The organism is Frigidibacter sp. RF13 (assembly GCF_026626305.1).
Taxonomy (GTDB): domain Bacteria; phylum Pseudomonadota; class Alphaproteobacteria; order Rhodobacterales; family Rhodobacteraceae; genus TMP-24.
This window is the reverse complement of the sequence record NZ_JAPNUE010000010.1, coordinates 56,782-101,319: the sequence shown is the minus strand read 5'-3', so window position 1 is coordinate 101,319 and position 44,538 is coordinate 56,782. Positions and strand designations below refer to the sequence as shown.

General features: G+C 64.3%; 41 protein-coding genes and 1 tRNA gene (1 of these 42 only partly in view). 17 read left to right on the top strand and 25 right to left on the bottom strand.

The window, feature by feature from the left end; translation table 11 throughout:
• Positions 1–79 precede the first annotated feature (79 nt).
• Entirely contained in the window at positions 80–757 is a 678-nt protein-coding gene (locus OU426_RS15875; protein ID WP_267635051.1) for a hypothetical protein, read from the top strand.
• 315 nt (positions 758–1,072) lie between these two features.
• Here the strand turns inward: OU426_RS15875 and OU426_RS15870 are convergent, their stop codons facing one another.
• On the bottom strand, positions 1,073–1,732 hold the full coding sequence (locus tag OU426_RS15870) for an HAD family hydrolase (RefSeq protein ID WP_267635050.1): 660 nt from the start codon (positions 1,730–1,732) through the stop codon (positions 1,073–1,075).
• 64 nt (positions 1,733–1,796) lie between these two features.
• On the opposite strand from OU426_RS15870, the gene OU426_RS15865 reads away from it, so the two are divergent.
• Positions 1,797–2,588: an inositol monophosphatase family protein gene (locus tag OU426_RS15865; RefSeq protein ID WP_267635049.1), complete on the top strand. Its 792-nt coding sequence runs from the start codon at positions 1,797–1,799 to the stop codon at positions 2,586–2,588.
• On the opposite strand, the gene OU426_RS15860 is transcribed toward OU426_RS15865, so the two are convergent.
• The 4 genes from OU426_RS15860 to OU426_RS15845 all read right to left on the bottom strand — a co-directional run bounded on the left by OU426_RS15860 (position 2,576) and on the right by OU426_RS15845 (position 7,551).
• Positions 2,576–3,673 (bottom strand): ABC transporter ATP-binding protein, encoded by a 1,098-nt coding sequence (locus OU426_RS15860; RefSeq protein WP_267635048.1) that lies wholly within the window; start codon positions 3,671–3,673, stop codon positions 2,576–2,578. The two genes, OU426_RS15865 and OU426_RS15860, sit on opposite strands and share 13 nt — an antisense overlap.
• The gene (locus OU426_RS15855) at positions 3,674–5,884 is read right to left on the bottom strand and encodes an ABC transporter permease (protein ID WP_267635047.1); all 2,211 of its coding nucleotides are present in this window, start codon (positions 5,882–5,884) and stop codon (positions 3,674–3,676) included.
• 5 nt (positions 5,885–5,889) lie between these two features.
• Positions 5,890–6,912, bottom strand: a complete 1,023-nt coding sequence (locus tag OU426_RS15850; protein ID WP_267635046.1) for an ABC transporter substrate-binding protein — start codon at positions 6,910–6,912, stop codon at positions 5,890–5,892.
• A gap of 551 nt (positions 6,913–7,463) precedes the next feature.
• Positions 7,464–7,551: transfer RNA gene (locus OU426_RS15845), tRNA-Ser, on the bottom strand.
• Positions 7,552–7,860: 309 nt separating this feature from the next.
• On the opposite strand from OU426_RS15845, the gene OU426_RS15840 reads away from it, so the two are divergent.
• The 8 genes from OU426_RS15840 to OU426_RS15805 all read left to right on the top strand — a co-directional run bounded on the left by OU426_RS15840 (position 7,861) and on the right by OU426_RS15805 (position 15,591).
• Complete coding sequence (locus OU426_RS15840) at positions 7,861–8,865, top strand: SPOR domain-containing protein (protein WP_267635044.1); 1,005 nt, start codon at positions 7,861–7,863, stop codon at positions 8,863–8,865.
• A gap of 13 nt (positions 8,866–8,878) precedes the next feature.
• Positions 8,879–10,039 carry a D-alanyl-D-alanine carboxypeptidase family protein gene (locus OU426_RS15835; protein WP_267635043.1) on the top strand — a complete coding sequence of 387 codons (1,161 nt, stop codon included), beginning with the start codon at positions 8,879–8,881 and terminating at the stop codon, positions 10,037–10,039.
• 7 nt (positions 10,040–10,046) lie between these two features.
• Positions 10,047–10,673, top strand: coding sequence for a dTMP kinase (gene tmk, locus OU426_RS15830; RefSeq protein WP_267635041.1), 627 nt, complete (start codon positions 10,047–10,049; stop codon positions 10,671–10,673).
• A complete protein-coding gene (locus OU426_RS15825) occupies positions 10,666–11,796 on the top strand; it encodes a DNA polymerase III subunit delta' (RefSeq protein ID WP_267635040.1) in 1,131 nt (376 codons plus the stop codon). Before tmk ends, OU426_RS15825 begins: the two co-directional genes overlap by 8 nt.
• Before the next feature lie 6 nt (positions 11,797–11,802).
• Positions 11,803–12,618, top strand: a complete 816-nt coding sequence (locus OU426_RS15820; RefSeq protein WP_267635039.1) for a TatD family hydrolase — start codon at positions 11,803–11,805, stop codon at positions 12,616–12,618.
• A gap of 1 nt (position 12,619) precedes the next feature.
• Positions 12,620–13,417 (top strand): MBL fold metallo-hydrolase, encoded by a 798-nt coding sequence (locus OU426_RS15815; protein WP_267635037.1) that lies wholly within the window; start codon positions 12,620–12,622, stop codon positions 13,415–13,417.
• The gene (locus tag OU426_RS15810) at positions 13,417–14,355 is read left to right on the top strand and encodes an AEC family transporter (protein WP_267635036.1); all 939 of its coding nucleotides are present in this window, start codon (positions 13,417–13,419) and stop codon (positions 14,353–14,355) included. Before OU426_RS15815 ends, OU426_RS15810 begins: the two co-directional genes overlap by 1 nt.
• A gap of 72 nt (positions 14,356–14,427) precedes the next feature.
• Positions 14,428–15,591 carry an MFS transporter gene (locus tag OU426_RS15805; RefSeq protein WP_267635035.1) on the top strand — a complete coding sequence of 388 codons (1,164 nt, stop codon included), beginning with the start codon at positions 14,428–14,430 and terminating at the stop codon, positions 15,589–15,591.
• Here the strand turns inward: OU426_RS15805 and OU426_RS15800 are convergent.
• Together OU426_RS15800 and trpA are read right to left on the bottom strand one after the other, a co-directional pair.
• A complete protein-coding gene (locus tag OU426_RS15800; RefSeq protein WP_267635034.1) occupies positions 15,582–16,745 on the bottom strand; it encodes an alpha-hydroxy acid oxidase in 1,164 nt (387 codons plus the stop codon). The genes OU426_RS15805 and OU426_RS15800 overlap by 10 nt on opposite strands.
• A gap of 208 nt (positions 16,746–16,953) precedes the next feature.
• Entirely contained in the window at positions 16,954–17,745 is a 792-nt protein-coding gene (gene trpA / locus OU426_RS15795) for a tryptophan synthase subunit alpha (RefSeq protein ID WP_267635033.1), read from the bottom strand.
• A 288-nt stretch (positions 17,746–18,033) separates the two neighbouring features.
• On the opposite strand from trpA, the gene rsgA reads away from it, so the two are divergent.
• Both rsgA and ychF read left to right on the top strand, forming a co-directional pair.
• Positions 18,034–19,080, top strand: a complete 1,047-nt coding sequence (gene rsgA, locus OU426_RS15790; protein ID WP_267635032.1) for a ribosome small subunit-dependent GTPase A — start codon at positions 18,034–18,036, stop codon at positions 19,078–19,080.
• Between the two features lie 74 nt (positions 19,081–19,154).
• Positions 19,155–20,252 carry a redox-regulated ATPase YchF gene (gene ychF, locus OU426_RS15785; protein WP_267635031.1) on the top strand — a complete coding sequence of 366 codons (1,098 nt, stop codon included), beginning with the start codon at positions 19,155–19,157 and terminating at the stop codon, positions 20,250–20,252.
• 94 nt (positions 20,253–20,346) lie between these two features.
• Here ychF and OU426_RS15780 read toward each other — a convergent pair whose 3' ends face one another.
• From OU426_RS15780 to OU426_RS15760, 5 genes are all read right to left on the bottom strand, one after another.
• The gene (locus OU426_RS15780; RefSeq protein WP_267635030.1) at positions 20,347–21,360 is read right to left on the bottom strand and encodes an oligopeptide/dipeptide ABC transporter ATP-binding protein; all 1,014 of its coding nucleotides are present in this window, start codon (positions 21,358–21,360) and stop codon (positions 20,347–20,349) included.
• Positions 21,357–22,325, bottom strand: a complete 969-nt coding sequence (locus tag OU426_RS15775) for an oligopeptide/dipeptide ABC transporter ATP-binding protein (RefSeq protein ID WP_267635029.1) — start codon at positions 22,323–22,325, stop codon at positions 21,357–21,359. The genes OU426_RS15780 and OU426_RS15775 overlap by 4 nt, the downstream gene beginning before the upstream one ends.
• A 1-nt stretch (position 22,326) precedes the next feature.
• A complete protein-coding gene (locus OU426_RS15770; RefSeq protein WP_420712606.1) occupies positions 22,327–23,253 on the bottom strand; it encodes an ABC transporter permease subunit in 927 nt (308 codons plus the stop codon).
• 3 nt (positions 23,254–23,256) lie between these two features.
• The gene (oppB, locus tag OU426_RS15765; protein ID WP_267635028.1) at positions 23,257–24,180 is read right to left on the bottom strand and encodes an oligopeptide ABC transporter permease OppB; all 924 of its coding nucleotides are present in this window, start codon (positions 24,178–24,180) and stop codon (positions 23,257–23,259) included.
• Positions 24,181–24,260: 80 nt separating this feature from the next.
• On the bottom strand, positions 24,261–25,877 hold the full coding sequence (locus tag OU426_RS15760) for a peptide ABC transporter substrate-binding protein (protein ID WP_267635027.1): 1,617 nt from the start codon (positions 25,875–25,877) through the stop codon (positions 24,261–24,263).
• Positions 25,878–26,204: 327 nt separating this feature from the next.
• On the opposite strand from OU426_RS15760, the gene OU426_RS15755 reads away from it, so the two are divergent.
• Positions 26,205–26,369, top strand: coding sequence for a hypothetical protein (locus OU426_RS15755; RefSeq protein ID WP_267635026.1), 165 nt, complete (start codon positions 26,205–26,207; stop codon positions 26,367–26,369).
• A gap of 21 nt (positions 26,370–26,390) precedes the next feature.
• On the opposite strand, the gene OU426_RS15750 is transcribed toward OU426_RS15755, so the two are convergent.
• Together OU426_RS15750 and OU426_RS15745 are read right to left on the bottom strand one after the other, a co-directional pair.
• Positions 26,391–27,200 carry a division plane positioning ATPase MipZ gene (locus OU426_RS15750; protein ID WP_267635025.1) on the bottom strand — a complete coding sequence of 270 codons (810 nt, stop codon included), beginning with the start codon at positions 27,198–27,200 and terminating at the stop codon, positions 26,391–26,393.
• A gap of 118 nt (positions 27,201–27,318) precedes the next feature.
• A complete protein-coding gene (locus tag OU426_RS15745; protein ID WP_267635023.1) occupies positions 27,319–27,891 on the bottom strand; it encodes a TlpA disulfide reductase family protein in 573 nt (190 codons plus the stop codon).
• Positions 27,892–27,913: 22 nt separating this feature from the next.
• On the opposite strand from OU426_RS15745, the gene argH reads away from it, so the two are divergent.
• Positions 27,914–29,317, top strand: coding sequence for an argininosuccinate lyase (gene argH, locus OU426_RS15740; protein ID WP_267635022.1), 1,404 nt, complete (start codon positions 27,914–27,916; stop codon positions 29,315–29,317).
• Positions 29,314–29,484 (top strand): hypothetical protein, encoded by a 171-nt coding sequence (locus OU426_RS15735; RefSeq protein WP_267635021.1) that lies wholly within the window; start codon positions 29,314–29,316, stop codon positions 29,482–29,484. The genes argH and OU426_RS15735 overlap by 4 nt, the downstream gene beginning before the upstream one ends.
• A gap of 144 nt (positions 29,485–29,628) precedes the next feature.
• Here the strand turns inward: OU426_RS15735 and OU426_RS15730 are convergent, their stop codons facing one another.
• From OU426_RS15730 to OU426_RS15690, 9 genes are all read right to left on the bottom strand, one after another.
• The gene (locus OU426_RS15730; protein WP_267635020.1) at positions 29,629–30,795 is read right to left on the bottom strand and encodes a DNA recombination protein RmuC; all 1,167 of its coding nucleotides are present in this window, start codon (positions 30,793–30,795) and stop codon (positions 29,629–29,631) included.
• Positions 30,792–32,633, bottom strand: coding sequence for a DNA mismatch repair endonuclease MutL (gene mutL / locus OU426_RS15725; protein ID WP_267635019.1), 1,842 nt, complete (start codon positions 32,631–32,633; stop codon positions 30,792–30,794). Before mutL ends, OU426_RS15730 begins: the two co-directional genes overlap by 4 nt.
• Before the next feature lie 63 nt (positions 32,634–32,696).
• Positions 32,697–34,004 carry a M16 family metallopeptidase gene (locus OU426_RS15720; RefSeq protein ID WP_420712607.1) on the bottom strand — a complete coding sequence of 436 codons (1,308 nt, stop codon included), beginning with the start codon at positions 34,002–34,004 and terminating at the stop codon, positions 32,697–32,699.
• Positions 34,004–35,359: a M16 family metallopeptidase gene (locus tag OU426_RS15715; RefSeq protein WP_267635017.1), complete on the bottom strand. Its 1,356-nt coding sequence runs from the start codon at positions 35,357–35,359 to the stop codon at positions 34,004–34,006. The genes OU426_RS15720 and OU426_RS15715 overlap by 1 nt, the downstream gene beginning before the upstream one ends.
• A 113-nt stretch (positions 35,360–35,472) precedes the next feature.
• Positions 35,473–36,018 carry a DUF3035 domain-containing protein gene (locus OU426_RS15710; protein WP_267635016.1) on the bottom strand — a complete coding sequence of 182 codons (546 nt, stop codon included), beginning with the start codon at positions 36,016–36,018 and terminating at the stop codon, positions 35,473–35,475.
• Positions 36,019–36,069: 51 nt separating this feature from the next.
• The gene (gene lspA, locus OU426_RS15705; protein ID WP_267635015.1) at positions 36,070–36,564 is read right to left on the bottom strand and encodes a signal peptidase II; all 495 of its coding nucleotides are present in this window, start codon (positions 36,562–36,564) and stop codon (positions 36,070–36,072) included.
• Positions 36,565–36,567: 3 nt separating this feature from the next.
• Positions 36,568–38,181: a bifunctional phosphoribosylaminoimidazolecarboxamide formyltransferase/IMP cyclohydrolase gene (purH, locus tag OU426_RS15700; RefSeq protein WP_267635014.1), complete on the bottom strand. Its 1,614-nt coding sequence runs from the start codon at positions 38,179–38,181 to the stop codon at positions 36,568–36,570.
• Positions 38,178–39,896, bottom strand: a complete 1,719-nt coding sequence (locus OU426_RS15695; RefSeq protein ID WP_267635054.1) for a heparinase II/III family protein — start codon at positions 39,894–39,896, stop codon at positions 38,178–38,180. Before OU426_RS15695 ends, purH begins: the two co-directional genes overlap by 4 nt.
• Positions 39,897–40,050: 154 nt before the next feature.
• Positions 40,051–41,346: an RsmB/NOP family class I SAM-dependent RNA methyltransferase gene (locus OU426_RS15690; protein WP_267635013.1), complete on the bottom strand. Its 1,296-nt coding sequence runs from the start codon at positions 41,344–41,346 to the stop codon at positions 40,051–40,053.
• 71 nt (positions 41,347–41,417) lie between these two features.
• Between OU426_RS15690 and OU426_RS15685 the strand changes: the two genes are divergently transcribed.
• Entirely contained in the window at positions 41,418–41,591 is a 174-nt protein-coding gene (locus OU426_RS15685) for a DUF1674 domain-containing protein (RefSeq protein WP_267635012.1), read from the top strand.
• Positions 41,592–41,761: 170 nt separating this feature from the next.
• Here the strand turns inward: OU426_RS15685 and fnrL are convergent, their stop codons facing one another.
• The gene (fnrL, locus tag OU426_RS15680; RefSeq protein WP_267635011.1) at positions 41,762–42,526 is read right to left on the bottom strand and encodes a transcriptional regulator FnrL; all 765 of its coding nucleotides are present in this window, start codon (positions 42,524–42,526) and stop codon (positions 41,762–41,764) included.
• 37 nt (positions 42,527–42,563) lie between these two features.
• Here fnrL and hemN point away from each other — a divergent pair, with 37 nt between their 5' ends.
• Positions 42,564–43,919, top strand: a complete 1,356-nt coding sequence (gene hemN, locus OU426_RS15675; protein ID WP_267635010.1) for an oxygen-independent coproporphyrinogen III oxidase — start codon at positions 42,564–42,566, stop codon at positions 43,917–43,919.
• Positions 43,920–44,148: 229 nt separating this feature from the next.
• Here the strand turns inward: hemN and OU426_RS15670 are convergent, their stop codons facing one another.
• Positions 44,149–44,538: the 3' portion of a helix-turn-helix transcriptional regulator gene (locus OU426_RS15670; protein WP_267635009.1), read on the bottom strand. 291 nt of this gene lie beyond the right edge of the window; the window shows 390 of its 681 coding nt (coding positions 292–681); its start codon lies off the right edge, out of view; the stop codon is at positions 44,149–44,151.

Sequence of the window (44,538 nt, the reverse complement as noted above, 5' to 3'; positions counted from 1 at the left end):
CATCACCCCCGTCAGTTCGGGGCCTTGAATCACGCAGCAGCGGCAGCCTCAAGCAGATCAATGGGTCCTGACCCTAGCATTGACCCGGCCTGAAGACGTTATTGAACATGGCGTCGACAGCTTTTCGTTTTCCGCCTTCAACCGAGATTATCTTGCACGCCACGAGGGGTTCTCGATGGTCGTTCTCGGCTCGAAAGATGCCGTCGCAGACCGACTCGCTTGGCAAGAGAGTGGTTTTCCCACTTACCTCCCGTTAGAGTTTTCGCGCATGGCAGAACTCCCAGACGGCACGGAAACGAGGGTCGGCTTCGTGTTGGCATTGACGCATTCGCCGGCGGCACCTTGGCTTGGTCATTTCGTGTGCCAGCATTTCACGCCTGACTACTACGAGCAGCCGCAGTATCTTGACCATGCAAACACCGCTTTGTCGGTCCGAGAGGTGTGGGTTGCGGGACCTGGCGCGCTCGATCTGGTCGGCCACTTCGCAACTTTCACAGGTTTAACGGGACGGAAGAGCCGGGAAACAGTTCACTTCGATACGGACACCGGCACGATCACGCTGGCCACTGATCTCGCGTTCCAGAACGCGTTTGGCGTTGTTCCGCCGCACCCACATGGCGGCGCTCACCTCGCCGGGTTGTCGATCGCCTGCGCTTCATTGGAGCCCCTGAGAAAATGTGGACTCGTCGAAGTCGGTGACCGCTTGGTTTTGCCGCCTGAGCGGGCCTTCGGCACGGCAATCGCATTCACCGCCTGATTGGTAGTTCAATCAAATTGGAGAGTGTTGACCGACCTGGGCTCACACCGGCCGATCACCGCGCTGCGGCAGCCATGGGCGCGTCCTCCAAGCCCTAGCGGGTGAGGACGGCCCATACCGGTCATTGGCGCTGGGCGGATTCGGGCCTCGAAAGCGGCTGTTCCAGCGGCCGGCGGTATCTCTACGATGCAGTCAATGATCGATGAGGAGCCGGTCGTTAACATTGTCTTGGTGGACGTCGTTGATGCCCACATCCCTGCTGGTTCCGGATGCGCCCGCGCAGTCATCAGCAGAGGCAAAACCTGGCGCATCCGGCTAGGGTGAGGCAAACATGGTCCGGTCAAAGCCCGAATAATCTGACGCTCGCAGGTTACAATACTCCAAAAAGCCGGGCTTCGCGCTTTGCGGGCCAATCCCGATCACGGTCAGACCCGCCGCGTGGGCCGACATCGCCCCCGGCAAAGCGTCCTCAACGGCAAAGGCCTCGGCCGGGCCAAGGTCGAGGAGACGCAGGGTTTCGCGATAGGGCAGCGGGTCGGGCTTGCCGCGCGGCAACTCCGCGCCCGACACGATGGCGGATATTCGGTCTGCAAGGCCCAGCTGCGCCAGCGCTGCAAGGATATGGCGGCGGGGCGAGGACGAGCAGATCGCGATGCGCAGGCCAGCGTCGGCCAGACGGCTTATCGATTGCGCGGCCCCGGGAATGGGCTGGCGCATGAGGGGCAACAGGATGTCCGCCGCCGCCCCGATCTCGTTTGCCAGTTCGGTCCGGTGCTGGTCGGTCAGATTGGAGCCCAGCACTTCGGTCAGAAAGCCGCGGACGCCACGGCCGACGAAGGCGTCGTAGGTGGACTGCGGAACTCTGACCCCAAGGCGGTCAAGCACCTGACGTTTGGCCGCCTCCCATGCGGGTTCGCTGTGAACCAGTGTGCCGTCCAGATCAAAGATCGCAGCTTTGTAGCGGGTCGCGATCACGGGCTCATTTCCCTTCGCTGCGGTGTGCTGCTAGGCTTCGGCCTGACCGCACAAGGGACATGACATGACCGATCTTGCCGCCCGATACACCGCCGCCCGCCAGATCGCCGCCACTGCGGGCGCGCTGGCGCTGGACTATTTCCGGAAGTGGGATCAGTTGACCATCGACGTCAAAGGGCATCAGGATTTCGTTTCGGAAGCGGACCGCAGTGTCGAACTGGCGGTGCGCGCCGAACTGGCGCGGGCATTTCCGGGCGACGGGATCGTTGGCGAAGAGGGCGCGCCGACCCCCGGCAGCAGCGGCTATACTTGGGTAATCGACCCGATCGACGGCACGACGAACTTTGTCAACGGCATCCCGCAATGGTGCGTGATCATCGCTTGCGTCTATCGCGGGCAGACGGTGATCGGCGTGGTGCATGACCCGGTGCATGACGAGATGCACCATGCCATTGCGGGTGGCGGTGCCTTTTGCAACGACCGGGCGATCCACTGTTCGGCCAAGGCCTCTTTGCGCGAAGGGTCGTTGGGCGTGGGGTTTTCCGGGCGGACGCATATCAAAGGGATCAAGCAGCTGGTCAGCCGGTGCTGCGATGAGGGCACGGTGTTCTGGCGCAATGGATCGGGCGGGCTGTCGCTGGCTTATGTCGCGTCGGGGCGTATTCTGGGCTATGTCGAAGAGCATATGAACGCCTGGGACTTTCTTGCCGGTCATCTGATCGTGGCCGAGGCAGGGGGGCGGGTAGAGCCGGTTGACGCAGATGAGGCTATTGTCCGTGGCGGGCGGGTCGTTGTCGCCGGAGCGGGGGTATATGACGCGGTATCGGCGCTGGCCAAGGCAGCCTATGACGTCTGACCTGCGGGGATCAGCACCGGGCCGGAGGTCGCGAACGAGATGGTCACCGCGTCGCCCACCCGGAACGGCGTGACCACATCATCCAGCACGGCAAAGACCGTGCCAAAGGCTGCGGTCACCGTGTATTCCATCCGGCTGCCAACATAGGTGGCCTTGTCGATCACGGCCGCGACGCCGTCTTGCGTGCCACCAGCGGTCCCGCCCGCCACCAGCCGCAGCCGTGACGGACGCACAGCCAGTTTCGCCGCGCCCTTGGGCAGCCCCCGAGAGGGCAGGCGATGGGTATAGTCGGCGATGCGCACGGTTGCGGTGTCGCCGTCCAGTGCGGTGATCTCGATCGGGATCAGGTTGGCCTCGCCGATGAAGTCAGCGACAAACGCGTCGGCCGGGGCCTCATACAAGTCGCGCGGGGTGCCTTTCTGGGCGATGGCCGCGTTGCGCATGACGACGATTTCGTCTGACACGGCCAGCGCCTCTTCCTGATCGTGGGTGACATAAACCACGGTCAGACCAAGGTTCTGCTGGATTTCGCGGATTTCCTCACGCACCTGACGGCGCAGTTTGGCGTCAAGGTTCGACAGCGGCTCATCGAACAGCAGCACCTGCGGTTCCAACACCAGCGCGCGGGCCACGGCCACCCGCTGCTGCTGGCCGCCCGACAGTTCTGACGGCAGCCGGTCGCCATAGCCGGTCAGGCCCACCAGCCCAAGGCCGGCAAGCGCCTTTTCCCGCGTCTCGGCCTTGTCAAAGCCGGAAAACTTCAGCCCGTAGCTGACGTTTTCCATCACCGTCATATGGGGAAACAGGGCATAGCTTTGAAACACCATCGACACGTCGCGGTCGGTGGCGGGTAGCTTGGTCACATCCTTGTCGCCAATCAGAATCCGCCCCGAGGTGGCCATTTCCAGCCCCGCGATCATCCGCAAGGTGGTGGTCTTGCCGCAGCCCGACGGGCCTAGCAGCGTGACCAGTTTTCCGGCGGCCACGTCAAGGTTGATGCTGTCCACGGCCTTGACCTTGCCGCCGTAGACCTTGGACACATTCTCAAACCGGACCGAGGCGGCCTTGGCGTTGATGGCTGTCATTCAGTGGCCCTCTCCATGGCTGGTGCGCCGACCGATCTGCGTGCGCCCGACCAGCAGTTGCAGCAACCCCACGGCGGCCAGCATCACAAAGATCAGTGCGGTGGAATAGGCGATGGCCAGTCCGTAGTCGTTGTTCTCGACCCGGCCGATTATGTAGCTGGTCGCCATGTCATAGCGGGCGGATACCAGAAAGATCACCGCCGAAATCGCCGTCATCGCGCGCACGAAACTGTAGACCAGCGCGGCCAGAATGGCCGGGCGCAGTAGGGGCAGGATCACGGCTCGGAAGGTCTGCCACGAATTTGCGCCAAGGGTCAGGGACGATTCGTCCAGCGACTTATCCAGCTGGCTCATCGAGGCGATGCCGGCGCGCACGCCCACCGGCATGTTGCGGAATATGAAGCTGATGACAAGGATCAGCCCGGTGCCGGTGATTTCGATCGGCGGCACGTTGAAGGCCAGGATATAGGCCACACCGATCACCGTTCCGGGAATGGCGAAAGACAACATCGTTCCGAACTCGAACGCCCGCTTGCCGGCAAAGGTCTGCCGCGTCAGCAGATAGGCGGTGATCAGGCCCACGGCTGCGGTCAGCGGGGCGGCAAGGCTGGCAATCAGCATGGTGGTCCAGAAACTGTCCCAGGCCGATCCGGTCCAGCGTAATCCGTTGTCGCCCCAGCTCAGGCTGAAGGCGGTCACATAATGCTTGAAGGTCAGCGTGTCATCGACGCCCCAAAGCTGCACGACTGAGCCGTAAAGGATCATCCCATAGACGACCAGCGTAAAGCCTGACCACAGCGCAACCACGGCATAGACCGGGATGGCCAGCCCGGCGGGCATCGCCGGATGCACGCCGCTGTCACCCTTGCCGGTGACGGTGGTATAATTTCTCTTTCCCAACCAGAACCGCTGCAGATAGAACGCGCCAAGGGTAAAGCCCAGCAGAACCACAGCTAGAATGGCCGCGCGGCTTTGGTCATATTGCGCACCGACGATGGCAAAGAAGATCTCGGTCGACAGCACGTCGAAATTGCCGCCCAAGACCAGCGGGTTGCCGAAATCTGCCATGCTTTCGATGAAACCCAGCAGAAAGGCATTGGCCAGACCGGGCCGCATCAGCGGCCAGCTGACGGTGCGAAAGGTCTGCCAGCGATTGGCACGCAGTGTTTGCGCCGCCTCCTCCATGCTGGGCGACACGCCTTCGACCACCCCGATCAGCACCAGAAACGCAATCGGCGTAAAGGCCAGCAGTTGTGCAATTAGGATGCCGGTCAGGCCATAGACCCAGCGGGCCGGCTCCAGCCCCAACAGGGCAGCGACCGAGGTGGTCACCGTGCCTGACAGGCCGAAAAGCAAGATAATCGCCAGCCCGATCACAAAGGGCGGCGTGATGATGGGCAGCACGGTCAGCGCCCTGAGCATCCGCTTGTAGCGAAAGCCCGACCGCGTCAGCACCAGCGCAAAGGCCAGCCCCAGCAGCGTGGTCAGTACCCCCACCAGCACTGCCAGCACCAGCGAATTCCACGCAGCCCCGCATTGCGCGCCCCGAAGGCAGCCAAGACCCCAGATACGGCTGTCAAGGAATTTTGGAAAAAAGCCCAGCACCGAATAGCCACCGTCGTCGGTGGCAAAGGCCGCCAGCAGCATCTTGGCGATGGGAAAGAACACAAAGATCGAGACCACCGCGATCACGCCGCCAATGGCGGCCGTCACAAAGACATCGCCGTTCACCGCCCCGCGGGCCGCAATCCCTTGGGTCAGGAGAAACAGAAAGGCCGAGGCGGTGATCAACGCCCCATAGCCCATGCCGAATTGCCTGTCGTCCAGCGGGCCGAACAGCGCGGTCAGCCAGTCGGCGTTCAACCCGCGCAACCCGATCCCCAACCCCTGCGCCACCAGCCAGGCAAAGCCAAAGGCCCCCGCCGCAATCAGCACGCGGGCATAGATCGAGTCCGTCTTGCGCCGCCCCAGCACCAGCAAAGGCGCCACCAGCGCAAGTGCCATTGGCGCAAGCCACAACTTTTGCCCCATCGCCACCAGAACGGCGGCGGGGGCATAGTCTGCGTCGAACGGCCAGCCATCAACAAGCCATTCAAAGGAATAGAATTTCTCGACGCCATACCAGGGCAGCAGGCAAAAGCCGACCCACCCGGCAAAGATCCAGAAGATCAGCACCGGATGGGTTGTCCGCTCAAGGCTGACAGTACGCAATGGCCTTACTGAGGCAGCGTCGACACATCCGAATCCCACTTGGACAGCAGGCGTTTGCGTTCGTCACTGGAGCCGTATTTCTTGAAGTCATAGTCGATCAGCTTGATCGCGGCCATGTCGGGGGCCTTGTCCGATTTTGCAGCCCCCACGTTCGACATCACCTGAAACGCGTTGACCTGCAGGGCCAGATCCTGCGCCTCGACGCTTAGCGCCCAGTCGTAGAACTTCTTGGCTTCGTCCATGTTGCGCGCGCCCTTGATGATCGACATCGACCCAATCTCATAGCCTGTGCCCTCGCAGGGGGCGACGGTCGCGACGGGAAAGCCCGCAACGGTCTGCGCCACTGCGTCATGCATGAACACGATGCCGATCAGCGTTTCGCCCGCCCCCGCCGCCTTGATCGGAGCAGAGCCAGACTTGGTGTATTGGTTTATGTTGGCATGCAGCCGCTTCATGTAGTCAAAGCCGCCATCCTCGCCGAACAACTGCACCATCGAGGCCAGCGTCGTATAAGCCGTGCCCGAAGAATTTGGGTTCGCCATCTGCACCATGCCCTTGTATTCCGGCTTGGTCAGGTCTTCCCAGCAGGCGGGGGCGGGCAGGCCCGCTTTGGCCAGCATGTCGGTGTTGTAGCCAAAGCCAAGCGCACCGGAATAGATGCCGATGGTCTTGTCACCCGCGCTGGTGGCCTGAGCGATGGCCCAAGGGTGCAATTGATCGCGCATCGGGCTGACGTAGGGTTCGGTCAGGTCCTCTTCGGCGGCCTGCAGATGCGGGTCGCCCGTGCCGCCCCACCAGATATCGCCCTTGGGATTGCTGGCTTCGGCCTGCACTTGCGCAAAAGTTTCGCCGCTGGATTTGCGGGTCATCGCAACGTCGATCCCGGTGGCTTCTTCGAAACTCTTCTCCATGATCTGGCACCATTCTTCCTGCGCTGAGCAGTAAAGGTTCAGATCGGCCAGAGCGGCCGTGCCGAAAAGTGCAGTGGTGGATGCCAGAACAACCCCAGCCAGAGCGCTTTTTGTCATGATGTTCCTCCCTGAACGTTAAGTCGTTTTGTGTGTCGCCTCTTGCGGGCGTCTTTGTTAGTCTTTCGATCCTAGACCGATTACTTCGATTGTAACAATCCATTTTCGGTCCAAGACGCGTGGGGCCTCACGCTGAGCGCAGGACAGGATACTTTTCTGCCCGTGGCAGACGGGTGAACGACTGCTCTGCCCAAGTAGAAGGTGTGCAATCCGGCCCTTCGCGTCGTTCTTGGCAAAGCGCTGCGCTGCGGAAATCCTCGTACTTTACTACGTCGGGCGACCGGCGAAGGTTTGATTTCGGTTCCATCTTACCGAACGCGACCCCGGTCGAAGTGTTCAGGCCAACCATCCGGAAAGTTATTTTATTACAGGGTGTTGCAAAGAATTCACTAGATCGGCGCAGTCATCAGGTCCAGAGATTATCCGGCCGAGAGAGCGCATTTTGGGTCAACGGCCAACGTGTTAGTGTTCAGCTTGTCCCACTAACCCCTTTGAAATCGCAAGAAAATCCGGCCGCGGCCGGATCGGGAGAACGAATTCGCGGGGGCAAGTGGCGGATGGGGTGGGATTCGAACCCACGGAACCTTTCGGTTCGCCGGTTTTCAAGACCGGTGCCTTAAACCACTCGGCCACCCATCCGTCGATGCCGCCCTGTCCGCGCATGCTTCAGATCAGGCGGGCGGTGGCAGACCTAGCCGCTCGGCACGCCAATCACAAGTCCGGCTGTGATCGGACAGGCGCGTATGGTGCAATCTGACGCGCCGCGAAAACCCGCCGGTCGCGTTTCGGTGAAGTCTGGATGGCTTTCCTTGCGCTGCATGCTGCGATACAGTCGCGCGCGAAGGCGCGGGAACAGGCGCGATTGATCGGGCAAGAGGCAGGCGGGCAACCTTAGGGTTACGGACCAGCCGTAAGGGTCGCATGGGCAGGATGCGCGAAGGGGACAGAATGAGCGAACTGCAATGGAGCCGGCTTGCGCCGGTCGTTCTATTGGTGCTGGCGATGGCTGGCTGTCAGTTCAAGGGCGGCAGCAAACCGGCCGAACCGGTGATCGGCGATCTGGCAGGCGAGGATGGCGGGGCGGTTGCGACCGAGGTGCCTGGCAATGCCGCAGCCGGAACCGTCGCTGCGGGCGGTCAGCGCGATGTCGAGGCGCCCGAGATTTTCTCGAAGACCGACAAGGCGCTCTGGGACGGGCGCCCTTCGCTCGGCGGTATCTGGGTCGCCCATGCTGATGTGAAGGATCCCGAGCGCGTGGTGATCCGCAATCCGGCGACCGGCAAGTCGGTGACCGGGGCGCTTTTCCGTCGCGAAGTGTCGAACCCCGGGCCGAGCCTCCAGATGTCGTCCGACGCGGCCGAAGCGCTTGGTATTCTTGCCGGGCAGCCGACGACCCTGCAGGTTGTGGCGCTGAAGCGGGTCGAGGTTGCGCCTCCCCCGCCGCCGCCCGCGCCTCCCCCGCCGCCGACGGAACCCGCCGCGAAGGTCGCGGGCACCAAGGCGCCGCCGAAGCCGGACGCAAGCGCGGCCGCTGCGGCCACCGCACCTGCTGCGATCGAACAGAAGAAACTCGATCCTGTGGCCAAGACAGCGGCGGAGGCGATCGACAAGGCGTTGAAGAAGAGTGCTGCTGCGCCTGCCGCTGCGCCCGCTCCTGCTACCGCTGCGCCCGACCCTGGCGCGCCGCTTTCGGCGATCCCGGCCCAGCCGGCGGGCGCTCTGTCGAGGCCCTATCTGCAGATCGGCATCTTCAGCACCGAGGAGAATGCCAAGAAGGCCGCTGCGCAGATGCAGAAGGCCGGCCTTGCGGCACAGGTGAAGCCAGAGAAGAGCCAGGACAAGACGCTGTGGCGTGTGCTGATCGGTCCCGCTGCGACCCAGGCCGAGCGCGACGCGATGGTCGCCAAGGTCAAGTCGCTTGGCTACCCCGACGCCTATGCCGTGTCGAAGTAAGGAAGGACGAAGCATGCGCAAGACCACTCCATTCGGCTGGCTGATCGGGGCGGTCCTTCTTGCTGCCAGCGCACTGCCAGCGCTGGCGTTCGAGACGCGCGCCCGCGCCGCCTGGATCTATGACCTGACGACCGGCACGGTGCTTCTGGAAAAGAACGCCCATACGCCGATGCCGCCCGCGTCGATGTCGAAGCTGATGACCATCAACATGCTGTTTGAGGCGTTGAAGGACGGCAGGGTGACGCTGGATGAACGGTTCGCTGTTTCCTCGCATGCGAAGGCGATGGAAGGCTCGACCATGTTCCTGAACGAAAGGGACAAGCCGACGGTCGAGGAGCTGATCAAGGGCATTGTCGTTCTGTCGGGCAACGACGCCTGCGTCGTGGTCGCCGAAGGACTGGCCGGGACCGAGGCCGACTTTGCCGCCAAGATGAACGAACGCGCCAAGGCGCTGGGGCTGAACGACAGCCATTTCGCCAATGCCTCCGGCTGGCCCGATCCCAACCATCTGATGAGCATGAATGACCTCGGTCGCCTCGCCGTGCGGCTCATCACCGAATTCCCCGACTACTACCATTATTTTGCAATCACCGAGTTCCCTTATGACGGCCGCTCGCCCGACAACCGTTTCAACCGCAATCCGCTCTTGAAGATGGGGATCGGCGCAGACGGGCTGAAGACCGGCCATACCTCCGAGGCAGGCTATGGCCTTGTCGGATCGGCGGTGAAGGACGGGCGGCGGGTGGTTTTCGTCATCTCCGGCCTTACGAGCGAGAAAGAACGCGCAGAGGAGGCCCAGCGCGTCGTCGACTGGGCCTTTCGGGAGTTCAAGCAAAAGACCGTAGCCAAACAGGGCCAGAAGATCACCGATGCGCCGGTCTGGGTCGGGTCGGCGAAGACGGTCGGCCTTGTGGTCGAAAAGGATCTGACCCTGCTTCTGCCCTCGCTCGCGCAGGGTAGTCTCAAGGGCGAGGTACGTTATTCCGGGCCGATCCGCGCGCCCGTTGCGGCGGGAACGAAGCTTGCCGATCTGGTGATCGAAATTCCGGGTCACAACCCGGTCACCGTGCCGCTGGTCGCGGAAAGCGACGTGGGCGCGGGCGGGTTCATGACCCGGCTGTCTACCGCGTTCGATATCATGGCCGGCCGGCTGATCGCACAGATCGGCAGCTGAGCCACGCATGTTCATCACCTTCGAAGGGATCGACGGATCGGGCAAAAGCACGCAGGCGCGGCTTCTGGCCGAAACGCTACGTGAGGCGGGCCATGAGGTCATCCTGACCCGTGAGCCAGGCGGAAGCCCCGGCGCCGAGGAAATCCGCCGACTGGTGCTTGAAGGCGACCCGGATCGCTGGTCGGCAGAGACGGAAATCCTGCTCTTCACCGCTGCCCGCCGCGACCATCTGGAACGCACGATCGAACCGGCTCTGGCGGCGGGAAAGGTGGTAATCTCAGACCGGTTCGCAGACTCCACGCGCATGTATCAGGGCCTGTCGCGCGGCGATCTTCGGCCCACCGTCGACCGGCTGCACCAGATGATGATCGGTCGTGAACCCGACCTGACATTCCTGATCGACATCGACCCCGAGGTCGGCCTGTCCCGCGCCAAGGGGCGAAACGGCCATGAAGAGCGGTTCGAGGATATGGGCCTCGACATGCAGCGGCAGATGCGGGCGGGCTTTCTGGCGCTCGCCGCCGAGTTCCGCCTGCGCTTCCATGTGATCGACGGCGCCCGCGCGGCAGAGGCAGTCGCGACCGACATCGCGGCGATGGCGCTCTCCGCGCTCGCCGGGCCGGACTATGACTGAGGTCACGCTTCCCGAACCCGACCGGGTCGAGGGCGCGCCACACCCGCGCGAGACCGAGCATCTCTACGGCCAGGGCGCGGCGGAAGCGGCCTTTCTTGAAGCCTATGCGACCGGCCGCCTGCACCATGGCTGGCTTCTGACCGGGCCGCGCGGCGTGGGCAAGGCGACGCTCGCCTGGCGGATTGCGCGGTTCCTTCTGGCGACACCACCGGACGCGGTCGGCGGGCTTTTCGGCGATCCGGCCCCGGCGCCCGTGACGCTGGACATTCCGCCCGACCATCCGACGGCAAGGCGGATGCGGGCGGGGGCGGAACCGGGGCTTTTCGTTCTCAGGCGCGGGCCGAACGACAAGGGTGATCGGCTGTCGGCGGAGATCCGGGTGGACGAGGTGAGAAAGCTGAAAAGCTTCCTGCATCTCTCCTCCGCCGACGGCGGGCGCCGGGTGGTGATCGTCGATGCGGCGGACGAGTTGAACATCGCCGCCGCCAACGCGCTTCTGAAGCTTCTGGAGGAGCCGCCAGAGGGCGCCACACTTCTTCTTGTCGCGCACCAGCCCTCGCGGCTTCTGCCGACGATCCGCTCGCGCTGCCGCGAGCTTAGGCTGGCGCCGCTTGGCTCTGAAGAACTCGCTCAGGCGCTGGCGAGTGCGGGGGCAGAGGGGGATGCCAGCAGACTTTCCGTCCTTTCAGCCGGTTCGGCGGGCGAGGCGGTCCGGCTTGTCAATCAGGGCGGGCTGGACGCCTATCAGGAGATCGTCGTGCTCTTCGCCAGCCTGCCGCGCCTCGACCGTCCGGCGGCTTTGAAGCTTGCCGAAAGTGCTGCGCAGCGGGGCGGTGCGGAAACGCGGCTCGACCTTCTCATTGCGCTCATGGACCTCTTCCTTGCCCGTCTCGCCCGGGCCGGAGTGACCGGGATCGCGGGCCCGGAAGCGGCACCGGGCGAGGCGGCGCTTCTTGCGCGCCTCTCGCCCCATCCTGCGGCTGCCCGCGCCTGGGCCGACCTGCACCAGACGCTCGGCGCCCGCGCCCGCCACGGGCGCGCCGTCAACCTTGACCCTGCCGCCCTTCTCCTCGATATGATCTTCAGGATCGACCAGACGGCAGGCGCGCTTGCCCTGAGGTGAGCGAGAATGACTGGCCACACGACTGCCCCCCTGATCACCGACAGCCATTGTCACCTCGATTTCCCTGATTTCGAGGGCGAGCGGGCAGAGATCGTGGCCCGCGCGAAGGCGGCAGGCGTCCACCGGATGGTGACGATCTGCACCCGCCAGCGCAGCCTTGACACCGTCCGCGCCATCGCCGAGGCGCATGACACCGTGTTCTTCGCCTTCGGCATTCATCCGATGAGCGTCACCGAAGAGCCGCCGATGACGGTCGAGGGGCTGCTGTCGGTCGCCGCCCATCCCAAATGCGTGGGCATAGGCGAGACCGGGCTCGATTACCATTACACCGCCGAAAGCGCCGACCAGCAGCGGGCGAGCCTGCGTATCCATATCGAGGCGGCGCGGCAGTCCGGCCTGCCGCTCATCATCCACGCCCGCGCGGCGGATGACGACATGGCGCGGATCCTGACCGCGGAATATCGCAACGGCGCTTACACATGCGTGATGCACTGTTTTTCCTCGGGCGCGGGGCTCGCGAAAGCCGCGCTCGACCTTGGCTTCTATCTTTCCATGTCCGGCATCGCCGCCTTCCCGAAAAGCCAGGAGCTGCGCGACATCTTCGCCGCCGCCCCGGTCGATCGCATCCTCTTGGAAACCGACGCGCCCTATCTGGCGCCGCCGCCCCATCGCGGCAAGCGGAACGAACCGGCCTACACCGCCCATACGGCGAAAGTAGGCGCCGGGGTTTACGGCCTGTCGATTGCGGACTTCGCCCAACAGACGGAGGCGAATTTCGAGCGGCTCTTCACCAAGGCCGCACTGCAGCGAAAGGCGGCCTGAGATGGCGCGGCTTCGCTTCACCATCCTCGGTTGCGGATCGTCAGGCGGCGTGCCGCGGATCGGCGGGCTGTGGGGTGATTGCGATCCGACGAACCCGAAGAACCGCCGGACCCGCTGTTCGCTTCTGGTCGAGCGGATCACCGACGAAGGCCGCACTTCCGTCCTGATCGACACGTCGCCCGACATGCGGGCGCAGCTTCTTGATGCGGGCGTCTCGGCTTTGGACGCGGTCGTCTATACCCATAGCCATGCCGATCATGTCCATGGCCTTGACGATATCCGCCAGTTGGTGATCCTCAGCCGCCGCCATATGCCGGTCTGGGCCGACCCGCCGACGCAGGAGGCGCTTTTCAACCGCTTCGGCTATGCCTTCGTGCAGCCCGAAGGCTCGTCCTACCCGCCGATCTGCGACATGCACACGATCAAGGGACCGTTCGAGATCACGGGCGCAGGCGGCGCCATCCATCTCACGCCCTTCCATGTCGAGCATGGCGATATCGAGGCTCTGGGTTTCCGGATCGGCGATCTGGCCTATCTGCCCGATGTCTCTGCCATTCCCGACGCGGCACTGCCGCATCTGCAAGGGCTCAAGGTCTGGATCCTCGACGCGCTGCGCCGCAAGCCGCATCCGACGCATTTCCATTTCGACCGGGCGCTTGAGTGGATCGCGCGCATGAAACCTGCCCGCGCGGTCCTGACCAACATGCACAACGATCTGGATCATGCGGCGGTCGAAGCGGAAACGCCCGCCCATGTCGATGCCGCCTATGACGGCATGGTGATCGAGCTGGAGGCCTGATGCAGGCGCTTTTCGAGGTCATCCTGCCGGTCTTTCTGGTGATGGGGGCGGGTTACCTAGCGACCCGCCTCGGCCTCTTCGAGGATCGCGCCGTCGATGCGCTGATGCGGTTTGCCCAGAATTTCGCGGTCCCTTGTGTGCTCTTCAAGGGCGTGGCGCAGCTTGATCTTTCAAGCGCCTACGACCCCGGGCTGATGATCTCTTTTTACGCGGGCGCCTTCACCAGTTTCACGATAGGTGCACTTGGGGCGCGGTTCCTCTTCGGGCGGCCGGGACCGGATGCTGTGGCAATCGGCTTTGCCTGCCTCTTTTCAAACTCGCTGCTTCTGGGCCTCCCGATCACTGAGCGTGCTTATGGCGCAGCGGCGCTTTCAGGCAATTATGCGATCATCTCGATCCATGCGCCGATGCTTTATGCGTTCGGCATCACGATGATGGAACTGACGCGAGCCCACGGAATCGGCCTGCCGGTCCTTCAGATCGCGCGGCAGATCTTCCGTGGGATCGTCACCAACCCCTTGGTGATCGGCATCACGCTTGGCTTCGCGGTGAACCTGTCTGGCAACCCCCTGCCGGAGCCGGCCTGGGCCGGGATCGATATGCTGGCGCGCGCGGGCCTGCCTGCGGCGCTTTTCGGTCTCGGCGGGGTCATGGTGCGCTACCGGCCCGAGGGCGATCTGCGGCTGGTGGCGATGATTGCCACTTGTTCGTTGTTGCTGCATCCGGGCATCGGTTGGCTTCTCGGCGCACGGGTCTTCGGGCTCGATACGGCAGCGCTGCGGTCGGTCGTGGTGACGGCCTCGATGGCGCCAGGGATCAATGCCTATCTCTTCGCCAACATGTATGGTGTAGCCAAGCGGGTGGCGGCGACGGCGGTGCTTCTGTCCACGGCGCTGTCGATCCTCACAGTCTGGTTCTGGCTGCATGTCCTGCCCTGAGGCGGGGCGCATCTTGCCGCCTGTTGCCGCGCAGACGTTTCCGGGATAGCGAAAGGCTGACCGGAGGTGCGCATGTCTATCTTAGAGGCCACGAGACTGTCGCGCGCGCCCATGGCGGGCCTTGCCGCCGTGGGGGTCTTCTGGGGCGGCTTCGCAGCCTATGTGCCCGAAATAAAGGCGCAGGTCGGCGCAAGCGATGCAGCCTTCGGCGCGGCGCTGCTCGCACCTGCGGCGGGCGGCATCCTTGCCATGTATTTCGCCCCCGCCCTTGTCGGCCGCTTCGGCCGCCGCCTGCTGCCCGCCTCCGCGATCCTCCTGGCGCTCGCCTACTTCTTTCCGCTTCTTGCCACGACGGTTCCCGCGCTTGGTGCCGCGCTTTTCTTCATGGGCGTGGCTGTCTCTCTTGTGGATATCGGTTCGAACATGCGGATTTCGGACCTTGAGGAGCAGAGCGGACGCCATCTGATGAATGTCAATCACGCCGCCTTCTCCTTTGCCTTCGCGGCGGCGGCGCTTGTGGCGAGCCTCTTGCGGCGCGACGCGGTGCCTGCCGCGTCCGCCTTCCCGATCTTCGCGGCGGCGATCCTCGTGCTGGGATGGATCATGCGCGAGGCGCATGATTGGGCAGTGCCGAAGACCGGGGCGGACACTGGCGGGCATGTCGGTCTGGGACGGCCAGTCGCCCTCGCGGCGGCGGTGCTCTTTATCACATTCGTGGCCGAGAATGCCTGCGATAGTTGGTCGGCGCTCCATATCGAGCGGACCTTGGGCGGTGCCGCGGGCAATGGCGGCTTCGGCCCGATGATGCTGGGCCTGACGATGGGGATCGGGCGGCTTTCGGGACAGATCGCGGCACAGAGGTTGGGCGAGGCCGGTCTGATCTTTGCCTCGACGCTGGTCGGTATCTTGGGCGCAACGCTTCTGGCACTCGCGCCCTCCGTCGCGCTGGCGCTCGCGGGCGTTGCACTACTGGGTCTGGGCGTCGCGGTCGCGGTGCCCTCGGTCAATTCGCTTCTCGGCAAGCGCGTGCGCGCCGCCGATCGCGGCTGGGCGATCTCGCGCGCCTGGATGATCGGCTTCACAGGCTTTTTCGTTGGTCCGACGCTGATGGGACAGGTGTCAGAACTCGCGGGCCTGCGCGCGGCCTTCCTCCTGATCGCGCTCCTTCTGGTCTTGGCCCTGCCAGCCGTCACGCTTTTGGGGCGAAGCCCAGTGCTTGCCCGCGCTCAAGCATAGCGATCCTCGAAGCCTTTCGGGATCAGAAGGTTGTGGCGACCGAGGCCCGCGGGCGATTTCTCGCCGCAGAGCGCCATGGTGATATCGAACTCCTTCTGCAGGATCTCGAGCGCCTTGGTCACACCCTTCTCGCCCATCGCGCCGAGGCCGTAGATGTAGGACCGCCCAATGAAACAGGCGCGTGCGCCCATGGCGACGGCCTTCAATATGTCCTGGCCCGAGCGCACACCGCTGTCGAGGTAGATCTCCGTCCGGTCGCCCACCGCCTTCACGATTTCAGGCAGCATGCGGATCGAGGAAAGCGCACCGTCGAGCTGTCGCCCGCCATGGTTTGAGACAAGGATCGCATCGGCGCCGAAATCGGCTGCGCGGCGGGCATCGTCGGGGTCTAGAATCCCCTTGAGGATCATCTTGCCGCCCCACATGTCGCGGATCTTGGCGATCTTACCCCAGTCGAGCTGCGGATCGAATTGTTCGTTGGTCCAGCTCATCAGCGACCGCAGGTCAGCGACGCCCTTTGCATGGCCGACGATATTGCGGAACGTATGGCGCCGGGTCATCGCCATGCCGGCGACCCAGTGCGGTTTGGTCGCGAGGTTGATCAGGTTCTTCAGCGTCAGGCGCGGCGGGGCGGTCAGATCGTTCTTCAGATCCTTGTGACGCTGGCCGAGGATCTGCAAATCGAGCGTGAGGACAAGCGCCGAGCAGCCCGCGCGCTTGGCGCGTTCGATGGCGCCCGCGACGAACTCCTCGTCCTTCATCACATAGAGCTGGAACCAGAAGGGCGCGCTTGTATGGGCTGCAATATCCTCGATCGAGCAGATCGACATGGTGGAAAGCGTGAAAGGCACGCCGAACCGTTCGGCGGCGCGCGCCGCCTTGATCTCGCCGTCCGCGCACTGCATGCCCGCCATGCCCACGGGCGCCAGAGCGAGCGGCATTGCAACCTTCTGGCCGAGCATCGTCGTTTCTGTCGAGCGGCCAAGCATATCGACCGCGACCTTCTGCTTCAGGCGGATTTCCGAGAAATCGGAGGTATTTTCCCGGAAAGTCTGTTCGGTATAGCTGCCGCTTTCGCAGTAATCGAAGAACATCTTCGGCGCGCGGCGGCGGTGCAGATGTTTCAGATCGTCGATGCAGGTGATCACGGGCATGGGCGACTCCGATGAAATTGGTAATTTTCGATTACCAATTTTGGCGATTTCGCGCAATGCCCTTTGGCGCACGTCGGTTTGTTTGGGGCTGACCGTGATCCGGCGGAGCGCCCGTTCCGGGCGCAAGCCTGTCTCTCGTGGCTTTCGCGTAACGCGAAAGCCACTCGGGTGGGCGATGGTTGTAACTGTTTCGCGGGTTTTCCGGCTGTCAGGCAGAATGGGCGCCGTCGGCGAGGCCCTTCACGAAGGCAAGGACTTCGGGCACCGGGCGTTTTTCCTCGACCATCTTCACGATGGCCGAACCGACAACCGCGCCATCCGCCACCGAGGCGATGGCGCGCGCCGTCTCTGGCGTACGGATGCCGAAGCCCACGATGACCGGCAGATCGGTCGCGGCCTTGATGCGCGCGACCTCGGGCCCCACGTCGCCCGCTTGGGCAGCGGCGGCACCGGTGATGCCGGTGATCGAGACGTAATAAACAAAGCCCGAGGTGTTCTGCAGCACCTTCGGCAAGCGCTTGTCGTCGGTGGTCGGCGTCGCGAGGCGGATGAAGTTGAGCCCTGCCTTCTGCGCCGGAATGCAAAGCTCGTCATCCTCTTCGGGCGGCAGATCGACGACGATCAGCCCGTCGACCCCCGCGGCCTTGGCATCTTTCAAGAAAGTATCAACGCCGCGCGAGAAGATCGGATTGTAATAGCCCATCATAACGATCGGGGTGGTGCTGTCCCCCTTGCGGAACTCCGCCACCATGTCGAGCGTCTTCTGCAGCGTCTGGCCGCCCTCAAGCGCGCGCTGCCCGGCCAGCTGGATCGTCGGGCCATCAGCCATCGGATCGGTAAAGGGCATGCCGAGCTCGATCACATCGACCCCTGCCGCAGGCAGGCCCTTCATCAGCGCGAGCGAGGTCGCGAGATCGGGATCGCCTGCCATGATATAGGCGACGAAAGCCTTCTTTCCTTCCGCTTTCAGGGAAGCAAACTTCTGGTCGATCCGGGTCATCTGTCACTCCTCGCGTCCAACCGGTCTTGCAGAAAAGCGCGGCGAAAGGCAATGGGGCTTGGGGTTTCGCTTCTCCGCCACTGTGGCGGAGCGCTGTTGAGTTAGCGAGGCGATTGGACTAACGTGGCGATGAATGTGAACCCGGCAGAGGAGGATGTCATGAAGGCCATTGTCATTCGCCGCGCCGGGGCGCGGACCTGAGGCGTCCGCTTCGCCATTGCCCCGATGACCCGTCTGGCGGCCGCGATCAACGCGCGGCGCCGTTTCAGCATTCTTCAGGGGCATCCCATGACTTCACACTCAACGCTGGCCGATCTTGGCTGGACCAACCTGCTGCTCGGCCAACTCTCGTTAGCCGAACTTGAAACCCGCCTGCCGGCGCGGGTGGCCGAAGTGCATCGTGACAGGCTGGTTGCACTATCGACGAAGGGGCCACTTTCGCTAACGCTGCCTCCCTCTCTGTCCTCGGGCTCGGTCGCGGTCGGCGACTGGCTGATCTGTGACGAGGGTCGCCGGATGGTCGACCGCCTGCTGGACCGCACCACCTGTCTGGCCCGGCGCGCGGCGGGCGAAACCGCACGGCAGCAGCTGATCGCTGCGAATGTCGACACGGCCTTCCTGACGACTTCCTGTAACGCTGATTTCAATATCGCGCGGATCGAGCGCTACCTTGCGCTGATCTTTAGCGGCGGGATCGAGCCAGTGATCGTGCTGACCAAGGCCGACCTCGACGACCCCGCACCCTATTTGGACAGGCTGCGCCCTGTCGCGAGGGACGTTCCCGCCCTGGCCGTCGATGCCTTGGCGCCGGATCTGTCCGAAAGACTGGCGCCGTGGTGTGGTCGGGGGCGGACCTTGTGCTTTCTCGGGTCGTCCGGTGTCGGCAAATCAACGCTTGCTGCGGCACTAACCGGCCGCGCGCTCGTAACGGCGGCCATTCGCGAAGACGACGCGAAGGGGCGCCATACGACGACCGCGCGCGCGCTGATGCCCGCTCTGGGCGGCTCTTGGCTGATCGACACGCCCGGCATGCGGGAACTGCGGCTTTCGGATGTGGCGGAGGGGATCGAGGCCACATTCAGCGACCTTGCCGAACTGGCACGTCAATGCCGCTTTTCAAACTGCCGGCACGAGGCCGAACCCGGCTGCGCTGTCCGCGCGGCGATTGAGGAGGGCACCATCGATTCCGCCCGCCTGAAACGCTGGCAGAAGCTCGAACGCGAGGATCGCTGGAACAGCGCCTCGGTCGCCGACCTTCGGGCAAAGTCGCGCCAGTTCGGGCGGATGACGCGCGATATCACGAAGAAGAAGCGCGGCCGGTGGGAGGAAACATGAGGCAGGCCAAGGAAACCCTTCCATCTTCGCGCCCGGTGGACTAGATCGCTCGCGTCTTTCTACAGGAGCACGCGATGGGTTTCAGGATGGGTATCGTCGGTCTGCCGAATGTCGGCAAGTCGACCCTTTTCAACGCCCTGACCCGCACGGCAGCGGCGCAGGCGGCGAACTTTCCCTTCTGCACCATCGAGCCCAACGTGGGCGAGGTGGCGGTGCCGGACGCGCGGCTGGACAAGCTTGCGGCCATCGCAGGCTCGAAGCAGATCATCCCGACGCGGATCACCTTCGTCGATATCGCGGGTCTGGTGCGCGGCGCCTCGAAGGGCGAAGGTCTGGGCAACCAGTTCCTGGCGAATATCCGCGAAGTGGACGCCATTGCCCATGTGCTGCGCTGCTTCGAGGATGGCGACATCACCCATGTCGAGGGCCGGATCGACCCGGTGGCGGATGCGGAGACGATAGAGACCGAGTTGATGATCGCCGATATGGAAAGTATCGAGCGGCGCCTTGCCAATATCGCGCGCAAGATCAAGGGCGGCGACAAGGAGGCGGTGGCGCAGGAACGGCTGATGAAGGCGGCGCTTGCCGCACTGGAAAGCGGTCAGCCCGCACGGACTGTGAAGGTCAGCGAAGACGACCGGAAGCCCTGGGCGATGCTGCAGCTTCTGACCTCGAAACCGGTTCTCTTCGTCTGCAATGTCGAGGAAGCCTCGGCTGCGACCGGCAACAGCCAGTCGGCGCGCGTGGCAGAGATGGCAGCGCGGCAGGGTGCGGGACATGTGGTGATATCTGCGAGGATCGAGGAAGAACTGGCGCAGATGCCCGCCGAGGATGCGGCGATGTTCCTTGAGGAGATGGGCCTGCACGAAGCGGGCCTCGACCGGCTGATCCGCGCGGGCTACGACCTTCTGGGGCTGCAGACCTATTTCACTGTGGGGCCGAAGGAAGCCCGCGCCTGGACGATCGAGAAGGGCACGCTGGCGCCGCAGGCCGCGGGCGTGATCCACGGTGATTTCGAGCGCGGCTTCATCCGGGCCGAAACCGTCGCCTATGACGATTATGTCGCCGGCAACGGCGAGGCGGGCGCGCGCGAGGCGGGCAAGTTCCGCGTCGAGGGCAAGAATTACGAAGTAAAGGACGGCGACGTCCTGCATTTCCTCTTCAACGCCTGAACGAAGCTTCGGCGGAAAAATCTTCGTGAAGATTTTTCCGCATCGGGCGCGCGTCGGGCCGAAAAATCTTCGCGAAGATTTTTCGGCCGTACCGTCACACCTCTTCCATCGCCTTGACGGTTTCTGCGAGCGGTCCGGGGAAATGGCAGGCCACCTGATGATCGCCCGGGTTCAGGCGCGGCGCGTCGGCGGCGCAGCGGGCCTCGGCGCGCGGGCAGCGGGTGCGGAAGACGCAGCCCGACGGCGGCCGGAGCGGCGAAGGCAGATCGCCTTCAAGCGGGATCATGTGCTTTGCGCGTTCCGCCGCGGGATCGGGGATCGGGACGGCAGAGAGGAGCGCCTGGGTATAGGGATGCTGCGGCGAGCTGTAGAGATCACCACTCGTCGCCACTTCCATCGTGCGACCGAGATAGAGCACCATCACTCGGTCGGAGATGTGTTTCACCACGCTCAGGTCATGGGCGATGAAGATCATGGCAAGGCCAAGCTCGCGCTGCAGCTTCATCAGCAGGTTGATGACCTGCGCCTGGATCGAGACGTCGAGCGCCGAGACAGGTTCGTCGCAGATCAGTAGCTTCGGCTCGACGATCAGGGCGCGGGCGATGCCGATCCGCTGGCACTGGCCGCCGGAGAACTCGTGCGGATAGCGGTTGATCTGGTTTGGCAGAAGCCCGACCTTGTCCATCATCGCCTTGACGCGCAGCTTCACCTCGTCTTTCGAAAGGCCGGGATGGTGCGTGACCAATGGCTCAGAGATGATCTGCCCGACCGTCATGCGGGGGTTGAGGCTCGCCAGCGGGTCCTGGAACACCATCTGGATGTCGGAGCGGTATTTCAGCATCTGGTGGGGCGAGAGCGACAGGAGGTCGACGCCATCTTCCCAGACCGCCTTGCCCGAGGCCGGAACCATCTGGATGATCGCCCGGGCGAGCGTCGACTTACCGCAGCCGGATTCGCCGACGATACCCAGCGTCTCGCCCGGCATCAGTTCGAAATTCACGCCTCCCACCGCGTGCAGTTCACGCGGCTTCGTCCAGGGCATGTCGCCCTCGCGGCGGATGTGGAAGGTGACGCGCAGGTCCTCTACCTTCAACAGGGGGCGGGTCATGCCAGTTCCTCCACCTTGCGGTTGCAGGCCCGGAAGCGGCCGGGGGTGAATTCGGTCAAGGGATCAAGTTCGACGGTGCAGCGTTCGATCTCGAATTCGCAGCGGGGCGCGAAGGGGCAGCCCTTCGGTGCCCGCATCATGTTGGGTGGCGCGCCGGGGATAGATGCCAGTTCCTCGCCCTCCTGATCGACGCGCGGCAGGGCGTGCAACAGACCGCGCGTATAGGGATGTGAGGGCGCGGCAAAGACCGGATCGACCGGGCTTTTCTCCATCACCTGGCCGCCATACATCACCATAACCTCGTCGCAGAAGCCCGCCACGACGCCAAGGTCGTGAGTGATGAGAATCGTGGCCATGCCAAACTCGCGGCGCAACTCGCCCAGAAGCTGCATGATCTGCGCCTGCACGGTGACGTCCAGCGCGGTCGTGGGCTCATCGGCGATCAGAAGGTCGGGCTTGCACAGAAGCGCCATCGCGATCATCACCCGCTGCCGCATGCCGCCGGAAAATTCGTGGGGGTAAAGCCGGAAGCGGCCCGCCGCATCGGGGATCTTCACCGCGTCGAGCATGCGGATACATTCCTTGGCCGCATCAGCCTTCGACATGCCCTTGTGATGGAGAAGTACCTCCATCATCTGATCCGATACCCGCATGTAGGAATTGAGCGAGGTCATCGGATCCTGAAAGATCATGCCGATCTTGTTGGCGCGCACCCGGTTGATGACAGATGGCGCGGCATTCAGGATCTCCTGCCCGTCGAAGGTGACCGATCCGGTCGCGCGGCCGTTCTTGGCAAGAAGCCCCATCACTGCGAAGGCAAGCTGGCTCTTGCCCGACCCGCTTTCGCCCACGATGCCGAGCGCGCCGCCCCGTTCGAGCGACAGCGTAATGCCGTTCACGGCATTCACCACGCCATCGTTGGTCTGGAAGCGGACCTTCAGATCCTTGATATCGAGAAGTGCCATGTCAGCGGTCCTTGGGATCGAGCGCGTCGCGCAGACCGTCGCCGACGAAGAAGAAGGCGAACATGGTCACCATGAAGAAGGCGAGCGGGAATAGGAGTTGCCAAATCGTGCCGTAGCGCATGTTTTTTGCACCTTGGGAAATAAGATCGCCAAGGGAGGTCAAGGGTGCCTGCACGCCGAGGCCAAGGAACGAGATGAAACTTTCCGTCAGGATCATTTCGGGCACAAGAAGCGTGGCATAGACCGCGACGATACCCAGAAGGTTCGGCACGATATGTCGCAAGATAATTGTGAACCCACGAACCCCTGCCGCCTGTGCTGCCTGAATGAACTCCCTGTTTTTCAGGGTGAGCGTCTGGCCGCGAACGATCCGCGCCATTGACAGCCAGGACAGCAGCCCGATGCCCAGAAACAGCATGCTGAGCGAACGTCCGAACATGACGAGCAGAAGAATGATGACGAACATAAACGGGATCGCCAACAGGATATCGACTATGCGCATCATGATCTGGTCAGTGCGGCCGCCAACATAGCCCGAGACAGCGCCGTACAAGGTACCGACGATCACCGAGATCGACGCACCGACAAGTCCGACGATGATGGATATTCGCGTGCCCTGTGCCGTGCGCGCGAAAAGATCCCGTCCTTGGTCGTCCAGGCCGAAGTAATTTCCAGACGCCAAGGACGGTCGTCCGAGGTGAAGCACGTCGCCGCTTCGAGAGAAGTCAATGTAGTCGTATGTGCTGACCGCAAACATCTCGCCAAAGAAAGCGAACGCCGAAACAATGATGAGAAGGAACATCCCGGCAACCGCTGCCTTATTTCTCATGAACCTGATGCGTGCGTCGGTCCAGGGCGAGCGGCCCTTGACCTCGTCCATCGCCAGCCGTTCGGCCAGCGCGCCCATGTCGATTGCTGACAGAACCATGGCTCAATACCTGATCTTGGGGTCGATCCAGGCGTAGAGGATATCGACCAGTAGGTTGAAGATGATGGTGAGGAAGCCGACGAGAAGCGTGATGCCCATCATCACCGCGTAGTCGCGGTTCAAGGCACTGTCGACGAAGGCCTTTCCGATGCCGCCGGTCGAGAAATACATGTCGACGACGACCGATCCGGTGATCATCGCCACGAACGCCGGTCCAAGGTAGGAAATCACCGGGATGAGCGAAGGTTTCAGCGCATGGCGCAGGATGACCTTGTGTTCCGGCAGGCCCTTGGCGCGGGCGGTGCGGACATGGTTCGAGGTCAGGACCTCCAGCATCGAGGAGCGCGTGATGCGGGCGATCGAGGCCATGTAGCTGGTCGCCAGCGCGATGACTGGCAGGATGACATGGCTCAACTCGCCGCCCTCCCAGCCGCCGGCGGGCAACCAGCCGAGCCAGAGTGCGAAGACAAGGACGAGGATCGGCGCCATCACGAAATTCGGCAGCACCTGCGCGCCGATCGAGATACCGACGGCGATATAGTCGATCCAGGTATTCTGGCGGATCGCGGCGATGACACCGAGCAGAACGCCGCTGACCACGGCGACCACGAAGGCGATCGAGCCATAGTGCAGCGTGACCGGGAAGCCCTGGGCGATGATCTCGTTCACATCGCGGTCCTTGTAGACGAAGGAGGGGCCGAAATCGAAATGGGCGATGATCCCCCAGACGTAAGAAACCATCTGCCGCCAGAGCGGTTGATCAAGGCCGTATTTGGCGTTGAGGTTCGCCAGCACTTCCGGGGGCAGCTTCTTTTCATAGGTGAAGGGCCCGCCCGGGGCGGCGTGCATCAGAAGGAAGGAGAGGACCATCAGGACAAGGAGTGTCGGGATGGCCACCACCAGACGCTTGATGATGTAGGAAAACATGAAAGACCCCCATGCGCACGGGAAATGGCCGAAAGCGGCCCCCGGGGTTCGGGGGCCGCCTCGGTCAGAAGATCAGATGATCACTGGGCGACGCGGTAGAGGTCTTTGGCGTACCAGGTCTGCTGCACGTTGTTCTGCGGCAGGCCCTTGAGGTCCGGCTTGATCATGTCGACCTTGGCGTAGTGGTAGATCGGGATGATCGCCATGTCTTTGGCCAGGATTTCCTCGGCCTTCGTGTAATCGGGGCCGGGATCGGCCGCGGTCTTGGCGTCTTTCAGCAGCGCGTCATATTCGGCGTTCGAATATTTCGCATCGTTGTTGCCCGAATAGCTGGCCCAGAGGTCGAGGAAGGTCGAGGCCTCGTTATAGTCCGCGCACCAGGCGTAGCGGGCCATTTCGAAGTCGCCGGCATTCATCTTGTCGGTGTGGACCTTCCATTCGAAGTTCTGCGGGGTCATTTCGACGCCGAGCTTCTGCTTCCACATTTGCTGGACGGCGACCGCGATCTTCTGGTGGGCTTCCGAGGTGTTGTAGTTCAGTGTGATCTTCAGCGGGTTTTCCGGGCCGAAACCGGCTTCCGCCAGCAGCGCCTTGGCCTTTTCGTCGCGCTCGGCCTGGGTCCAGTGCGAATAGTCGATGTCGGGCATGGTGAAGCCGTTCATCGCCCAGTGGGTCCAGCTGTAGGCAGGCTTCTGGCCGCCCTGCAGGATGTTGTTCACCACGATGTCGCGGTCGAGCGCATAGGACAGTGCCTCGCGGACGCGGACATCCTTCAGTGCTTCGTTGCCCTTACCTTCGGCGAGGTTGAAGATATAGGTGTAGGAGCAGGAATAGGGCGTCGAGGTCGCCTCGTCCGGGAACTCTTCCTTCAGGCGCGGATACTGGCCGGCCGGAACGGTGGTGCGGTCAAGCTCGCCGGCTTCGTAACGGGTCAGAGCCGCGTTCTCGTCGTTGATCGTCAGGCCGGTGACCGGCGACATGACGGTATGGGCGGCATCCCAGTAGCTGTCGCTCTTCTCCATCACGATCTTTTCGCCGACGATATGGTCCTTCAGCGTATAGGCGCCGTTGCCGACGAAATTGCCGGGCTTGGTCCAGTCGGCGCCGAATTGTTCAACCACCTTCTGGTTGACCGGGAAGACCGACGTATGGGTCAGCATCTTCGGGAAATAGGGCAGCGGCGCGAGGATCTTCACTTCCAGCGTATGATCGTCGATCGCGGTGACGCCCAGTTCCTCGGGCTTCTTCTCGCCCGCGGTGATCTCGGCACCGTTCACAACCTGCATCAGCTCCATGTACCAGGCATATTCCGACGCGGTCGCCGGATCGGCCAGGCGGCGCCAGGCATAGACGAAGTCACCTGCGGTCACCGGATCGCCGTTTGACCATTTCGCCTCGGGGCGCAGGTGGAAGGTGTAGGTGGTCAGGTCTTCGGAAATGTCGTGGCTGAGCGCGACGCCCGGCACCAGATTGCCGTCACCATCCTCGTTATAGAGCCCTTCGACGAGCGAACGGACCGCGTCGCTGTCCTCGACCGAGGAAACGATCTGCGGGTCGAGCGACTTGATCGCGTCGAGCATCCAGTAATTGTAGGCCTGGTTCTCGGCCAGCGCGGTGCCCTCCGGCACGTTCGCGGCAACCGCCGGAATGGCGAGCGTGGCACTGAGAATGGTGGAAAGTAGCAGCCTCTGTTTCATAGGGGCCTCCCTTGTTATCTGGTGGGTCGCCTGCCTGTCCCGCATGGCGAAAGTGGGAGGAGAGTAGTCGCCTCACGCGGGGTGACAAGCATATTTCGGTGCAGTCTGCCGCAAACCTCGCGTCAATATGACGGAGGGATCGGTCAGATTGCGCTAGAGGTCGGATGTCCTGTTTGCGACGGTTCAGGATTACCTAGCGTCCACTTGCGAGTTGATTCCCTGAAAACAATCCATTCGCACAATGGTCCCAATCGGCCCGATCTCTGCCATTTTTGGGCCATTTCCGGCGAGTAGAACTGGCTCAGGGGCGCAGAAAGGCGGATTGAAATGAAAATTCTGACTATGCTTCTGGCGCCCTTTGCGCGCCGCAAGTCCGAAGAGGCTGATACATTTGAACTGCGCCTCCAGTCCCTTGAAAAGGCCGAGCAGCGCCGTCGCCGCCCGGCCAAGGCACAGCCCGACCTGTTCCGCCGCGCCCGTATGGCCGCCTGAAGAGATTGCGCTGTCCGGCCGTCAGAAGTTGATTGTGACGCCGGGCAACTCCAGCGCCTTCATCAGGTCGCGTACTTCCTGACGCGCTGCGACGTTCGAGATGTTCAGGCTCTCGACCCCCACATCGCGCAGGTCGAGAAGCGTCAGGCCCCGCGGGAAAAGCTCGCGGAAGATCACCCTCTCGGAAAATCCCGGCGCCACGCGGAAACCGATGCGCTTCGACAGTTGCTCCAGCGCCTCGCCCACCTTCTTCTTGTTATGCATTTGCTGCGCCCCAAGACGGTTCCGCAGCACGATCCAATCGATGGGCTTCAGCCCTGCCCGCGCCCGCAGCTGGCGCGCCGACCAGACCATTTCAGAATAGATCGAAGGGCCAGTCACGCGGCTGGTGTCAGGGTCGATCCGCGCCAGAAGGTCGAAGTCAATGAAACTGTCATTCAAAGGCGTGATCAGCGTGTCGGCCAGCGAATGGGCAACCTGGCTTAGCCGCGTATGGCTGCCGGGGCAGTCGATGATGATGAAGTCGCAATCCCGCTCCAGCCCCGCAACCGCGCCGGAAAGCCGCCGGTCGAAGGCGTTCTCGCCGGGGGCAAGTGCCGCCTGATCCACTTCGGGCAGATCGCGGTAATCGGGGGTGGGCAGGCTGAGGCCTTCCTTGCGCAGGTAGGCCAGCCGGTTCTCGACATAGCGCCCGAAGCTGCGCTGGCGCAGGTCGAGGTCAAGCGCGCCGACCCGGTGCCCCATGCGGCAAAGCGCGGTCGCCACATGCATGCATGTGGTCGATTTGCCCGACCCGCCCTTTTCGTTTCCCACGACGATGATATGCGCCATGTTCGCCCTTCGCTTGTATCGGCCCCCTCATGCCAACGTCTGCTCTCTATGATCAGAAAGCTGCGAAGGAAAGGGTTTTGGCGCCCTTCCCGAAAGGAAATGGGTCTGGTTCGCGCGATCAGGGGGCGATCAGGGCCTTGATCAGCGCCTGCGCCTCCGGCCCGTCCCAGACCGCATCACCCGTCAGGCGCGCAATCTCTCGGCCCTCCCGGTCAACGATCAGGCTGACCGGCAGGCCGAGAACGCCCGAGGCGCGCGAGAAGGTCATGTCCGGGTCGCGCAGGATCGGCAGGCGGGTGATGCCTTCTTCTGCGAAGAGCTTGTCGATGGCAGGCAGGGGATTGCGACCGGTGGCAATGGTGACGACCGCGAAATCCTCGCCGCCAAGCGCCGCATCAAGCCGGTCGAGCGAGGCAAGCTCCGCCCGGCAGGGCGCGCACCAGGTCGCCCAGAAGTTCACGAGGATGACCTTGCCCTTGAATTCTCCAAGGCTGCGCGGCGCGTCGGTTTCATCAATGAGCGCCGCCTCTGGCAGGGGCAGCGGCGCCTCTGCCGGAACCAGCCGCGCCATGCCGCCGGTCGCGAAGGGCTGAAGCGCCTCGGCGGGTCTATCCAGCGCCATTTCCGCGCGGGCTCCGTTTGCACCGAATGCGAGGGCCGTGTAGAGGACGAACCGGACGAGAAACCGCATGATACCTCCGAAAGGGCCGGCCATGACCGACCAGAAAACCTCCAAGGCCGCGAATGCGATGTGGGGCGGGCGTTTCGCCGCCGGGCCGGACGCGATCATGGAGGCGATTAATGCCTCGATCTCGTTCGACCGGCGGCTCTACGCCCAGGACATCGCCGGCAGCCGCGCCCATGCCGCGATGCTCGCGGCTAATGGCATCCTTACTGATAAGGACGCCGACGCGATCGGGGAAGGGCTGCTCACGGTCTTGTCAGAGATCGAGGGCGGAAAGTTCGAGTTCAGGACGGCGCTTGAGGACATTCACATGAATGTCGAGGCGCGGCTGAAAGAGGTGATCGGCGAACCGGCCGGGCGGCTTCATACGGCGCGGTCGCGGAACGATCAGGTGGCGACCGATTTCCGGCTGTGGGTCCGCGATCAGTGCGATCAGGCCGACGAGGCGCTCGGCGCGCTTATCGTCGCGCTTCTCGCGCAGGCCGAGGCGGGCGCCGATTGGGTCATGCCGGGCTTCACCCACCTGCAAACCGCACAGCCGGTGACCTGGGGCCATCACATGATGGCCTATGTCGAGATGTTCGCGCGCGACCGGGGCCGGTTCCGCGATGCGCGGGCGCGCATGAACGAGTGCCCACTTGGCGCGGCGGCTCTGGCGGGCACCAGCTTCCCCATCGACCGGCATATGACGGCGAAGGCGCTGGGTTTCGACCGCCCGATGGCAAATTCGCTGGATGCGGTCAGTGACCGCGACTTCGCGCTGGAATTCCTGTCGGCGGCGTCCATCTGCGCCGTCCATCTGTCGCGCTTCGCCGAAGAGCTGGTGATCTGGTCGTCGGCCCAGTTCCGCTTCGTCACGCTTTCGGATCGCTTCTCGACCGGCTCCTCGATCATGCCGCAGAAGAAGAACCCCGACGCGGCGGAGCTGATCCGGGCCAAGATCGGCCGTATCCTCGGCTCGACCATCGCCCTCTTCACCGTGATGAAGGGTCTGCCCTTGGCCTATTCCAAGGACATGCAGGAGGACAAGGAACAGGTCTTCGATGCCGCCGATACGCTGATGCTGGCGCTTGCGGCGATGACCGGAATGGTGGCCGACATGACGGCGAACCGCGCCAGTCTGGAAAAAGCGGCCTCCAGCGGTTTCTCGACCGCGACCGACCTCGCCGACTGGCTCGTCCGCTCGCTCGGTCTGCCCTTCCGCGAGGCGCACCATGTCACCGGGTCGCTGGTGGCTTTGGCCGAAAAGAAGGTCTGCGACCTGCCCGATCTGAGCCTTGCCGAGATGAATTCTGTCCATGACGGCATCACGCAGGAAATCTATTCGGTACTCGGCGTCCATAATTCGGTCGCCTCGCGGCAAAGCTATGGTGGCACCGCGCCCGCACAGGTTCGCGCCCAGATCGCCCGCTGGAAGAAGCAGATCGGATGATCTGTTTCAGGTTGAGCGCGCTTCTGCCGATCGCCTGTCTGGCGGCTCTTGCCGCCTGTTCCCAGCCGCGCGCCCATGCCAATGTCCGCCTCACGCCGGACGGGGTGAAGGTCGCCCCGTCGGTCAGGACAAACCTTTTGGGAGTCGGAGTGACGATCTCGCAATGAGTGCAAAAATAGCTTCCAGCCTTCTGATTCTCGGCCTTCTCGCCGCCTGCGGCGCGGACGGGCGACCCACTGCGCCTGCGCAGAAACCGGGCGTAACCATCACCGGCACCGCTAAGGTCGGAATCGTCGGCGGGTCCTGACCCCTCAGCCCTTCACCAACGGCACGACGCGCGGCGCCTCCGGCGCGGCGATCTCCTCGAAATCGAAATTATCGAGCCTGTGGGCGCGTTTCCCGGCCTTGTCGGCGGAGATCTTGATCTCCTCGATATCCTTCGCCGCCTGACCAAAATGTCGGTCGAGGTTCTGGACGCGCTCCGAAAGCCGTTCCACATCGCCGTGCAGAAGCGCCAGTTCCTTGCGGATCGCGCCCGCCTGTTCGCGCATCCGCGCATCCTTCAGGATCGCGCGCATCGTGTTCAGGGTGGCCATGCAGGTGGTGGGCGACACGATCCAAACTTTGGCCGCGAAGCCTTCGCGCACCAGTTCGGGGAAATTCGCGTGCAGTTCGGCATAGACCGCCTCTGACGGCAGGAACATCAGCGCGCCGTCGGCGGTTTCGCCCTCGATCAGGTAACGTTCGGCAATGGCCTTGATATGGTTGCGGACCGCGATCCGCATCATCCGTTGCGCCTCGATCAGCTCGGCATTGTTCCCGGCCCGGCGCAGCGCCTCATAGGCTTCCAGCGGGAACTTGGAATCGATGACGATCGGCCCCGGCGGGTTCGGCAAATGGATAAGGCAATCGGCGCGGCGGCCGTTCGACAGCGTCGCCTGAAAGGCATAGGCGTCCGACGGCAGCGCCTTGGTGACGATATCGTTGAGCTGGATTTCCCCGAAGGCGCCGCGGGTCTGCTTGTTCGAGAGGATGTCCTGCAGTGACAGGACGTTCCCGGAAAGCTTCTCGATATTGGCCTGCGCCTTGTCGATCGTCTCCAGCCGCTGCTGCAACTCGCCCAACGAGCGCGCGGTGCGGGTGGCGGTGCCGTGCAGCGTCTCGGTCATCCCGCGCGACACATCCGCCAGCCGCGCCTCCATCAGCTGCAGAAGCTTCGCCTGCGCTGCGGCGGAGGCCTCGGACACATGGTTGAGACCACCCGCAAGCTGATGCTGGCCATCCGACAGCGACTGCACCCTTTGGCCAAGAGCGCCCATCTGGTGCAAGAGCGGCTCGGAGAGCCGCGAGGCGCGGACGGCGGAGCGGAGCGTGAGGAAAAGGAGGGTGAAAAGCGCGAGGAGGAGTGCCGCCCCCACGAGCGCCGCGATCACCTTCGGATCGTCGAAAGCATAAGTCTGGCCGAAGATCGTGATCATGTCCGCCCGAACAGCCTTTCGATATCGGAAAGCTTCAGTTCCACATAGGTCGGCCGCCCATGGTTGCACTGGCCGGAAAGGGGCGTCGCCTCCATCTCGCGCAGAAGCGCGTTCATCTCCGCGGGCCCCATCCGGCGGCCGGAACGGATCGAGCCATGGCAGGCCATGCGGGAAAGGATCGCGTCGATCCGCGCGCCAAGCGTGCGGCTTTCGCCTTCGTCGGCAAGTTCGTCGAGGATGTCGCGCAAAAGATCGGCGGCGGACAGGGGCCCGAGGATTGCAGGCGTCGCGCGGACGGCGACGGCACTGCCGCCGAAGGGTTCGACCGAAAGCCCGAGGCTGTCGAGCGCTTCGGCATGGTCAAGGATCAGCGCCGCGTCGCCGGCGGAAAGCTCGACGATCTCCGGGATCAGCAGCGCCTGCGCCGCGACGGCGCGTTCGGCCCTCTGGGCCTTCAGCCGTTCATAGACCAGCCGTTCATGCGCCGCATGCTGATCGACAATCACGATCCCGGTTTCAGTCTGGGCGATGATGTAATTCTCGTGCAGCTGCGCCCGCGCCGCGCCCAGAGGATGCGCGGCGGGCGCCTCGTCGTCCGCCTGCGGCGGCTCTTCGGCCCGCTCGTACCGCGCAGAGGCTTCCGCGAAGCCGGAGGCGAGCGGTGCCTGAAAGGCCAGGCTGCGGTCGAGCACCGCGGCCTTCGGCCGCCCGCTCTGCCAGAGGCGCGGTGCCATTGGTTCGGGCCGCATGGCGCCAAGCGTCAGGCTCGCAACTGTCGAAGAGGCGCGATGCCCGCCTTCAGCGAGCGCATGGCGGAGCGCCGAAACGATGAGGCCCCGCGCGATGGCCGGTTCGCGGAACCGGACCTCGGCCTTCGCCGGATGGACGTTCACGTCGACCCGCGTCGGATCGAGGGTCAGGAACAGGCAGGCCGCCGGATGTCGGTCGCGGGGCAGCACGTCCTGATAGGCGGCGCGGAGTGCGCCGAGAAGAAGCTTGTCGCGCACCGGGCGGCCGTTCACGAAGAGATATTGCTCGACCGCCGCGCCCCGCGAATAGGTCGGCAGCGCGGCATAGCCGGTCAGGCTGATGCCCTCGCGTTCCGCCTCGATCCTGAGCGCATTTTCGGCGAAATCGGCACCGATGAGTGCGCGAAGCCGCAGGCGCAGCGCATCGAAGAGGTCGCCTTGTTCGGCGTCGGCGCGGAAGATAAGCCTGCCCTCGCCCCCGCCAGAGATATCCCGCAGGGTGAAGGCCACCGACGGCTCCGCCATGGCGAGCCGCCGGACCACATCGCCGATCGCCTGCGCCTCTGCCCGGTCGCTGCGCAGGAATTTAAGCCGCGCGGGCGTGGCGAAGAAGAGGTCGCGCAACTCCACGACCGTGCCGCGCGCCAGCGCTGCCGGCCGCACCGGTACATCGCGCCCGCCGTTGACCGCGATCTCTGCCGCCTCCTGCCCCGCGGCACGCGAGGTCACCTTCAGCCGCCCGACCGCGCCGAGCGAGGGCAGCGCCTCGCCCCGGAAGCCGAACGTGTGGATGTTCAGAAGGTCCGAGCCGTCGATCTTCGAGGTCGCGTGGCGCGCGAGCGCGAGCGGCAGGTCTTTGGCCGTCATGCCGCAACCGTCGTCCGTCACCCGGATCAGGGTCTTGCCGCCATCGGCATAGGCTACATCCACCCGGCCAGCCCCTGCATCGAGTGCATTCTCCACCAGCTCCTTCACGGCCGAAGCGGGGCGCTCCACCACCTCGCCCGCCGCAATCCGGTTGACCGCAGCTTCATCAAGCTGGCGGATCACGGGCCGGGAATCGTGCATGTTGGGGTCTTGGGCATTCATGCCCCAAGCTTTAGCATGGGTCGGGAGATTCGGCCACGGTTCGTTCCGGCGCCGTGTCGGGGTTCAATTGGTACTCCCCAGCCCTGCGGGGCGGCCGACTATCGTGAAAGTCAGCTGATCGGGCTTCATCCTCTCCCGCGCCACGCGCTTCACATCCTCAAGCGTCACCGCCTCGATCTTTTCATTGCGATGCGCGGGATAGTCGATCGGGAAGCCGTCCATCTGCATGCCCACGAGGATGCGCGCGATATTGTCGTTGCCGTCGAAGCGCAGGGGATAGGAACCTGTCATGTAGGTCTTCGCCGCCTCGAGCTCTTCAGCCGTCACGCCGTTCGCCGCCACATCGGCCCAGACCTCGCGGATCACCGTTACCGCCTCGGCGGCCTTTTCATTCGACGAAGCGAGCGAACCCTGCCAGCTGTCGGCAAGGTCCATGTTCACCAGATCGGTCGAAACGCCATAGGTCAGCCCGCGCTTTTCGCGCACCTCGGTCATCAGCCGCGCGGTAAAGCCGCCACCGCCGAGGATCTGGTTCAGCACATAGGCGGGGTAATAGTCCGGGTCCTGCCACGGCACGCCGGGCTGGCCGAAGAGGATCACCGATTGCGGCGTATCGAAGGGCACCACCGTAACGCCGCCCGCGAAAGCCGGTGTCACCGGGCCGGGCAGCGGCGTGCCCGTCGCAGGAAGGTCGCCGAGGAGCCCGTCGATAAGCTTGCCGAGCTCTTCGCCAGTTATGTCACCGACGACCGAGACGTAGAGCCGGTCGCGCGCCATGGTCGCCGCCTTGGCGGCCAGAAGATCGTCACGGGTCAGGGCGGCGGCGCTTTCCGCCGTACCGAGGTCGGACGAACCATAGGGATGGTCGCCGTAAAGCGCTGCATCCATCGCCTCGCGCCCAATATCGTCGGGCGAGGTGGCTTGCGACTGGATGATCGACTGGATCTGCCCCTTCACCCGGTCGATCGCGTCCTGATCGAAGCGCGGATTGATCAGCGCGCTTTTCAGTAGCTTCACCACCTCGTCGCGGTTCTCGGTCAGCATCTGCACCGATACCGTTACCGCATCGGCATTCGCGTCGAACCCGATCCGCGCCGCCAGCTCCTCCCGCCGTTCGGCAAAGCCCTTGGAATCGAGCCCGTCGGCGCCCTCTTCCAGCAGCGCGGCCATCAGCATCACCGCCCCGCGCCTGTCGGGTGCGTCCAGCGAGGTGCCGCCCCGGAACCTCAGTTCCAGCGCGGTGAAGGGGATGCCATGTTCCTCGACCAGCCAGGCCTTGATGCCGCCGGGCGAGGTGACCTCGGCAATCTTCACCTCGGCCAGAGCGGGCAGGGCGAGGGCGGAAAAAACCGCAGCGAACAGGAAACGGATCATGGCAGCTTCTCCTCGGCGCCGGTGCGCATCGCCCAGCCGGTCACCGCATGGCGGCGGTCAAGCACCTTGCGGGCCACAGTGATCACATCCTCGGCTGTGACCTTCTGCAGGACGTCGGGCCAGGCCTCCACATCCGCGATCGTCAGGCCAGAGGTCAGCGCCGCACCGTAATCCTCGGCGAGATCGCCAACATTGTCGCGCCGGTAAATCAGTTCGGCCTTCATCTGGGTTTTCAGCCGCGCGAACTGCGCCGGATCGACGCCGTTCTTCAGCAGATCGTCCAGCACCTTGTCCATTGCTGCCTCGACGGTCGAAAGGCTGACACCGGGCGCCGGCACGGCATAAAGACCGAAGGTCGTATCGTCGAGCGAGGTCGCGTCATAGCCCGCGCCTGCGGATACCGCGATCTTCTGCTCGAAGGTCAGCGCGCGTGACAGCAGCGAGGTCTGGGCATTGCCACCGAGAAGTGCCGCGAGGAAGACGAGCGCTGCCGCTTCTTCCTGCGCGCCCGCGTCGCGTTCAGGCGCGAGATAGCGGCGGGTCACATAGGGCTGCGCGATATTCGGGTCGCTGAACGAAAGCCGCCGTTCGGCAAGCTGCGGCGGTTCGGCCGGGCGGGCGCGTTCGGGGACGCCGGCGCTGGGCGCGAGGGGGGCATAGTATTTTTCGGCGAGCGCCTTGACCTCTGCCGGATCGACATCGCCCGCAACGATCAGGATTGCATTGTTCGGCGCATAGTATAGCCCGTACCAGTCCAGCGCATCCTGCCGCGACAGCGCCGCCATCTCGGCCCGCCAGCCGATGTTCGGCGTGCCGTAGGGGTGGTTGAGATATTGCGCCGCATCCATCTGTTCGGAAAAGAGCGCCTCGGGCGAGGAATCGATGCGTTGTGCGCGTTCCTCCAGGATTACTTCCCGTTCCGTCGCCACATCCTCTTCAGTCAGTGTCAGGTTGCGCATCCGGTCAGCTTCCATGCGCATCACCAGTTCCAGCCGGTCAGCAGCGAGGCGCTGGAAATAAGCGGTCTGGTCGGACGAGGTGAAGGCGTTGTCATAACCGCCCTGCGCCTCGACGATCTGCGAAAACTGGCCGTCGGGAACCGCATCGGTGCCCTTGAACATCAGATGTTCAAGAAAATGGGCGATCCCGGACGTGCCGCGCCTTTCGTCGGCCGATCCGGCCCGGTACCAGACCATATGGGTGACGACCGGCGCGCGGTGATCCTCGATCACCACCGCCTGCATGCCATTGTCGAGCGTGAAGGTCGTGACCTCGTCGGCGAATGCGGCGCTTGAAAGGGCGGCGGGCGCGGCAAGAAGGCCAAGGGCCAGGCCGCAGCTCAGTCGCAGCATAAGAGATCCTCCTGAAGTCCTGCCACCCGTTCTAAGGGTGAAAGCGGCAAGCTCAAGTCAGGAAATCGTGTCCACTGAGCACGTTGGCGTTATTCCGCAGGGTGTGGCGGGAGCTATTCCGCGTTGCCGACTTCCTCGGGCGGGGCGCCCACGGTCTGCACGCCGCGCGACCGCCAGTAGGCAAGCGCCGCGTACTGGTCGAGCGACATCGGCTCGTAGGCGCGGAAATAGACGGTGACGTTAAAGATCCGCTCCAGCAGGCGTCCGTCATGGCCCTTGCGCCATTCAAGGTCTTCGGACGCGAGCGTCTGGCGGATATTGCCGTCGCGCCCGAAACGTGAAGCGTAGGAGATGAGGCCCAGGTTGCCCGCACCGACCTTCTCGCCCGGCGTCACTGCATCGGGGTTGCCGCCAAGGGCCGCCACGGCATCCGCCTCAGGCGTTGGATCGGTGATGTTGCTGCCGCCCGGCGTCGGTTCGGGCAGGCTTGCCAGATCCTCGGGCAGGGTCAGGGGTTTCGTCGGCAGGATCGAAAACTCGTCGGGGCTGCGCGACTTGTTGCGGAAGGTGATCAGGTCGGGCGTCTTGTCGCGGCCACAGGCCGACAGCAGGGTCGCAGCCATAAGGGCGCCGCAAACGATGCCTTGTTTCACCCGCATGACCTTCTCCGTCTCAGTACGCGCCTGTCTTAGCCTATCCGATCCCGCCCGTCACGGGGTCTTGTCCCGCCCGGTCCTTGCAGGCCGATCCTGCCGCGAAAAGGCGACGAGCCCCAGCGCGCCAAGGAAGATCGCCACATCGGCGAGGTTGAACGAGAACGGATTGTCGAAGCCGGGGAGGCCCATGTTGATGAAATCCGCCACCGCGCCATAGACGATCCGGTCGACGACATTGCCCAGCGCCCCGCCGATCAGCAGACCGCCCGCGATCTGCACGCGGCCATTGTCCGGCTCCTTCCTGACCCAGCGCCAGATCCAGAGAGAGATCGCCAGCGCCAGAAGAATCAGCAGCCAGCGGCCCAGATCATGCGATTGGGCGAAAAGCCCGAAATTGATCCCCTCGTTCCAGGCCATGCGGAAGTTGAGGAAGGGCGGCAGGACGCCGATTTCCTGCCGGTGGCCAAGGTCGAGAACATGCAGCACCGCGACCTTCGACAACTGATCGAGGGCAAAGGTCGCGATCGCGGACTTGACGATGAGCCGCATCTCTCAGTGCCGGAAATGACGCATGCCGGTGAAGACCATCGCAAGGCCGCGCTCGTCCGCCGCCGCGATCACATCGGCATCGCGCATCGCGCCGCCGGGTTGGATGATCGCTGTGGCGCCTGCCTCTGCCGCGGCGATCAGCCCGTCGGGGAAAGGGAAAAAGGCGTCAGAGGCGACGACCGCACCTTGGGTCAACGGTGCGGGCAGGCCCAGTGCCTCGGCCATGTCCTCGGACTTGCGCGCGGCGATCCGGGTCGAATCGATCCGGCTCATCTGCCCCGCGCCCACACCCACCGTCGCGCCGTCCTTCACATAGACGATGGCGTTCGATTTCACATGCTTGGCGACCTTCCAGGCGAAGAGAAGGTCGGCCATTTCCTGGGCCGACGGGGCGCGTTTCGTCACCACCTGCAGCGCCTCGGGCCTGAGCCAGCCATTGTCGCGGTCCTGAACAAGGAAACCACCTGAAACCTGTTTGAACATCAGCCCCGGCGCGGCCGGATCGGCCAGCGCCTCGGTCGTCAGAAGCCGCAGGTTCTTCTTGGCCGCGAATACCGCGCGCGCGTCCTCATCTGCGCCGGGGGCAATGACCACCTCGGTGAAGATCTGACAGATTTCCTCTGCCGTCTCGCGGTCAAGCGACCGGTTCAGCGCGACGATGCCGCCGAAGGCCGAAGTGCGGTCGCAGTCATAGGCGCGCCGGTAGGCCTCGATCAGCGAGGCGCCCTGTGCCACGCCGCACGGGTTCGCATGTTTGATGATCGCGCAGGCGGCGGCCTTCGCCGGGTCGAACTCGCTGACCAGCTCATAGGCCGCGTCGGTATCGTTGATATTGTTGTAGCTCAGTTCCTTGCCCTGCCACTGCCGCGCGGTGGCAACGCCCGGCCGGTTCGACCCGTCGGTGTAGAAGGCCGCAGCCTGATGCGGGTTCTCGCCATAGCGCAGGCTTTGCGCCAGCGTTCCGGCAAAGGCGCGGGCAGGCGGCGTCGCCTCGCCAATTGCACTGGCCATCCAGCTGGACACGGCCGCGTCATAGGTGGCGGTACGGGCAAAGGCCCGCTGGGCGAGGGCCTTGCGGAAGGCAAGCCTTGTCTGGCCCTCGTTCGCCTCCAGCTCGGCCAGAAGCGGCGCGTAATCCTCGACCCTTGTCACCGCAGACACGAAGGCGTGGTTTTTCGCCGCCGCCCGGATCATCGCCGGGCCGCCGATGTCGATATTTTCGACGCAGGTCGCATAGTCCGCTCCACCCGCGACGGTTTCCTGGAATGGGTAGAGGTTCACCACCAGAAGGTCGATCGGCAGGATGCCATGCTCTGCCATGGCGCCGGCATGATCTGGATTGTCGCGCAGGCCCAGAAGCCCGCCATGCACCATCGGATGCAAGGTCTTGACGCGGCCATCCATCATCTCGGGAAAGCCCGTCAGGTCGGCCACGTCACGCACCGGCAGGCCCGCCTGCCTGAGAAGATGCGCCGATCCGCCGGTCGACAGAAGCTCCACCCCGCGCGCATGCAGCGCCCGCGCGAAATCGACAAGGCCCGCCTTGTCGAAAACCGACAGGAGGGCGCGTCTCAGGGGGGCAAGATCGGGGGCATCGGTGGTAGGGGCTTTGATCACGGCTCAGGTCCCAGGGTCAGGCGCAGACGGTCGTCCGGCTCGGTGTCACGGATGGCCGCGGGCGTATCCTGTGCCTTCGCCAAGGTCCAGCCCAACTGGCAGGCATAATCAAGAACCGTGCCGGAAAGGACGATCTGTTTGGTCGCACGCGGCTTCAGCCGCCCAACCTCCAGATAGACGGACGGTTCAAGCCGCATCTCGCCCACGCCGTCATGGCGAAAGACCCAGATCTCGCCGGACTTGAGCGCCATCGATACGGCAGTGCCGCCGAGGTCGAGCGTCGCATCCACATCCGGGTGGATATGGAAGCGCAGATCGAAATCTATTCCCTGATAGCGGGTCCGCTCCATCACCTGGTCGAACCGCCGCCGGTCCGGCCCGGTCATCGCGCCAAGCGTATCCTCGCCGCTAAGCGCTCTGCCATCGAGTGACAATTGCAGCTCGCGCAGATGGGTCATGCCATGGGTCGGCGCATAGCCGTTGTGCCCGGCCAGAACCCGCATCCCGTCAAGCGTCTGTTCGGCCTGCGCCCAGACCTGTTCGGGCACTTCGTCCAATTCCGCCCGTGCGCCTGGCCCGTCCTTCTCGACCCCGAGGCGGGAGGAGGAGAAGCCCTTTAGGCAGAGGGTGGAATGCGACGGCGTGGCCCGCCCGGCGCGGCGCCATTCGGCGCCGAAGGTGGCGCCCGATCCGCAATTGACGATCAGGGGGCGGCGACCGGAGCAAAGTTCGAAGGCAAGGGTCGAGGCGTGCGCGTTGGTCGAGCTGCGGCCTTTCGCGGGGGCGGCGCCATCGAGGATCAGCGTCGTCCGCCCGCCCGTCAACCGCACGAAGCCCATCGCCATGCCATGCGCGGTGTGGGAGGGAACATGCGCCTCGGCCAGAGCCTGGTCCAAAAGGCCCGGAGCACCGCGGCCGCCGCCATGGAAGCGCGCGAGCCCGCCATCGGCATGACGCAAGGCGCGCAGTGTCGGCGCGATCCGGTCCATTGCCGCGCGATGCTCGTCCGGCACCCTGCGGCCCGCCTCGGTCAGAGCGCGCGCCGCCCAGGAGAGAAGCGCGAAGACATCGAGCAGCTCTTCGGGATTGCGCGTGGGAATGCCGCCTTCCGCATCGATCTCACGCGCGCATTCGCGGGCCAGCGCCGCCGAGGCGGTGGCGACATGCCGCTCCATCCCACTGAGCGACAGGCCCGCATAGATCAGCCCGGTCAGTGCCTCGAACCGTGGCAGGCCGGGGCTTGTCACCTTCCAGCGGCGGGCCAGAAAGATCGTCTGCTGGCCGAGGCTGCGGAAATAGGCGCGGGTTTCCAGCTTTTCGCGGCCGTTCAGCAGAAGGATTGCATGGTTGATCCAGCGGATCAGTCGCCGCCCGGTGAGGTCCGGCGTCCAGCCGGGGCCGGAGCCGCGCCCGTAGCGCGCGATCCAGCCAAAGGTCCAGTCCTGCGCACGGCTTCGCGCAACCGCATCGCCCACCGCCGCCAGATCGTCGAGCCAGGCAAAGCCGTGCAATTCATCCTCGAACCGGTGATCGGGGATGGCAATGTCCCAGATCGCCTTGTCGCGGCTTTCGATCAGGAAACCGGCGAAGAGGAAATTCCCCGCCGACAATTGCTTGCCCTTGGCATAGGACCCGATCGAGCGCGGTTCCGGCTGGCTGACGAAGCCGGTCGCCGGACGGGCGAGCGTCGACAGCCGCGCCGACAGGCGATGCATCGCCCTCATGTAGCTTCCGGGCCTCGCGCCTTTGGTCACGTCCTTCGCCTGCCGCTCGTTTCGTCTGGTCCGGGGGGAACGATTCCGTCCCCCGGTTGGCCCGCACCTTAGTCGGCGCGGCGTGCCCTGTCACCTTCGCAAGGCGGCCCGTAGCTCACGACCGGCGGAGCATCGCAAGATAGAACCCGTCCATCCCGCCTCTGTCAGTCCAGTAGTCGGGGCGGAGCCTGAGCCCGCCCTCGGCACTTTCCCAGGTAGCCTCGATCCCCGGTAGCCGGATCGCCGCAGGGTCGACGGACAGGTCAGGGTGGCGCGCAAGCGCTGACGCGATCTGCTTTTCGCCTTCCTCGGGCAAGAGCGAACAGGTGGCGAACAAGAGCCGTCCGCCCGGGGCAAGCCAGCCAAGCGCGCGGTCGAGAAGGGCGGCCTGCAGGGCGAAGACTTCTTTCAGTCCGGCGCTGTCTTTCACGAAGGGTAGATCGGGATGACGACGGATCGTGCCGGTCGCCGAACAGGGCGCGTCGAGCAGGATCGCGTCGAACGGCTCATCGGGTTCCCAGTACAGGGCATCCGCAACGACGGTGCGCGCCGTAAACCCGCAACGCGCGAGATTCTCCTCCAGCCGCGCCATTCGTGCAGCCGACAGGTCGAGCGCGGTCACGTCTGCCCCCGCCGCCGCAAGCTGCATCGTCTTGCCTCCCGGCGCCGCGCAGAGGTCGAGCACCCGCTCCCCCTGCCCGGCGCCAAGCGCCTTTGCGGGAAGCGCTGCGGCCGCATCCTGCACCCACCAGTCACCTGTCGCGTAACCGGGCATGTCGGATACCTGCACCGACCCCTCGATCCGTACCGATCCGGTGGGCAGCACCAGACCGCCGACCCGGGCGGCCAACACCGCCACATCGCCATCCTTAGGCGTCAGATCGAGCGGCGCACCCTTCGCATGCGCCGCCTCCATCGCTTGGGTCGCCGCCTTGCTCCAGGCCGACATCAGCCGCCCGCGCAGCCAGCCCGGCAGTTCCTGCGCGGGCTTCGAAGACAGGCTCTCGGGCGGCAGTGCCGCCACCTTGCGCAGGACCGCATTCACCAGGCCCGAGAAACTTTCGCCCTTTCGCCCGCTCGCCCGCGTCAGCGCCACCGCCTCATGCACAACGCCATGGGCTGCTGCGCCTTCGGCCAGCAGTTCGCATGCGGCCAGTCGTAGGATCGCGCGCACCTCCGCAGGCGGCGGTTTACGGATGAACACCTTCAGAATCAGGTCGATCGGACCGAGATTGCGCAGCGTCGCCAGCGCCAGCCGCTGCGCACGGGCCCGGCCCGGCCCGTCGAGTGGGCCGAGCGCGCCCGCGGCAATCTGATCGCTGAGCGCAAGCCGCCCCTCGGTCACACCAAGGATCAGCCCGACCGCCGCCGCCCTCGCGCTCCGCCCCTCATCCCTTGTGTTCTTGACCACGCGCGACCTTTCCCAAAACTATGCTTCGGCCTATATCAGCCCCGACATCCCCACAAGCCGGGAGAGCGGCAATGAGTGACCGAGACGACCTGCCCCCCGCCGCCGCCCGCGCGCTGGCCGAGGCCGAGGCACGCCGCAAGGCCATCGCCAAACCCGAGCAGCCCCCCGAATTGGGCGGCCGCGACGGCCCGGAGCCGGTGCGCTTCGGCGATTGGGAAAAGAAGGGAATCGCCGTCGATTTCTGACCAAGGGGTCAGGCCTCATGCGTCAGATTGCACATCCAACACTCTGTTGTGGAGAGCTCTTCAGGCGCGCAAGCCCGCAGTAGGGCGCGCTTCCACACGCTATGCGTGCCGGGCTGACTTGTGGGCATTTCCGGAGGAAGTGGCGCGCGGAACATCCAGTCCGCGCTCCCTCAAACCAAGAACCCACCGTCGCTATCATCCCCCGCCTCGTCGATCAGCCGCTCGAAATCGGGGACGATAATGCGGCGCTTGCCTTCCAGTTCGATCACCCCGTCGCGCTTCAGCTGCGACATCTGGCGGCTGACGGTTTCAAGCGTTAGGCCAAGGTAATCGGCCATCGCCTCGCGCGTCAGCGCGAGGTCGAAAACCATCCGGCCCTGGCTCGGACGCAGGTTCAGCGAGGCGTCACGGCGAGCGATGATCGCAAGGAGCGAGGCAATCTTCTCCCGCGCGGTCTTGCGGCCGAGAAGCAGCATCCATTCGCGCGCGGCGTCCAGTTCGTCGAGCGTCATTTCCAGTAGCCGCTGGCTGACATGAGGGGTGGAGCCCAGAAGCCCCTCGAACTGTTTCCGGCGAAAGCAACACATCATCAGGTCGGTCGTGGCGATCACATTGTAGGGCGCGATGGCGCGACCCGGGCGGCCGACGAAGTCCGACGGCAGCAGAAGGCCCACCATCTGCGTCCGCCCATCCTCCATCGTCTGGGTGAGCGTCGCGACGCCAGTGACGACCGAGGCCACGAAATCCATCCGGTCGCCCGCCCATACCACGGTCTGGCCCGCCTCGTAGGTGCGGTAATATTTGATCTCGTCAAGGCGCGCGAGTTCGTCCGGCTCGCAGCGCGCGCAGACGGCCCGGTGCCGGATCTGGCAGGCGCCGCAATTGCGGTCCGCCTTGGAAAGGTCGGGGGCATGGGTGGGGGAATTGATTTGCATCAAGGAGCCTGTGTCTGCGCCCCCTCAAACTAGGGCCATGGAACAGGAATCGCAACTCGCCCGGCTGGGTCTCTTCGACGCGCGCGTGCCGCGCTATACGAGCTATCCGACCGCCCCGCACTTTTCGACGACCATCGGTGGCCAGGACATGGAGGGTTGGCTGCAGGCAATCCCAGCAGGAAGCCGGATATCGCTTTACCTGCACGTGCCCTTCTGCCGCAGGCTTTGCTGGTTCTGCGCCTGCCGGACGCAGGGCACGAAAAGCGACGATCCGGTGCTGGCCTATGCCGAAGTGCTGCGCGAGGAGATTGCGCTGATCCGCCGCCTGGTGGCGCCCGGCGTCACGCTGTCACGCCTGCATTGGGGCGGCGGCACGCCAACCCTGCTGCCGCCGCAGGCCATCGGGATGTTGGCGGGCGCAATCTTCGATGCCTTCCCCATGGCAGAGGATGCCGAGTTTTCGGTCGAAATCGACCCGAACGAAGTGGATGGGGCACGCCTCGATGCACTGGCGGCCGCGGGGATGAACCGCGCCTCGATCGGGGTGCAGGATTTCGATCCGGAGATCCAGCGCACCATCGGCCGTGACCAGAGCTACGAGGTGACACTCAGGTCGGTCGAGATGCTGCGCGCACGTGGCATCGGCTCGCTGAATGCCGACATTCTTTATGGCCTGCCACACCAGACCGAGGCGAAAATCACCGACTCCGTGAACAAGCTTCTCACGCTCAACCCCGACCGAGTGGCGCTTTACGGCTATGCCCATGTGCCCTGGATGGCCCGGCGCCAGCAGATGATCCCCTCGGATGCCCTGCCCACCCCGGAAGAACGGCTGAGACTCTTCGAAACCGCCCGCAAGCTTTTCGACGCTGATGGCTATGACGAGATCGGAATCGACCATTTCGCGCGCCCCGCCGATGGCCTCGCGCGCGCGGCGCGCTCGGGCAGGCTCAGGCGGAACTTCCAAGGATATACCGACGATCTCGCCCCGGCGCTGGTCGGCATCGGCGCCTCGGCGATTTCGCGCTTTCCGCAAGGCTATGCCCAGAATGCCCCGGCGACCTCAGAGCATGTGAAGGCGGTCCGCGAGGGGCGCCTTTCGGTCACGCGCGGCCACCGGTTCAGCGAGGAGGATCTGGTGCGCGCGCGCATGATCGAGGCGCTGATGTGCGATTTCCATATCGACGCGGCGGAGATGCGCGCGCGCTTCGGCCTCAGCGACGCAGGGCTGGTTGAGATGTTCAATAGAGCGGCACGCCCCTTCGGTGACATGGTCGCCGTCGACCGCGATGGCTTCCACATCCCCGACCGGGCAAAACCGCTGACCCGGATGATCGCGCGGGCGTTCGACAGCTACGATCTGTCGCGCGCGGGCCACAGCCCGGCTGTCTGATGTCCGCTCAACCGTGATCCATTCGGAGCCGCGCCAAGGGGCGCGGCAAGCCCTTCCTCTCGCCAACCGCGCAAAAGCGCGGCTGGCTCGGACGCCTCCGGCGGGGATATTTCGGGACAGAACGTGAAGGAACCAGTCCTTCCCCACGTTCTGTCTGAAAATACTCCGGGAGGGTCCGGGAGGGCAGAGCCCTCCCGGCGGGTCGGCCGGGCGCAGCCCGGACGAAACCCTACCTGCGCACCATCGCCACATAGTCCCGCAAAAGCGGTACGCGGCGCGGCCGGAAGGACTGGTCTGTCAGGCGGACGTCCCTCATCCGGTCGAGATGGAAGCGGCGGAAATCCTGCCGCAGCGTGCAATAGGCCAGGCACATGAGCGCGCGGTCGAACCAGACGATCGAGAGCGGCCATATCCGCCGCTCGCTTTCCCGCCCCACGAGGTCACGGTAGCAGATATCGAGCGCACGCTCCTCCCAACTCGCTTCCCGGATCAAGCCGACATGGGTGGGCGCCGGCGGGCGCGGATCGAAGCGCACGGAATGGCTGACGGCATGGATGGCCTGGCGCTGTAACCGTTCGGGCAGCGTCGCGGTGATCTTGGCCATTGCCGCCTTCGCGGC

What these genes read in the sequence shown, in the direction of transcription:
- OU426_RS15735 (WP_267635021.1), top strand. Translation starts at nt 29,314, where the DNA reads ATGATCTGTTTCAGGTTGAGCGCGCTTCTGCCGATCGCCTGTCTGGCG.
- OU426_RS15770 (WP_420712606.1), bottom strand. Translation starts at nt 23,253, where the DNA reads ATGGTTCTGTCAGCAATCGACATGGGCGCGCTGGCCGAACGGCTGGCG.
- OU426_RS15800 (WP_267635034.1), bottom strand. Translation starts at nt 16,745, where the DNA reads ATGCCCGTGATCACCTGCATCGACGATCTGAAACATCTGCACCGCCGC.
- OU426_RS15730 (WP_267635020.1), bottom strand. Translation starts at nt 30,795, where the DNA reads ATGATCACGATCTTCGGCCAGACTTATGCTTTCGACGATCCGAAGGTG.
- OU426_RS15780 (WP_267635030.1), bottom strand. Translation starts at nt 21,360, where the DNA reads ATGACCCGCCCCCTGTTGAAGGTAGAGGACCTGCGCGTCACCTTCCAC.
- OU426_RS15805 (WP_267635035.1), top strand. Translation starts at nt 14,428, where the DNA reads ATGTCTATCTTAGAGGCCACGAGACTGTCGCGCGCGCCCATGGCGGGC.
- OU426_RS15695 (WP_267635054.1), bottom strand. Translation starts at nt 39,896, where the DNA reads ATGCATCGCCTGTCGGCGCGGCTGTCGACGCTCGCCCGTCCGGCGACC.
- OU426_RS15775 (WP_267635029.1), bottom strand. Translation starts at nt 22,325, where the DNA reads ATGGCACTTCTCGATATCAAGGATCTGAAGGTCCGCTTCCAGACCAAC.
- OU426_RS15840 (WP_267635044.1), top strand. Translation starts at nt 7,861, where the DNA reads ATGAGCGAACTGCAATGGAGCCGGCTTGCGCCGGTCGTTCTATTGGTG.
- OU426_RS15715 (WP_267635017.1), bottom strand. Translation starts at nt 35,359, where the DNA reads ATGCTGCGACTGAGCTGCGGCCTGGCCCTTGGCCTTCTTGCCGCGCCC.
- OU426_RS15820 (WP_267635039.1), top strand. Translation starts at nt 11,803, where the DNA reads ATGACTGGCCACACGACTGCCCCCCTGATCACCGACAGCCATTGTCAC.
- mutL (WP_267635019.1), bottom strand. Translation starts at nt 32,633, where the DNA reads ATGAATGCCCAAGACCCCAACATGCACGATTCCCGGCCCGTGATCCGC.
- OU426_RS15745 (WP_267635023.1), bottom strand. Translation starts at nt 27,891, where the DNA reads ATGCGGTTTCTCGTCCGGTTCGTCCTCTACACGGCCCTCGCATTCGGT.
- tmk (WP_267635041.1), top strand. Translation starts at nt 10,047, where the DNA reads ATGTTCATCACCTTCGAAGGGATCGACGGATCGGGCAAAAGCACGCAG.
- OU426_RS15865 (WP_267635049.1), top strand. Translation starts at nt 1,797, where the DNA reads ATGACCGATCTTGCCGCCCGATACACCGCCGCCCGCCAGATCGCCGCC.
- OU426_RS15760 (WP_267635027.1), bottom strand. Translation starts at nt 25,877, where the DNA reads ATGAAACAGAGGCTGCTACTTTCCACCATTCTCAGTGCCACGCTCGCC.
- trpA (WP_267635033.1), bottom strand. Translation starts at nt 17,745, where the DNA reads ATGACCCGGATCGACCAGAAGTTTGCTTCCCTGAAAGCGGAAGGAAAG.
- oppB (WP_267635028.1), bottom strand. Translation starts at nt 24,180, where the DNA reads ATGTTTTCCTACATCATCAAGCGTCTGGTGGTGGCCATCCCGACACTC.
- OU426_RS15685 (WP_267635012.1), top strand. Translation starts at nt 41,418, where the DNA reads ATGAGTGACCGAGACGACCTGCCCCCCGCCGCCGCCCGCGCGCTGGCC.
- OU426_RS15755 (WP_267635026.1), top strand. Translation starts at nt 26,205, where the DNA reads ATGAAAATTCTGACTATGCTTCTGGCGCCCTTTGCGCGCCGCAAGTCC.
- OU426_RS15835 (WP_267635043.1), top strand. Translation starts at nt 8,879, where the DNA reads ATGCGCAAGACCACTCCATTCGGCTGGCTGATCGGGGCGGTCCTTCTT.
- rsgA (WP_267635032.1), top strand. Translation starts at nt 18,034, where the DNA reads ATGACTTCACACTCAACGCTGGCCGATCTTGGCTGGACCAACCTGCTG.
- OU426_RS15815 (WP_267635037.1), top strand. Translation starts at nt 12,620, where the DNA reads ATGGCGCGGCTTCGCTTCACCATCCTCGGTTGCGGATCGTCAGGCGGC.
- OU426_RS15850 (WP_267635046.1), bottom strand. Translation starts at nt 6,912, where the DNA reads ATGACAAAAAGCGCTCTGGCTGGGGTTGTTCTGGCATCCACCACTGCA.
- OU426_RS15860 (WP_267635048.1), bottom strand. Translation starts at nt 3,673, where the DNA reads ATGACAGCCATCAACGCCAAGGCCGCCTCGGTCCGGTTTGAGAATGTG.
- OU426_RS15825 (WP_267635040.1), top strand. Translation starts at nt 10,666, where the DNA reads ATGACTGAGGTCACGCTTCCCGAACCCGACCGGGTCGAGGGCGCGCCA.
- OU426_RS15750 (WP_267635025.1), bottom strand. Translation starts at nt 27,200, where the DNA reads ATGGCGCATATCATCGTCGTGGGAAACGAAAAGGGCGGGTCGGGCAAA.
- hemN (WP_267635010.1), top strand. Translation starts at nt 42,564, where the DNA reads ATGGAACAGGAATCGCAACTCGCCCGGCTGGGTCTCTTCGACGCGCGC.
- argH (WP_267635022.1), top strand. Translation starts at nt 27,914, where the DNA reads ATGACCGACCAGAAAACCTCCAAGGCCGCGAATGCGATGTGGGGCGGG.
- lspA (WP_267635015.1), bottom strand. Translation starts at nt 36,564, where the DNA reads ATGCGGCTCATCGTCAAGTCCGCGATCGCGACCTTTGCCCTCGATCAG.
- OU426_RS15710 (WP_267635016.1), bottom strand. Translation starts at nt 36,018, where the DNA reads ATGCGGGTGAAACAAGGCATCGTTTGCGGCGCCCTTATGGCTGCGACC.
- fnrL (WP_267635011.1), bottom strand. Translation starts at nt 42,526, where the DNA reads ATGCAAATCAATTCCCCCACCCATGCCCCCGACCTTTCCAAGGCGGAC.
- ychF (WP_267635031.1), top strand. Translation starts at nt 19,155, where the DNA reads ATGGGTTTCAGGATGGGTATCGTCGGTCTGCCGAATGTCGGCAAGTCG.
- OU426_RS15810 (WP_267635036.1), top strand. Translation starts at nt 13,417, where the DNA reads ATGCAGGCGCTTTTCGAGGTCATCCTGCCGGTCTTTCTGGTGATGGGG.